Genomic DNA, 57,671 nt, shown 5'->3' on the forward strand with positions numbered 1-57,671 from the left:
CCTCTTTGCCTCTTTGCCTCTTTGCCTCTTTGCCTCTTTGCCTCTTTGCCTCTTTGCCTCTTTGCCTCTTTGCCTCTTTGCCTCTTACAATGTCATTGGTACATCCATCAACAGGATTTCCGCATCTTGTGTTAGGGCTTTCAAAGCGATAGATTTTGTATTCCAGATACCCAAGCCATCACGTTGATTAACGGTTTGACCATCAATTTCAAAATCACCTTTTAAGATAAAAGCATACACCCCATTTCCTTCACGTTTGATGTCGTAGTTAGCGGTTGTGCCAGTATCAAAAGTACCAATATTAAACCATGCATCCTGATGAATCCAAACACCTGCATCTTCTGGATTAGGAGAAAGGATTTGCTGTAAACGGTTGCGACGGTCGGCAATATCTAGAGACATTTGGTCATAACGAGGCGTTACATTTTTCTTGTTAGGGAAAACCCAAATCTGTAAAAACTTCGTTTCTTTATCGCTGTTGCGGTTGTATTCGCTGTGATATACACCTGTACCTGCACTCATTACCTGAATATCTCCTTTTTTGATAACAGCCACATTGTTCATGCTGTCTTTGTGCTCAAGATCACCCTCTAATGGAATTGAGATAATTTCCATGTTGTCATGTGGGTGCGTACCAAAGCCACGACCTGCTGCCACTTGGTCATCGTTTAATACACGCAATACACCAAAATGTACTCTTTCAGGATTGTAGTAATTTGCGAAACTAAAAGTATGGTGACTTTTAAGCCATCCGTGATTGGCATAGCCGCGAGTATCGGCTTTATGCAATATTGTATTTGCCATGATTTTTGTCTGAGGATTGGGTAAATGATTCAAACCGATTACTTCCAAAGGTTGCAATTCATCATTTTGATGATTGTTGAGTTCTTTTCCAATTATCTTAGAACTAACATACATGCCAGTTCCCAATATACCTTTCTTAAGAAATTCCTTGCGTTCCATCGTTGTAAATCGTTTTGTTAAATGAACAGTACAAAGATGCACGAAGCGCAAGCCTCAAAACATTGAACTAGGACAAGAATTTTGGGATAATTTGAAGATTTGTTAATTTGAAGATTTGAAAATGGAGTTGTTTGTTTTTTTCTGTCAGGGGTGAATAAATTCACCCACTAATTATTGGACAAGTTATCGATTCAGTTTGAAAACTGTTTAGAAAGTAAGTCCAAGACTAAGTCTTGAACTAGGAGTTCCAAGTTTGTTCAGGAAGAAAAAAATGACCTGTGATTTTTTGCTTATAGCCTAATGCATACGGCTTTACAGCCTAAAACTGCTTTGCCAATTTGGCACGGACTTTACTGAGAAATTCGGCCGAAATACCCAAATACGAAGCAATATAATGCTGAGGAACTCTCTGTGGAATACTTGGATAGCGATTGAGAAAATCAAGGTATTTTTCCATCGCTGGTTTGGCAATGGTATTAATTAATCTGTTTTGGGTAACAGACAAATTCCGTTGTACTAGCAAACGGAAAAATCGTTCGAACCGTGGAGCTTTTTCGAGAAGTGTTTCTTTGGTTTTATGGTCAAGGTATAAAATCTCACAAGTCTCAAGTGTTTCGATAAAGATATTGCTTGGAACTTGTTCGTGAAAACTTGCAATGTCGCTTACCCACCAGCCTTCCACGGCAAATTGTAAGATTACCTCAGCCCCTTTGTCGTCTAAGTAATAGGTTCTTGCACAGCCTTTTACGATAAATGCTTCAATATCACAAATATCCCCAGCCTTGAGAAGAAAGGTTTTTTTGGTACTTTTTTAAAAGCCAATATGTCATTCAAAATGCTTAATTCTTCTGTTGAGAACGAAACATATTTGCTAATGGCCTGATGAATAATATCGTTGTATTGACTTGAGTAAGGTTGCATAAGATACTATAATGACGGGGTATCAACGTTTCACAAAGATAGAATTATTTCTGATAGGAGTCTTAAAATCCTTCAATCCTCCAAATACCTGCGGCATGAGTTTTGTTTTTCTCACCAGCTGGAGTAATAGCAAGACAGGTAGTTTTTATCGTTAGGCTTTCTGTAAATTGAAAAGTATTTGCAACTCCTTCTCTTATTAAATAACTCTTTTGAAAGCTGTTTAAGCTCCAATCATCTTGTATGGTGAATTGCTTAATTTTAGACTCTTCAACGCCGAAACTAAACAAGTCTTTATATAGCCCTGCTTCTTCCCATTTGTCAGTTTGAGGATACAGGTCAGTAGTATTCGCCGCAGCATATCGTGGTGGTATTAAGAATTTCGATTGATAGGAAATAACATTATTAGATTGCCCGACAAAGTAGGTTTTAAACTCATCGTATTTTCCACAAATTAGAAAATAGGTATTTTTCCCCGTCCAAAGATTATAGTAGGCAAGTCTTATTATATCATCAAATAGTCTCTGAGGTTCTTCTGTGTTAATGTTAGAGGTATCTTTCTTGGCAAGTTTAAATTCGAACACTTCTTCGATGTCGGACAAACCAGCATCTATTTCATGTAAGTCTTTTTCATAAATAACTAAATCTATTTTCCTGCTTTTGAATAAAGGATGAAGTTTTTCTAGTGCCACACGTTCGATGTGAGTACCAAAGGCAGTAATGGTATCAGCAATGGGATAACGGAGACTTGCTTCGTGAATTAACTGTTCTCTACCAATTCGGAGTTGGTAGCCCATCCATAGACATATTGCATCCACGATGGCATTTTCGCGAGTGTTATTGATGATCATAATAGGGTAGAAATGAAGATTTCAAATAGAGTATTTGATTCACATTGAAAAGCTTCTTAGGCTTCTAGTTTATGTTTAGTAATGTCAAAATCTTCCTGACTCAGCTCATTGAGATGGTCACTGATAATAACACGCATCCATGGATTATCTAAATGAGCGTCTATAAGTTCATAGTAAGGTTTTGTTCCAACATATTGTTGAACAGCAAAGTCTAGTATCTTAGAGGGCTCTCCTGAACCTGTGTATAATAAGACAGCTATTTTACCAATCTTTCCGTTGGGTGACTTAAAATCAGTTTCATTGATTTTTAAGCCAGGAATATTATTATTCATAAGTAGATGTATTTTTCTTGTAAAAGTAAAGATATGTTTTGTATAATGCTAAACTATTTGTAATCAAATGATTATCTGTTATGGTTGTCCTTCACAAACTCCCAAGTTCGATAATCTCCCCAATAAATGCCATCTTGATTAGGTGCGTAAAAACCACAATGTCCGCCGTGAGCGGGATATTCACTGAAAAGGTAATCCGACTGTTTAGCTTTATCCAAAATCGCACAACTTTCTGATAATACAGGGTCGTTAGCGGCATTTAGAATCAAAGAAGGAACCCTTATTTGGTCTACCACATGAATCGCACTACATGAATCATAATAGTCAGCGGCATTTTTGAGACCGTGCAAAGGTGCTATATATTCTCCTGTAAACTCGTCTAAGGTTTTGTATTTTTCAAATAATGAAAACCATTTTGGGGCAATTAACTCAGTTCTTTTTTGTAAAAAACGATGAAGTTTACTTTTAAAGCGATTCGCATAAAAGCCTTCAGCACCCATCGCATTTACACTCCCTTGAATATCGGTTGGTACAGAGATAGCTACAACTGATTTAATTTCTTGAGCTATGTTTGCGCCTTGCTCTCCAGCATATTTTAAGGATATATTTCCACCTTTGCTATATCCCACCAACGAGATTTGTGTGTATTGTTGTACCGACAAACAATGATTGACCACGTATGCCAAATCTTGAGAATCGCCATGAGTAGTTAGGCGTTCCAAACGATTATTTTCACCACTCAGCCCTCGGTGATTCCAGCAAACGGCATCCCAATGATTTTGATTGAATAGTTTGGCAGCTCCCAAGATATAAGGTCGTGTAGAGTTGCCCAGAAATCCATGGGTAAAAATGACCAGCGATTTACTTGGGACAGTACTTTTACTCCAATCCAAATCCAGAAAATCCCCATCAGGCAATTCAATACGCTTACGTGTATAATGCACTCCCTCAACCTTACGAAGCGTAGAAGGGTATATAGTCGAGAAATGTGGATTTTTCCAGATATGTTTTGCTTTGTAAGATGACTCGATTATGGGCATTTTGGGGATTGATGAGTTTTGAGTGCGGAGTGTTGAATTTAGTAATTGCTCATGTTTGAGGTATTAGCCTTGAGCTATCGGCAGTCAGTATAAAACTTACCCGATTGCTGATAGCTCATGGCTGAAAGCTCTTCGTCAAACTGTAGCTATATGCTCAATCTCAATTGGTTCGATTTTTTCTAGTTTGCCAATGATTTGATTGGTCATATTTCTACGAAATTCTAGCTGTAAAGTACATTGATTATCAAAAAGTTGATTCTTGACTTTTAGCCCAAATTCCTTTACCACTTTCATTACATCATTCATTTGAACAAACTCAAAACGTACTTCGTAGATTTCATTAACCGTCTTTTCAATGATTTCTGCTTCAGCTAATGCTTCTTGAGTAGCGGTTTTATAGGCATTAATCAGACCCGGAACGCCTAATAAAGTGCCTCCAAAATAGCGAACAACCACTACCAAAATATTTGTTATGTCTTTTGACAATAATACGTTCAAAATAGGTTTTCCAGCCGAACCAGATGGTTCACCGTCGTCATTGACCCTAAAATTGGTTCGGTCTTGTCCCAAACGATAGGCATAGCAATGATGTACTGCTTTGAAGTGCTCCTTCTTGAGTTGGTCCACTAAATCTTTTACCTCTGACTCGTCTTCAATAGGATAGGCATAGGCAAAAAATTTACTGCCTTTATCTTTAAAAAGCCCTTCAGCCGAGCCTGTAATGGTTTTGTAAGTATCTTCAAATAACATAAAATCTCATTTTTGATAGTTGCATGGCTTTTGATAGCGCTGTGCATAATATCTACAAATTTACTCAAGTAATTGGAGAAAATGATGCAAACAAGGATGATACGTGTTTGACTTCGTTGCTGAATAGTTGGGAGCTACAGCATAAAGGATAATTATGCGTAACTTTGTGTTTTGAGATTGAAACCCCATATCGTATCAAATATTCGATGGTACGATTAACAGATATTACAATGCAAACGAATTATTATTTTCTTCGACAGCTTTCGAAGCGATTGGAGGAGGAGTTGGTAGGTTTGGTATTTGCCGAATGTTTTTCGCAAGAAAAAGATGAGTTAGTACTAGGCTTTTGTACCGATGGAAAACAGTGGAGAAAAAAGCGTGATTTTTATATAAAAGCTGTCTTGCATCCCGATTTTGCCTGTTTGAATTTCCCTGATGATTTTCGTCGCGCTGGTCGAAATTCGGTGGATTTGTTTAAGGAAATCAATGGGTTAAGGGTTGAGAGAATTCAACAATTCTTGAACGAAAGGGCTTTTGCGCTGTATTTTGAAAACAATTTTACCCTGTTATTCAAAATGTATGGCAATCGCTCGAATATTGTCTTGTTTGAAGGTGACGAGGTCTTGGATTTGTTTCATAACAAATTGGTAGTCGATAATAACCTATCTCTCCAAACGCTCGACCGTCCTATCGATCAGAGTTTTGAGGCTTTTGTGGCGTCTAATGGACAACTCAATGCCATATTCCCAACTTTTGGAAAAGAAATCGTAAAGCTAATTCAGGGAAAAATTAAGGCTTTGGAACATCCCTCGCTCGAAGAGCAATGGGCCATTATCCAAGAAATCCTTAAAGAGTTAGAAGCTTCTCAGTTTTATATTAAGACCATTGATTACCAGCCTGTGCTGTCGATGGTACAAGAGGGTGGCGAATTGGTAAAAACCCTAACAGACCCTATTTTAGCAAGTAATGAGCTTTACTATTCTTTTGCTAAAATCAATGTTTTTGACAAAGAGAAAGGGCAATGTATTCGTCATTTGCAAAAGCAGATACTACGTACCCAAACCTATATTGATAAGTCTTATGCCCAGCTTTCGAGTTTGGAGGAGGATGTAAAGCACGAAGAAATTGCCAATATTATTATGGCCAATTTGCATGCGATTCCAGACCGAACTGAAGTAATAGAATTATATGATTTTTATCGTGATAAGCCTATTAAAGTACGATTGAAACCAGATTTGACACCTCAAAAAAATGCAGAAAACTATTATCGAAAAGCCAAAAATGAAAAGATAGAAATCCAAAAGTTGATGGAGAATATCGAGGCCAAAGAGGAGTTGATGCAAGAATTGCAGGGGCATATCAGCAAAGTGGAAGCAATAGAAAGTCTTCGAGAATTGCGAAAATACATTAAGAATCATGTTAGCGAGCAAAATGACAAACAAGTGCTAACGGTGCAGGATTTATTCAAATATGTGAATTATCAAGGCTGGGAAATCTTAATCGGGAAAAATGCCAGAAATAACGATTTACTTACTCAAAGATATGCCCGCAAAGAAGACCTATGGCTTCACGCACGTGATGTATCAGGTTCGCACGTGGTGATTCGTCGACAAGCAGGAAAGAAGTTTCCAGTAAATGTTATTGAAAAAGCAGCAGGTATTGCCGCCTATTATTCTAAGCGAAAAAATGATACACTTTGCCCAGTGATTGTTACACCCAAAAAATACGTTCGCAAAACCAAAGATTTGTTAGAAGGTCAGGTGATTGTGGATAAAGAAGAGGTTGTGTTGATTGAGCCAAGTTTGTAATTACCCGTAGAGACGTAATACTTTACGTCTCAAGTCCAGTTAGGCATAACATAGTAGTATCAAACATGAGTCATCCCTAATTTAGTGATTTAGCGATTGAATGAGTGATTAATTTAAAATTTGAATTCTGGCAGTAGAGACGCAATGATTGCGTCTTAAGCTGAGTAAAATCTAGCATAGTTTCATCAAAAAAGCGGTCGGAAAGTAATTTCCAACCGCTTTTTTGATGCAGCACAAAATATGACTTGGCTTAAGACGTAAAGTATTACGTCTCTACAAAAAATACAAAATGAGACATATCGTGCCTTGAATAAATTATTTTTTTATCAAAAAGTTGCAATTGTTGTATAGGTTCAAGTATTTTTGCCTTTATAGAACAGTGTAGAACTGTATAAGAGAATGTGCAATCATTTGAGCATCCAAAAAATTTGGATTATTCTTATAAAATCAGAATTAATTTTAAGTTTTTATAGCAATAGTAACATATGTATTCAGTAAATAAATACATATTGCCTTGTTTGTTTTGCCATTAAAATTGTAACTTTCAGATTCAAAATTTAATTTATCCCTGATTATAAACTATTCAAATCAATTCAACCCATGCACAAAGGACTGGAACTTATTGATTATCTGGTATTTCTCATTTATTTCGTGGTAGTGGCTGGCTATGGCTACTGGATTTATCAAAAGAAAAAATCAAAAGAAGCATCTTCTACAGATTTCTTCTTAGCTGAAGGTTCGCTTACATGGTGGGCAATTGGAGCATCGATGATTGCTTCAAACATTTCGGCAGAACAGTTCATTGGTATGGCTGGTAACGGCTACAAAATGGGTTTGGCAATTTCGACGTATGAGTGGATGGCAGCTGCTACGCTTATAATCGTGGCGGTATTCTTTATGCCGATTTACTTGAAGAACAAAATTTTTACAATGCCACAATTCCTGAAACAGCGCTATAACTCGACCGTAAGTACGGTTATGGCTATTTTCTGGTTGATTTTATATGTTGTAGTAAACCTTACTTCTATCCTATATCTTGGTGCATTGGCGGTTTCGACTATCTCGGGTCTTGACTTTACCTTGTGTATGTGGGGATTAGCCATTTTTGCGGTAATCATCACTTTGGGTGGTATGAAAGTAATTGGTTTTACAGACGTAATTCAGGTATTCTTCTTGATTTTGGGTGGTTTGTGTACTACATACTTGGCTTTGACTTTGGTGTCAGATCAGTTTGGTTCACAAGGTGCAATGGAAGGTTTGAGTCATATTTTCAATAAGGCAGATGACCATTTCCACATGATTTTGAAAAGAGATAATCCAAACTTTACTTCTTTGCCAGGTTTGACAGTATTAGTAGGTGGTATGTGGATTGTAAACTTAAACTATTGGGGATGTAACCAGTATATTACACAGCGTGCGTTGGGTGCTTCGTTACCAGTAGCTCGTGAAGGTTTGTTGTTTGCAGGTTTCTTAAAATTATTGATGCCAATCATCGTAGTATTGCCGGGTATTGCGGCTTACGTATTGCACGCAAACGGTATGTTTCAACAAGAAATGCTTGGCGCAGATGGTACAGTAAATGCTGACCACGCTTATCCAGTATTGTTGAACTTGTTGACACCAGGTTTGAAAGGCCTATCTTTTGCAGCCTTGACTGCGGCTATCGTAGCATCTTTGGCAGGTAAAGCGAACTCTATTTCGACGATTTTTACCCTAGATATTTATCAAAAATTCTTTAAAAAGGATGCTTCAGAAGAACAATTGGTAAAAACAGGTCGTATCGTGATTGTGGTAGCAATGGTGATTGCGATTTTGATTTCTCCATACTTGGGTATTGATAAAAAAGGTGGTTTTGATTTTATCCAAGAAATGACGGGTTATGTATCTCCAGGTATCTTCGCGGTATTCTTGTTAGGTTTCTTCTGGAAACGTGCTAACTCAGCTGGTGCGATGGCTGCAACAATTGGTTCAGTAGTAATTTCATTAGTATTGAAAGATTTGCCAGAAATGACTGGTATGTACGATACAGTGTTTTATTCATCATTCTTAGATGGCGAAGGACACCATATTATTCCATTCCTTGACCGCATGGGCTTAACATTCCTAATCTGTGTGTTGATGATGGTAGTATTAGGTTTGGCAGATTCATCAACCAAGAGCGGTGAAAAAGCCTTGCAGATTGATGCTTCTATGTTCAAAACAAACACAGCATTTGCGGTTGGTGCAACAGTAATTGTCGGTATTCTTGTGGTTCTTTACACAGTATTCTGGTAGTTATGAAGCATGAATGCCGAATTAGATTTAAGTTATGTGTTTTAGGGAACAGGCAATAGGCACGAGGCAAAGAGTGTTAACATGTTTTTTAGTAAGGCTAGATATGTTTTTGCCGAATGCCCATACCTGAAAGCCGAAAGCACAAAAATTAATTTTTATTTTGCGGACTAACTTAAGTAATCGAGCAGAATAATATTTAAGTTATGTGTTTAGGGACAAGGCAACAGGCACAAGGCACAGAGTGTTAAAATGTTTTTATTAACCACAGCTATGCTTTTTTCCAAAGCCCACCGCCAAAAGCTGATACCTGAATGCCTGAGGCACAAAAATTAAATTCTATTTTGCCCACTAACTTATATAAAAATAACCTAGATAGAATCTTGCAGGATTAGGTTTGATAGATCGATGAGATAAAATATTCGTAATCAAAACTTATCAATTCTGCTCAAGTATTTCCGAAGTTTTTACACTAGGATGATTCTCTTGATTTTATCCAAAAAGCGGTCGAAAATTATTTTTCGACCGCTTTTTGGGTTTTATAATGCTTGATATAGCATGGTTGAAGACGTAAAATGTGTTGCGTTTCTACAACAAGAATAAAAATTTAAAATAATCACTCATTCTCTCAATCGTAAATCACTAAATGTTTTGTTGTAATTTTGTAGTATGTCAAATTCGTCAAAATACTTAATTATCATTGCTGGACCAACTGCCGTTGGCAAAACAGATCTATGTGTCAGGCTTGCTAAACACTTCGATACAGAAGTGGTTTCGGCAGATTCTCGACAGTTTTATCAAGAATTAGCTATAGGAACGGCTAAGCCTACCTCCGAGGAAATGCAAGGGGTAAAACACCACTTTATCGACTCTCATAGTATTGCTGATTATTACTCCGTTGGCGACTACGAACGTGATTGTTTGGCGGTGTTGGACGAAATATTTATGCGTAAAGATGTAGCCATTTTGACAGGAGGGTCGGGGATGTTTATCAAAATCGTAACCGACGGACTCGACGAAATGCCCGAAGCAGATTTGGAGCTACGGGAATCATTAATGACACGTTTGGAGACCGAAGGACTGGATAGTTTGACAACTCAACTCCGAGAACTTGACCCCGTTTATTTTGAAGAAGTAGATCAACAGAATCCACAACGAATTGTGAGAGCGTTGGAGGTTTGCTTGGCTACGGGACAGCCTTTTTCGGCTTTTCGTAAAAAACAAAAAAAGGAAAGACCATTTGAATGTATCAAAATCGCACTCGAACGACCACGGGAAGAATTATACGCTCGTATTGATTTACGAATGGATTTGATGCTGGCGCAAGGACTAGAAGAGGAGGCAAGAAGCGCTTTGCCATACCGAGAACATTATGCCTTAAAAACAGTGGGCTACAAAGAGATTTATGAGCATTGGGATGGTCAGTATGATCGTGATGAAATGGTGCGTTTGCTTAAAAGAAATACTCGTCGCTATGCCAAACGCCAATTGACATGGTTTCGAAACCAAGATGATTTCCAATGGTTTGACCCCAAACAAGAAGCAGAAATAGTGAAATACATTGAAAATGTAATGTTGTAAAAGGAAGTTATGATAATGGCATATTAGTTATCAGAGTTAAATCCTAATAAAGGAGAGACAATCAATATACCTGTGCCATACGATAGTAAGTAGCTGCCCAATAGCTGTAAACATATTTTGAGTGAAAATCCCGAAGGCTGAGTGCCAAAAGCTCAACGCCATCATAACAAATGTAGCGGCCTCTATTAGAAGTCGCTACAAAAGAATCCTTAAACCAAAACTAAATTTAAAATTTTGAGCACCCAAACATTCAAATTTGTTTGAATGAGGACGCAATATCTTGACGAAAAGCCATAGCGATTTTGGTGAAATAGCATATTTACGCAAAACCATTAGGACTTCTCTAAAATCTTCTTTGTAAAAATTAACCTTTATTTTGTTGAAAAACTGTACCTAAAACAGTAGCTCCAATCGCTACAAGCTTACTTTTTTCCTTAAGCTTAGCAATCGAAATGGTATTTTTTGTTTTAGTTTCTTTAGCAACCTTCTTTTCGGTCTTTTTAGGTGCTAAAAGGTTATGAGGAAATCCAATAGCTAACGACTCGAAATTAACCGAAGTTGCAATTACAAAAGAGGTCAATACTATGAGCTTTTTCATGTGACTTGTAAGTTTTTTTGTGCTTTGAATCGTTAGTCGCTCGCGGCGATTTTTAATTACAATTCAAAGTTATAGGTTTTGTATAGTATTATGCAATACATAGTACCGTTTTTATTCCAGAAAACAGGATGAGTGGTAATCTGTTTGGATGAATGGTTGGCCTATTTGTCCATAAGATGCAGCTGGTAGAAGGAAAGTTGCAGGGCGGCCGAATTATTTTTTCAACTATTTTAAAAAAAGAAGTAAAATGGTGTCTTGTGTGTTGATTATCAGTTGTTTGTGGTTTTTCGAAAATGAAAAAACAATTGAATAGCGTAAAAATAGAGAAAGAGAAATATGATATCACCCCCAATCTTTGAGCAATAAGTGAGTGAGGACAATCAAATTTAAGTTGTTTGCCTTAGGCGCAACATTAGGCACAAGTCAACAGGCGCAAGGCAAAGAGTTTTAAATTGTTTCTTAATAATCAAAGATATGCTCTTGCCCAAAGACCATGGCTGAGAGCCGAAAGCTCAATAATTAAGTTTTACTTTGCCCACTAACTTATCATTAAAATACCGCTTTATAAAAACTTCTGTAATAAAATTCGACTTTGCTCGATGGGCTCACGTTTTTCAAAATCTATTATATGAAAACCATTAGAAATACCAAAAATCTGCATGGCTTTCAAATAGTTTCTAGTTTTGAAGATAATGCTCGAATACCCTTCTTTTTTGCCCAATCTTCCATTTGATCTGCTAAATTCTTGGCAATTTTTTGTTTTCGATAGGCTGGCAAAACAGCACCCATCCAGCTGTAAAATGAACCATCATTGTTTTTTTGATAGCCAGCTTTGAAGCCTACAGGCATGTCTTCGTCATAAGCCACAAGGATGAGGTGTTTTGGCGAATGCTCAAAACGTTCTTGGTAAACTTCCTTGGCATAGAGATTTTCAAACTCAGGGATACCTGCCGAAATGCTTAAAATATCCTCTACGGATCCTTGTCGATAAGATATTTGCATATTTTTTAATTTTTTTTCGTGCCACAAAGATAATTTTCATCTGAGTTAAATACCATACTTCCAAATTTTAGGATAGCCTAAAATTTTTTAGACTTAGAAAAGTAATATTTTTTGACTTTTATTGCGTATATCATTTAGCGTTCAATCTGGTTAAAAATGTTTGGAAATTTGAATAATAGCCCCTAGATTTCGAAAAATTCAATTCAACGACATTCCTGTCAATCATTTGACAATCTTTATTATATCCTAATGGAAAATTGGGGGTGAATGCTATTGCCCTTTTACAACAAACTATTGTAAACTATGCATGAATTACTCAAGTCGCTGGGTATTGCCCAGTTGAATCACGGTACAAGCACAGGACTCAAATCATGGTCGTCGGGCGATACAGTGATTGATTCTTTTTCACCTGTTGATGCCGAACTGATAGCCCAAGTATATCAGACTACTCAAGAAGACTATGAGTTGGTTTTGAGCAAAGCACAAAATGCCGCTATTGAATGGCGTAATATCCCAGCCCCAAAGCGTGGCGAAATTGTACGCCAAATGGGAGAGGCTTTTCGCAAGCACAAAGAAAATTTGGGGAAATTAGTTTCTTACGAAATGGGCAAAAGCCTTCAAGAAGGCTTGGGCGAAGTCCAAGAAATTATCGACATCTGCGATTTTGCCGTTGGACTTTCTCGTCAGTTGTATGGACTGACCATGCATTCCGAGCGCCCCTCACATCGTATGTATGAGCAATGGCATCCACTTGGGATTGTAGGAATTATCTCTGCTTTTAACTTTCCAGTAGCCGTTTGGTCATGGAACGCCATGTTGGCATGGGTTTGTGGTAATGTTTGTATTTGGAAACCTTCCGAAAAAACGCCACTGACTGCTATTGCTTGTCAGCATATTATTTCGGAGGTATTACGTCAAAATCATCTTCCTGAAGGACTTTCCTCTATTATCACAGGCAAGGCACAGGTAGGAGATTGGTTGGTTTCGGACAAACGTGTAGCCTTGATTTCAGCCACGGGCTCTACTCGAATGGGACGTGCTGTGGGGATTAAAGTGGCGGAACGTTTTGGCAAATGTCTTCTGGAGTTAGGCGGAAATAATGCCATTATCATTACTGAAAATGCTGACTTAAACATCGCAATTCCTGCTGTGGTATTTGGTGCAGTAGGTACCGCTGGACAGCGTTGTACAAGCACACGTCGTTTGATTATTCGTGATTCTATTTATCAACAAGTAAAAAAACGATTGGTGAAGGCCTATGCCCAACTACGAATTGGAAATCCGCTTGATGCTAACAATCATGTTGGCCCGTTGATTGATAAAGATGCTGTAAAAGCCTATTTGTCTGCCGCGGTGCAAGTCGTAGAACAAGGCGGAAAAATGCTCATCGATGCAGAGGTTTTGGAAGGTGCAGGCTTTGAATCAGAGTGTTATGTGCGTCCGTGTATCGCCGAAGCTAAACCCGATTTTGCCATAGTTCAACACGAAACATTTGCGCCAATTCTGTATTTATTGTCATATAGCACAATAGATGAGGCTATTGCGATTCAGAACAATGTGCCACAAGGACTTTCATCGGCAATTTTTACCCTAAATCTTCGTGAAGCCGAACAATTCCTATCACCAAATGGCTCAGATTGTGGTATTGCCAATGTTAATATTGGTACTTCAGGTGCCGAAATTGGAGGGGCTTTTGGTGGTGAAAAAGAAACAGGTGGAGGAAGAGAATCAGGCTCGGATGCTTGGAAATCCTATATGCGTCGTCAAACCAATACCATTAACTATGGAACAACATTGCCTTTGGCACAAGGAATAAAATTTGATTTTTAAATGGGAAAATAACGATTGGGTTTTTAAAAGATAGAGACCTTCGTCCAGATTTTATAACAAACTAATAAACAAATAACTAATTAAGCATTTATGAAAAATCAAGAAGAAATAACTCAGGCGCTGATGGATCAGCTTTGGCAGAACTATTGTCAACGAGTGAGTTATGCACGTGCGTATGCCGACATGGTTTTGGCAAAAGGTGGTCAGGTGGTAAATGACCACTGTGCATTCCGTACATTTAATACTTTTACAGGAGAGCAAAAAGCAGGAATTGTAGCTATTTCAGAAGTATTAGAAAGTTTGGGTTATGTAAAAATTGCACCCTATTCTTTTCCTTCAAAGCATTTGAATTCATTTCATTATCAACATCCAACCAATATCAATTTTCCGAAATTCTTTGTAACTCAACTTGAGGTAGCAGAATTGCCTTCAGAAACACAAGCGCTGATTAATGATGCAGTAGCTTCTGGCGAAGACGCGCTTTCGGGAGATGCTCGTAACTATTTGTCGGAGTTAGCACAAGCCAAAGAATTATCTGATGACAAGGCTGAAGTTCTGATCACTGCATTGGTGAAATTCTTTGGTCGTCCTTGGAAGCCTGCTAAAAAAAGCACGATTCTGGAAGTGAATAAGGTTTCTCAGTTTGCTGCATGGACGCTGTTGCACGGTAATTCGGTAAACCACTTTACGGCTTATATCAATTATCAAAAAGTAGAGGGATGGGATGATATAGAGTCAACGATGAAAGCGCTGGAAGATGCAGGTATCCCAATCAAACCTGCTATTGAAGGTGCTAAGGGAAGCAAACTTCGTCAGAGTTCTACTCAAGCAGTTGACGAACTTTGTCCTGTGATAGAAGAGGATGGAAGCGAAGGGCAATTGCAGTGGTCGTATGCCTACTATGAACTAGCTGAGCGTAACTATATCGAACAAGATGGTCAACAAGTTTGGTTTGACGGCTTTTTAGGCGAACAGGCTACGAATCTTTTTGAGATGACGAAGAGATAGTTTTTTTAGGCACTAGGGGAGAGGGGTTAGGGTTGAGTTTTTTATTTAGGGAACAGGCACAAAGGCACAGAGTGGTTTTAGGCACTAGGGGAGAGGGTTTAGGGGATAGTAGAGACGCAATGCTTTTCGTCTTGATTTCCTTGATAAAAGTGTTAGTAATCTAAAATTTACATTCACAATTCATCATTCACAACTCATCACTAATCCCTCTTTACTTATCCCCTTACCCCTTCTTTAAATTAATTTACTATGAAAAAAATACTTGTAATTGGAATGGGAAAAGTGGGCTCCTTGGTAGGGGTTTTACTTTCCAAAAGATTTGAAGTGACTGGTCTCGACAAAAACGGACCAGCTACAGAAGTGGGTTTTCCAACAATCAAAGGAGATGTCACAGACCGTGCATTGCTCGAAAAATTGATACCAGATTTTGATGCAGTGGTATCTTGCATGCCTTACAATCTGAATTTGGCCATAGCCGAAACGGCCTATCAATCAGGTAAACATTATTTTGACTTGACTGAGGATGTTCCTACGACGACTGCGATTCGTGCAATGGCAGCCCGTGGGAGTCGTGCGGTGTTGGCACCGCAATGCGGTTTGGCGCCAGGCTTTATTGGAATTGTGGGTGCTGACTTAGCCAATCGCTTTACTCGCTTGAGAGATATTGAGCTACGAGTTGGTGCTTTGCCTAAATATCCTAATGGCTTATTGGGTTATTCATTTACATGGTCACCTGCTGGGGTAATCAATGAGTATATCAACGACTGTGAGGTGATTCATAATGGTAAAGTAAAGCTTGTGCCAGCGCTCGATGGTCTCGAAACCATCAATATCGAAGGTATGGAATTTGAAGCTTTCAGTACTTCGGGTGGTTTGGGAACGATGTGCGAAACTTATGAAGGGAAGGTAGACACGCTTAATTACAAGACCATTCGCTATCCTGGGCATGGTAAATTGATGCGTTTTTTATTGTATGAATTAATCTTGAAAGACCGTCGTGAGTTGATAGAAGAAATTCTTACAGAAGCAAAACCTCCTGTTCAGGAAGATGTGGTATATGTCTATGCCGTAGTGGAAGGCTGGAAAAATGACCGCATCGAGCGTGAAGAGTTTTATCGTGCCTATTCACCAATCAAGATTGATGGGAAACATTGGCGAGCGATTTCATGGACTACAGCAGCTTCGATTGTGGCGGTGGTAGAATTGGTAGCGGATGGCAAACTCCCTCAAACTGGTTTTATCAAACAAGAAGATATACCTCTAGCAGATTTGCTTGCTACAACTACTGGGCAGTATTTTAGCTAAGTATGAAATGAGAAGCTATGGTTGATCTCCAAGTTTTCATCAAAAAGGGGGCGGAAAATATTTTCTGCTCCCTTTTTGATATTACTATGCTAGATATAACTCGGCTTAAGACGCAATCATTGCGTCTCTGCTGTTAAGATACAATCAATTCACTTAAGTCACATGACCAAATTCTTCAATTCAATATCTACATTTTAAGAATTTTTAACAAACAGTGCAACCCTTCTTTTTGCCCTCCTGTCCTTATTATTGAATTCACAAATTAGTATAGCGATAAGCTATATTAATCAACATATATCTGTCCATCAGGAAAATCAGGTGTTTCCCTTTTCGGTATCTGGCCAGTTCTCGAAAAGTATATTCTGACTCTCCATTAGTCCATTATTAACTATGAAAAAGTATCTTTTATTTTCAGCACTCATTAGTGCGTTTTTATTGGCAAGTTGTGAACCAGAACAAATTGCCGTTGATAATACTACCAACAATTCAACCGTAATTCCTTCAGCAGTACGTTTAGCTGTTAGTAACAATTTTCCACAGGCCGTTCAGGTAAGCTACTCAACACTTAGTCAAAACACAACCTATGGAGTAGATTTAAAAGTAAGTGGTAAAAGTATAGAGTTGACAATCACGGCTAATGGAACTGTTTTGAGTTCATTTAGTCTTTCGGATGATACGACAAAGGTATCTTTGCCTGCCAATGTAACGACTTATCTCAATACCAATTATGCAGGGTATAAATTAGAAAGGGTAGCAGCCGGTAAAGACAAAGATGGCAACACCCTTTATAAAGTTTTGATAGAATGGAATGACCAGAAAGTTACAGTAGTATTTGATGCCAATGGCGCTTTTGTTGCAGAGTTTAAAGAACCTAAGCGAGTAGGGCAAGTTAAGGGTAAGTTTAGAAAGTTTTATACCGTAACCTACGACCAGCTGCCAGCAACCATTCAAACGCAACTAACAGGTTATACCTTTGTTAGAGCTGCTGCCAATGCCGATTCTACGGGTAATAAATTTTACTTTGTGCTTGCCAAAAAAGATAGCGTTTTCTATGAGTTTTCGTATGATAATGCAGGTAAATTATTGACCACTAAAACTTATGCTCCTAATATTCGTAAAATTGAAGATAAGAGTCTCAAGCAGTCTGAACTTCCTGCTAACATTGCAACTTATTTGAATGCAAATTATGCTTCTTGGAAATATGAAAAAGGTATCAAAATTATCAAAAATGGAGCGGTAGATTCTTACTATATTTCCTTATCAAGTGATAAGAAATTGGTATTTCTGACCTTTGACGCCTCGGGCAATTTAACAAAAACGGTTAGTGGAGAATTGAAACTTCCTAAATTTGAAGATGTTAAGCTAACTGCAGATGTATTGCCAGCTACTATCACGAGTTATCTCAATACAACCTATTCGGGCTGGTCGCTTGACAAGGCGATAGCATTCAAAATAGATGGTGTAATCGAATCTTATTACTTACATATCGTTGTGGGTACAAGTAAATATCATTTATATTTTGATAAAGATGGGAAATTTTTGGTGGCAAAAATTGATAAATAGATAACTTAGCAGAAAGCTTTCTGCTTGAGTATTCAACCACATAAAATAAAGACAGACAACAAGGAAGATTTCAGCTTGCTAACGCTTTCTTGACATAAATCATAATGAAGTTTTTTATAAAACATATTGCCATTTTACTCAGCGTAATGGGTTTATTGCTCGGGTGTGACGAAATCAAAAAAGATGTGGTTCCTGTCACGCCAGTCGATGCTCAACCTGCTCTGTGGGATATTCATACGCTTTACACTGCTCCATCGAATATGGTGACAATTAATGTCAAAGATTTTTTGAAAAATCTGACTGGTCATGCCATCAAAATCGAAAAAAACGGAGCGTTCGGAAAAGCGTATTTTACCACCAATGGCAAATTTATTGTGTATGTACCCGACTCAACGGTATCGGACGCTACCGATATGCTGGTGTTGAGTGTGGTAAACTTAGATACCCAAAAACAAGTTAAAGATAGTATTTGGGTAAAAGTGACCAATAATTGGGATAAGGTTCCATGCAACGCAGGCGTTATGCCAGACCTGTTTCATTGTTTCAATAAAGGTACAGAATGTGTATTGGATGTCTTGAAAAATGATCGTTACTGTAATGCAATTTTAGATTCGGCAAGTCTTCAGATTGCTTTTGATCCACTTTTTGGGTCGGCTGTAGTCAAAAATAACCGAATTGTTTATACTCCCAAAAAAGACTACGACGGTTCTGATGTATTGTTCTATCGGGTCTGTTCGGCTGGCGCTCAGGGTATTTGTATGACAGCAGCAGTAAAATTAGATGTAGAAGGTTCTTCGACTAGAACATGTACAACCAATCTATTACCCAATTATTACGTTATTCCAAGTAATAGCCCGAAGGTACAATTAGATATTTTGGCGAATGATAATTTGTGTTCAACTTATAATACCAATACACTCAAAATAACCAAATGGCCCAAATATGGTACCGCAAGTGTCAATAGCGGTAAAATTGATTATGAGCCAGCATCATCAAGTTTTCCAGGATATTTAACGCAGATAGATGATTATTTAGAATATACACTTTCTGATAAATATGGTATTGCGTCACCAAGTGTATGGGTAAAAGTAAGTTTAATTCGAGCTACCAGCTGTGATGCCAAATTTGATAATGGCGTAATGGAAGTTTCAGAAACCATTGTTCAAGCCACACCATTTGAAGTACCTTACCAACTTTATCTTTCATCTTGCGCCGAGATTAGCTCGATAAGCATCGCTGAGCAAGGTTCACATGGAACAGCGTATGTAAAAGGTACCAAAATTTACTATCAAATTAGTGCTTGGGATAAGGACAAAGGAAAAGATCGAGACGATCAAATTAAAATAAAATTGACGACTACTCAAGGAAAAGAACTGAGTGCCAATTTTAAGATTAAAATCAAGAAATAAAGAGGCATTTGGAATCATAAAGAATTATACAAGTGGTTTGAATGTAAAGGCTTTCCCGAATTTCGGGAGAGTCTTTCTCGTAAAACTAATATTGTGATTGAGGTGGTTTTTCCCTTTTATATTTTCTGGAAAAGCGCAGTTACTTCGCCTATTGACTCAGCGTATGTGGAGGTATGATAGGTTATTAAAAATGAACAATTTAGAGTTTTGAAGGTTTGGTTTTATAAAATCATGCTGTTATTGAAAAGAAGTGCGAATGTAAGTTGTTAAGATTCATATAAAAATTGTTTGTTTTAACGTGTAGATTGCAATTTAAAAGTAGTGTAAATCGGGTTTGAGGAATTCATTCTTTTGCATCAACTCTAAATTTTACACTCACAATTCTACATTACCACTTAAGTGAGTACTCACTCAATGAAACTAATTGCCAACTGAATGATAAATGAACAGGATTTAGTCAGAGCCTGCCAGCGGAATGATCGCAAAGCCCAGACTGCCTTTTACAATATGTACAAGGGCAAGTTAATGGGTGTTTGTCGTCGTTATGCGCGTTCGAAAGAGGAGGCAGAAGACATTTATCAAGAAGCATTTGTCAAGATTTTTAATAATATCAAGTCATTAGAAAAGCCAGAGGCTGTTGGCGCATGGGTACGTAAAACCGTGATCCATACTGCTATTAACTATTATCATGCAAATTTAAAATTCCAACAAAATACAGATTATGAAACAGTTGTACTCAGCAATGATGATTACCCGAATATTTTAGCGACACTCTCAAGCGAAGATTTACTAGCACTTATTCACCAACTACCCGATGGCTATCGCATGGTTTTTAACCTGTATGTCATTGATGGCTATAATCATAATGAGATAGGGCAGATGCTTGGAATAAGTGAAAATACCTCCAAGTCGCAACTGTCTCGTGCAAAAGAGTTGCTCCGTAAACAACTAAAAAAACTGGGAATTGTCAGCTATGAACGCATCCAATAACGATATAGATCCCTTTGAAGATTTTTTCCACGATAGGTTCAATGATTTTGAATCTGACGTGGACGATGCGCTGTGGGCCAAAATAGAACCCCAGCTACCTTTACCTTCTTTCTCTCGACTGATGCTTTGGCATTTGGCAGCGGCAGTGGCGTTGCTACTGCTTTCGTTTGGGTTATTGCCAAGATTTGTTGACTCTTCAAATGTGGAGTTGAGTCATACAACAGCAGGTACATTGCGCCAAAATGAGGGAATTCAAGATGGGAAAAATACAAATGCTGAGTCAAAACAAACCTTTGACAAAAGCATACCCAATACCACTCGAGGTGCTGAGGTAAATCATAATAGTATCAATTCAGAAGCTTCAAAAGATCAAAAAGAGGACGGTTTAGTGAAAAGCGAAAAAGCTAATGCTTCTTCAGAATCCTCTTCAGCAAGCTCAACTAGTAAAACTGATGAGCCTGCATTGAGCTCAAATATTGGCAAGAAAAACCTCACGAAATCTACAGATGAGATATCTTCTAAATCTTTGAGAAAAGCGAAAAAGAACTTGAATAAAAAAGTAGTGCCTTCTGGTCTATCTACCGATGAATATGATAGAATTGTTCGTGCTACACAAAGTACAGGCGATTATTTGTCAACATCAGAAGAGGCATTGGAGCCTAATTTGGAGATTTTAGCCTCTAAAGAACCTGTTGATTTATCCGTAAAGTTTAACAAAGCAAGAATTAAGACACAGCAGCGCAAACCCAACCGATATTTTCAGCCAAGTAAACCTGTTTCCTTGTATTTTAGTGCGATGCCATTAGTCAATTACTACACAATAACACCAAATGGCTCAGATTCAAAATATGTGCATAATATCCAAGTAGATGACGATAATAGTCGCTTGGGTGTCTATCTTCAGGCAGGTTTGAAGTTTACTTTATCTGATAAATTCCAGTTGAAAACGGGTATTTCTTACACCAAATCTAGTCAGAGCATTAGTTTTAAAGTTCGTACAGATTCGCTGGTGGTACGCAGTGTAGATAACCAAACAGAAGATGTGGCGTTTGAGGAGCAAAACAAAACCTATGCTTTATCGTCTCATTATCTTGGTACACGAGTAGACTTGGAATATACTTTTTTGAAAGGCGATGCCCTAAGTCATCACGTGTTGGTAGGTATGGAAGGAAATACTAGCTTGAATGGAACTGCGGCTGGCAAAATCAATAGCTTTTTGAATATTGGCTATGGTATAAGCCGTCAAGTAGGAGACAATGCTTATATTTTTATTGAGCCAACCATGAGTATCGCTCTCAATCACCAATCGGATGCAAGCGCGCTTTTACTGGTAAGACCTAATAAGATTGGCTTTAATATTGGACTTAATTTTAAGATAAAATAACAATCAGAGTGTGTTTAGCAAAGCACACTCTGATTGTTAAATTGCCATCCCCAATTGCTTCAAGTGATGGTCTAAATGACAGACATAATCTTGTGCGACTTCCCAAAGGGTAGGATAGGCATCAGGTACGGTTTCTTTGCTCCAATTAGTCAAAACTTGATATTTTTCTTCTGGTAAGTTGGCCAATATGCGTATCAAATGCTTATTGAGCAGTCGCCATAATTCTAATAAATCATCAGAAGGATAAGACTGATAATCTGCCGATTTTACCCAAATATTCTGCTCGTAAATAATCTGTGCTTTGGATTGGTACTGACCTACTACAAAACGACGGATGTTGTTTTGTGCCGAGTCAATCAAATGACCAAGTACTTCTTTCTTACTCCATTTTTCAGGTGAGCTTTTCAACGATAGTGATTCTTCAGATTGAGATTGCCAATAAGCACTCACAATGTCTATTCTATGACTCAGCGATTCTAGTAGTTCTTTCATGTATACAAACAAGTTATGAGAGTATGAAAAAAGGATAATTACTCACACGTTTCGAAAAAGTTCAAACCGTTTCATTTTTCAAATTACCAAATTTTCAAATCAAAAATACTTTTTCTAAGGTAACAAAAAAAAGACTACACTCACAGAGCATAGTCTTTTATGGATAACCAGATAATCGTATTAAATTTTTACAAATAACTTATCTGCTGTTCTTCTAACCTTTTTCGCTTTTACTAAAGGGTCATTTGCTTCATCGCGGTAACCCAAAGCTAAAATGGAAACGCTTTTTAAGCCTTTTTCTTTCAAACCTAAAATTTCGTCAACTGCCGCAGGATTAAAACCTTCCATTGGAGTGGCATCTACTTGCTCGTAAGCAGCAGCTACCAAGGCAGTACCCAATGCTATATATGTTTGGCGAGCAGTCCAGTTGAAGTTTTCTTCAGCCGAACGACTCAAAATTCCACCAAAATTTGCTCTAAAACCAGCTAACGACTCTACAGAAATACCACGTTCTTCTGCAATTTGAACCATATAACTATCTACTTGTGCTTCAGTAACATTGTCCCAAGCAGCAAAAACCAAAATATGTGAAGCTTCTACAATTTGTGGTTGATTGTATGCCGCTGGTTGAATTTGTTTGCGCAATTCAGGATTTTCAATAACAAATACTGTATATGGTTGAAGCCCCATCGAAGATGCCGACAAACGGATAGCCTCTAAAATATGGTCGATTTTTTCTTCAGGAACGGTAGCTCCTGTCATTCTTTTGGTTGCGTAGCGCCAATTCAATTTCTCTAATAATTCCATGAGTTTGGTCAGATAAAATATTTAATGTAACGATGTTTAATGTATATACATTAAATAAACCAAAGGCTATGAAAAAAAGTTTCAGGGAAAGAGAAAATGTTAATTTTTTTGGAAAATATTATTGGAAAGAGAAAATTATAGCCAGAAGAAAGGCTTTTGTTTATGTGTGACTTTTTGAATAAGATTCGAGTCGTTGCATAGCTTGTTTGCGAACACTATTTTGTAAAAAACTTGACCAACCCAAAAGTTTTCCTTTTAGTCCTAAGGATTGACTGGCCCATTTGTAAAAATTAAAATGGTCATTTTGTTGATAGATTTTGTTTTCTGAGAATGAAAAGGTAGATGTGATGGTATTTACAACAGGCAATCCTGTACTTCCAAAAGTGTAAGAAGCCCTCCATGTAGCTTCTACCTTGTTTTTATGAGTACGAACTTTCAACAGTTCAATTTTCATATCAGAGCCTCGTTCTATCAGCATACGCCACATATCCATAACAAATGGCTGTTTTAGATAAAAAATGGGGTCTTTGAAGGTGGCTTTAGGATGATAGCAAGCTTCCATGCTTTGGGTATCTTTTTGGGCGAAGGCATGGTAAAAGTTAGTGATTAATTCTTCTTGTGTTGTCATTTGGGGTTGGTATTTAACAGTATAGCAATGTGTTGGTTCGGAAAAAGTAATTAAAGATATAGCCAAGAGAACTATCTAACTACAAAAGTGTTATTTTAACATCAATTTGAAAATAAAACATCCATTTTTTTATTATGCGGAAAATCACTCTAATACTATTACTAGCATCTTTTGCTTTTGGCTTTGTTGCTGACAAGCCAGCTTATTTAATTTATACTGGACAATTAAAGTCTAGTTCTTATGAAAAACTGATTTCTGACGCAAAGGAGGCTGATATTGTGTTCTTTGGTGAACTTCATGACAACCCAATTGCTCACTGGTTAGAGCTACAAGTTACTAAAGACTTATATACGGAAAAAGGGGGTAAGTTGGTTTTAGGTGCCGAAATGTTTGAGGCAGATAATCAGGTTGTTCTTGATGAATACCTGAAAGGAATTATTACAGGAAAGCAGTTTGAGACTGAAGCTAAAATGTGGCAAAATTATGCTACAGATTATAAGCCAATGGTCGATTTTGCCCAAAAAAACAAGATTCCTTTCGTGGCAACCAACATTCCACGACGCTACGCAAGCTTAGTTTCAAAAGGAGGCTTAGAAGCACTTAATCAGTTGAGTGAAGAAGGAAAAAAAAGTGTAGCACCACTCCCAATCACGGTCGATTTGAGCCTGCCAGGCTATGCTGAGATGATGAAAATGGGAGGGATGCACGGCATGGGAGGAAGTACCATTTCTGCCGAAAATATTGCTAAGGCTCAAGCAAGTAAAGATGCAACCATGGCACATTTTATTTTGAAGAACTGGTCGGAAGGCAAGGCGTTTTTACACTTTAATGGCAGTTACCACTCCAACAACTTTGAAGGAATTATTTGGTATTTGAAAAAGGCAAACCCAGCCTTGAAAATTGTCACAATCAACACTGTAGAGGAGGCTGACATCAAAGAACCTAATACCAAGCATAAAGGCTCTGCCAGCTTCGTAGTAGCGATTCCAAGCGATATGATTAAATCTTATTAGTTGCGAGGGCTTAGATTAGAAAAACTGTCTATTTCGGATATCGGATGTTGGATTTCGGAAGTTTAATCTTTTATGTTTTGTAAAAAATAGAGGTATTTTACTTTATTTCCGAAATCAGAAATCCCCAATCTGGAATAGTTGAAAATCCTTTGTGCTGTACTAATTCACCACTCACAATTCATCATTAATTCCTAGTCCCCGCTCATGCAAGATATTGAACCCTTTTATCAATGGGAAAGTCATTATGTGGCATCAAAAGACCCTCGTTCTCCCTTTTATGGAAGGTTGTATAATACTTCCATGTACGAAAATGATATTTATGGTTATTATATTCATCCATTTTGGGATGAGTTTGAATCTCCCACTTTATATTGTAAAATCCTTTTTGCCGATTATAATCGACAGTTTGTAATTATTGAGATGTTTGGTGAATGGAATGATACGCTCCACAACGATATTATGTGGTTTAAGCGCAATGTAATCGACCACTTGATTGGACAAGGAATTAATCAGTTTATTCTGATAGGAGAGAATATACTCAATTTTCATGGCTCAACCGATGACGATTATTACGCCGAATGGTTTGAGGAAGTAGAGGACGGTTGGATTGCAGCTTGTAATTTTAGAGATTTTATCCAGAAAGAATGGACCAAATATCACCTTGACTATTATATCAATTTTGGAGGTACCTTAGATGTGGTCAATTGGCGCACTTTACAACCTGTAGTACTTTTTGAAGTCATCAAAAGACTCATGGTGAGAAGATTGAACTAATGCTTTTTTGTTATAAAAATATCGAAAAAAGGTATTTTTTATTATAAATTAAAATTTAGAGTTTTGTCTTTCGAAATAAACAAATCAATACTGTAAGTATAATAAAGTATTGATTATTTGGAGTTTAGAAGGTTAACGAAATAGAATTTAAAGTTTGAGCCAAATGTCAATCGTATTCACTACCATCACAAGCGAAGAAGAAGTAAATCAGGTATTAGATTTACAACAACAAAATCTCAACAAGAACATTTCAGACGATGTGGCTAATAGTCAAGGATTTGTAACTGTTCAGCATAATTTTGATTTACTATCAAGAATGAATGCCGCCGAACCTCAAATCATTGCCAAAGATGGAGATAAAGTAGTGGGTTATGCATTGGTTATGCCCACGAGCTTTAGGTATGATATTCCTGTGCTTATGGCAATGTTCGATATGTTGGACGAACTCAACTACCAAGGTAAGCCAGTAAAAGAATACAAATACTATGCAATGGGGCAAATTTGTGTAGCCGAAGGGTATCGTGGACAAGGTATTTTTGATGGAATGTATGCCTTACACAAAGAGCGATTATCTGGTAAATATGACCTTTGTATTACCGAAGTTGCCAAGAGAAATACTCGCTCATTAGCGGCTCATGCTCGTGTAGGATTTGAGATTATTCACGAATATTTTGATACCACGCATCCAGAATTATGGGAGGTGGTTTTGTTGGACTTACGATAGGCTATTGAATGATTGAGCGAATGAGTGATTATTTTAAAGTAATCACTCATTCGCTCAATCTCCACTCACTCAATTATTCAATAATGTGTCCTACAAACTGGGCCGTATTATTAATAATTTTTCCTCCTTTTCTGAAGCCTAATCCGCAAGCTTCTCCAGCAAAAAATACACCTGCTTGGTAATAACTCCCTTCTGAATCTTGCAAGAAATCTACGTACTCTTGGTAAACTTTATTCTGTTCAAAATATTCCCCTTCTGTTTCCGAAACGGCATTTCCTGCGGTATCCAAGATTTTAACATTAGCGCCTTCACGTCCGAAAAGGACTTTTTCGACAGAAGTTTTATTGACTAATGGTGTTGACGCTGTTTCTAAAAGAAGTGGATGATTTGGGAATAATTGCCACAAAACTTTCAAAATACCTTTTGATTGGAAAAGAAGCGTATAAGCAGGATTTAACACAATTGTTTTATCATTTGTGACTAAATCTGTTAAAATCTGAGTTAATTCTGGCTCGTCCCAGCCTATGTATTCCCAAGGTACAAGCTTAAACCAAAAATCATAGCGTGTAAAACTGCCATCGTTGGAGCTTTGTTTGTAGATACCTTCCTCGCTCGAAAACTCTGTATTTTCAATATATTCAAAAGCGACTTCAAAGCCAGCTTCACGGGCAGCTTCGCCCAAAACCTGCATATTGGTATCGTCTTCTGGGTATCCTTCCATCGTTGAAATCAATAACGTTGGTTCATGCTTAGGGTTTTGCTTGCGCATTTCACTAAACTGTGCCACTAATGACTCGTACAAGGTATTAAACTGAAGAGTTTCGTCCAGACGATTGGCTTTTAGCGATGCCCACTGCACAACGGCTGTTTCGGGGATACACGTAGCTGTATCGGCATTAAATTCAATGAGTTTGATAGGTTTGCCATTGAGCCCCCCTGCCAAATCGAAACGCCCATAGATATGCCAATGACGGTCATTTTCCCAAGAATACTTTACTAATTCGACAAGATTTTCAGAAATACCTAATTCGGCAAATTTGTGTTGGTCAATTACATGCTGGGCGGCCTCAATGTACATTTCATATAGTTCATTGGCTGCGGCATAATACTTTTCGGCTTCAGCTTCAGAAACTACGACTACTTGGTTGGTCAAATAACTTTGGGTATCTTCTCCAAGCATCCAGTACCAGTCGGCATTTCGAAGGGCAGGCTCAGGAGAATTACTTAAACTTTTTAAATGAATCATAAATTTTGAAATTGGGTGAAATAAAATCGTGTAGGCTACCCATGAAAGCCTCCATGCGAGCTACTACGGAAAAAACCAGATCGCCCACCAAGTGGTCTACTAAAAGTGGTACGAGATGTATTGATAGAATGATGTACTTGCTGTGAGCTATTATATACTTGTTGGCTTACATAATAACGACGCCAAAGACTACTTCCAGAGTGATAACGATGTCGGTTGGTGGTATCTTTAGGAGTTGAATTTGAGCTAAATCCATTGCTCGACAAATCAGGTCGATAGTTCGAGTAGCTAGGACTCAAGGTTTTTCCTAGAAAATATCCCATTCCACCATACAGCAAGGCATTCGACAAACTTGAGCTTTGACCTATATGCTGTGGATGTCTGGCTACATCTTGGTCGATTAGTGCTTTTACAGCTCTTGGCGATAAAGTATCTTGTTTACCATCCAGATAAGTAACATATGCTACTGAGCTATCAGCATCAGTTTCAATTTCTTTCGTTATTTTAAAAACGCCTTTACTGGTTTCTGATATATATGTTTTTACACCTTTTTTATAAACTTCTACCTCTTCATAGTCTCCATCATCGTTTTGATTACTCGAACAACTTTGTAATAAAACCGCTGGTCCGAATAAACTCAAAGCGATTGTACTTCCTATAGTAATGTCTTTCACCTTCTTGATAAAAGCATGTTGTTTAGACGGGGTCATCTGAAATGTTGGTTTAATGGTTGTCAGTATATATTCAAAGTTAGGACTAAAAATGGAGTTACACTAAAATCTTTGAAGAATGGTTTTATGGCTTAAAGGAGCGGTTGTTTTTCGATGAAATTTCATAATTAACGAGTGTTTCTTGGCAAATTTACTATTCATGTAAAGAAAATGCCCATCTATTCAACAAAAACATCCATTCAAGAGGTAAGTCGGGTTTACTAAAATTGTGTACTCTACCTTTGTAAAGTTGTTTAGGCTATGACAACCCTCCAACGGTCTACAAACATCATTTGATTTATGTGGCGGCATAAATTAGGTTGATGAGACCGTTGGTTTTTTCCTAAGTATTTTACTTGATAAAAGTCTGTTTAAAATCATGATCAACCTCAGAAGATTTTTAGGTCTATCACTTGCTTCTCTTGTGCTATTCAGCTGTAGTAAAAATAATGATGTAGCTCCCAACACAGATGGATCAACCCCAACGAATGTTCCAACTACCTTTGGCGTTCGTCATGATATACCTTTATCAAAGTATGAAACCATTGCTACCAATCAAGCACCATTTAATACTTCTGACTATCCTGATTTTACCCCAGTAGTATTCATCAATGCAGATCATGGCGAGGCGAGTGGCACTTGCACAGGAACGCTTATTGGTTCACAATGGGTATTGTCGGCAGGTCATTGTTTTTTTGATCCTGCTAAAGATACGGCGCCAACAAGCATTGATAAGCTCAGTATATTGGTAGGAGCAGACCCTAATAATCCAATCGAAACACGTAGGGTTTCGGCTTTATATATAGCGCCAAGCTGGTTAGATGGCGGTGATTTTTATAAATATGGAAATGACATTGCGTTAATAAAACTTGCCTCGCCAATAACATCTGTAACCCCTGCTGCTGTGAATTTTACGATGGATGCAGAGACTATCGGAAGTACCGTATGGTATGCAGGTTATGGAGACTATAGTGCCCAAGCTGGACAAGACGCTAGCAAGCGTTCAAAAAAACATGCATTAGAAAATATCTTGGATCGTCGCATGGGAGGACTTACTCATGTAATCAATGGTGTGAATAATGAAGGAGGAACGTTGGCGTTTGATTTTGATGATCCATCAGGAATAATTAACACACTAGGAGATAGCTATGCCAATGACCAAGAAAAAGCCTTGGGCTCAGGTACAAGTACCAACAAGGCTTTGGACTGGGAAGCGACTACCGTACAAGGCGATAGCGGAGGCCCATTGTTGATGAAAATTAATTTTAAATGGACCGTCATTGGTGTACTGAATGGAGGAGTTACAGAACCGCTTGTTGGCTTGAAAGATGGTGCCTATGGTGATATCAGCACCTTCACCAGAACGGCTTCTTTCCGCACATGGATTCAAGATACAATGAAAAAGTAGCGTACCTATTACGGTGATAAATCAGTATTTACACAACATACCCATTATACACAACTTATTTTTTTACCTATTAAGTCGAATATTTATGAATATTGAGAACTTTTGCACAGCTGAACACGGATATTTGGAATTTAGATTTCAAAGAATTAAAATTCCAATTTCTCAAATTATAATGCTGCAAGCAGATTGCAACTATACCCATGTGTATCTTAAAGATGGGAAACACTATCTCTTTGCTCGAACTATCAAGTTTTTTGAGTATATGCTCAAAGAGTATAATTTTGAGAGAATTCATAAAACCTACATGATTAATTGCTCTCATATAAGGAATTATGATTCAAAAAGTCAAAACCTGATTTTGAGTGATAACCTGAAAGCAACTATTTCACGACGTCGAAAATGCCAATTGCGAGGACAAATCTCATGTCTGAACTAAGTTCCTAAATATCTAACAGTATTTTCTTGAACCATTATAAAAGCGAAATCCCACTCAAAAGGTGGGATTTCGCTTTTTACCAGTATGATAAAGTCAAATCTTAGTATTTGAAGATTTTTGACCCAGCCATTACATTTTGAGTTTTTGCGTCAAACGTTACTCTTTCGCCAGTACGATATGCTGCGTTAGCCATGATACAAGCAATTGAGTGTTGGTAACCTGCTTCGATTGGCGCATTTGGCGTTTTGCGAGAACGTACACATTCCATCCAGTTACGGATATGGTTTGATGTCAAAGCATCATAACCTGTGTTTGCGTTAGTTTCAATCTTAGTTACTTCGCTCAATGAAAGTTCAGGCAACAAGTTTGCTTTCATACCCATTTCTGCAGCTTCTCTTGCTGACAAACCACCACGAGGAGAGATTTTATTAGTTTCCAAGTTCAATTCACCACCGTTTGAGTAGTAAATTTCTTTGGTCCCACCTGCAGAGTTTGAGAAACGGCTTGTAAACTGTACTTGGAAGCCTTTGTTTTTGTCATTATCTGGGCCGTAATCAAATACTACTGTCATAGTATCTGCATTTTTACGACCATCGTTCCACTGATAAATACCACCGTTGGCTACAGCACTACGTGGATGTTCCAAGCCTGTAAACCAGTGTACCGTGTCAATTTGGTGGCTCATCCATTGTCCAGGAATACCTGAAGAATAAGGCCAGAACAAACGGTATTCTAAGTATTTGCGTGGGTCAAATGAATCAGCAGGACGGTTGATTAAGAAACGTTTCCAGTCGATATCCGACTCTTTTAAGATAGAAGTTAACTGAGGACGTCTCCAACGACCAGGCTGGTTCACGTTCCACATCAATTCTACCATTTTGATATCACCAAATTTTCCTGACTTGATATAATCCTCAGCCGCAAAGTAGTTTTGTCCACTACGACGTTGAGAACCAATTTGTACGATTTTTCCAGAGCTTTTTACGGCTTTCAATACCGCACGAGCATCATCCATCGTCTCTGCAAGTGGTTTTTCGGTATAAGTATCACAACCTGCTTGTACTGCTTCAATAGTGTGGATTGCGTGCTGGAAGTCAGCCGTAGAGATAAATACTGCATCTACTGCTTTGGCTGCATATAGCTCATCGTTATTGCGATAGGTGGTAATAGAGTTACCTAATTCTTTTTCCAAGAAAGCTTTTCCTTCTTCACGGCGACGATTCCAAAGGTCAGACACAGCTACCATTTCAAAGTTCATTTCTTTCATGAATGCTTTGAACGGAGGTACGTGTGAAGAACGGAAACGGTCAGAATAGCCAACACATCCTACACGGACACGGTCGTTGGCTCCTATAATTTTTGAGTATGATTTTGGACTAAAAGCCAAAGCACCTAAAGATGCAATAGCCGATTTTTTAACAAAGTCTCTTCTTTCCATGATAAACAGTGAGTTTGAAATGATTAGTTACTAGGTAAAATTTGGAGGTAAATGTTTGGAGCTATCAGCAAATAGCTGTCGGCTTTCGGAAAAGTTAAAATCCGATTGCTGAATGCTGATAGCCGTTTGCTTTAGTTTATTGTTCTAATCTTTAGATTTCTGAACGATACGTTGTCGCCGTGGTCTTGGAGGAGTATATTTCCTGTTTTGCCCATGCCAAAGCCGTCGTATTTGGCGTATTTGCTACGTGCTACAAGCGCTTTGAAAATGTTACTTCCTCTTTCATATTCTACCACTTTAAAGCCATTGAGCCAGTGTTGAACAATATTGTTTGGATATACAATGATACGACCTTGGTTCCAATCTCCAATTTTTCTTTGGAAACGTTTGTCTGGTTTATAAGAAGGAATCAAGTCATACAAGCTACCCAAGGTACGGTTACCCACTGCACCCATTTTAGCATCTGGATGTTTTTCATCATCTAATACTTGAAACTCCAGACCCACGCCAGATTTACCATTTGAATCGAAGTCTTCGTTTACAAAATATTTTACCCCAGCATTAGCACCATCTGACAATTTAAACTCAAATGTTAGTTCGAATGCCCCGTACTGTTCGGTTGCCACGATGTCGTTGCCTGTTTCAGAGCCATCAGAAGGACTTACATTAATAGCACCATCAATTACTTTCCAGTGAATAGTTGGCATTTTATCTTGGTGAACACCTCTCCAACCTGTAAAGTCTTTACCGTTGAAAAGCAATTTAAATCCTTGTGATTTTTCTTGCTCCGAAAGGGTATTGAGGGTAAGGTTTATAACAGGAGTACTGTCTGCTGGATGAGGATGAATATCTGCACCTGTTTGAATACGGATATTTCTCCAACGAATTTGCTGTCCAGGCGCTTGGTCTTTACCGATAGAGTGTACTTGCAAAGCAATAAATCCTTTGTCTGTTACATCATCAATCAAACAAGCTACTGGAATATCGTTAATCCAAGTACGAATAACATTGCCAATTGCCTCAACACGGTATTTGTTCCATTGTCCTCCACGTTTGAAAGCTTTTTGTCCCGCAGGGTTAATATTTGGAATATATAGCCAATCGCGACGACCTTCATCATATAAACCTCCCGACCATGCACGGTCTGATGGGTCAACTTCCATTTGATAACCATGGACACGACCGTTTTGATAATCAGGTTTCGACAAACTTCTGAACTGGATACCTGAGTTCATGCCTTCAGCTACGTTAAGTTCTACCTCGAAAACAAAATCACCATATTCTTTTTCTGTACACAAAAAGGAGTTGGGAGTTCCTGAAACCGTTGTGCCCACGATTTCACCGTTTTTAACTTCATATTTAGCTTGCCCACCAAGTTGTTTCCAACCTTTCAAGGTTTTGCCATCAAATAATGAAGTCCATTTTTCTTTTTGGGCATTAGCTGTAAAAGTGAGCGCACATACCAAAAGACATCCGTTAATAAACTTTTGTACCATAGAATTTTTTAAATAGATAGTTTTATACAAAAGTCTGGGATGTTTTTTTTTACTCAAAATGAGTATTTAAAAAGAGACGATTTAAGGTATGCTTCCGACATAAAGCAGGATAATACCATATAAGCTAGTAGAGAGTATGCAGTGTAAAACCTAATTTTAGTAATAACGTGAACAGGCAAGGAGGCTCAAAGTGATTGTGTTAACACTCTTTGCCTGTTCACTTTGTTACTAATCAACATAAAGTAATGCTTTGTCGACTTGGGCAGGGAGTGGTCCTTTGGTGACTAATTTGAGTGCTGCCAAGTTTGCACCCGCTTGTGAGCAAACTGCTGGTGTTTTTCCTTCGCTAAAGGCTGTTAAAAATCCTGCCCAATAGGCATCTCCCGCACCCGTAGCATCTATAACTTCGATAGGTTTTACACCCACTGTAATTTTTTCTTTTCCTTTATTATAAGAAATAACAGAGCCATCGCCACCTTTTGTCAAACAAATAAGGTCGGCGCCCATAGCATGAAAATCTGCTAAAATTTGTTCCTCTGTTACTCTTTTACCGTATAATCTTTCAGCGTCGTCTTCACTGAGTTTTACAAGTCCATCTTGGCCACAATATGCTGAAATAACTTTCCACGCTTGTTCTCTATCTGGCCAGATTTGAGGCGCATAATTACAGTCGATGCTAACACGGCAACCCAAGGCATTGGCACGCTTAGCGGCATCTACAATCGTACTTTGAGCAGGTTCTTGACTCAAGGCAAAGCAAGTAGTATGGAATACCGCTGACTCAGCCAGAAGTTCGTCAGAAATATGCTGAGGTTGCAACATGCGGTCGGCGGTGCGATATGCGATAAAATCGGGAGTGCCTTTTGTTCGAGATACCACAACGATACTCGTAGGCTGAAATGAGTCGACAGCAATGTGCTGTGTGTCGATACCAGTTTTTGCTACTTCGTCACGTAAAAAAACGCCTAGATTATCATTTCCAATACAAGAAATTAAGGCGACTGGTTGTCCCAAACGAGCCATGTTAGCGGCCATGTTGGCAGGACTACCCCCTTGAAAGCGTTCAAATTCAGGTGTTTCTAATATGCTAGAGGCTAATTCTGTTCCGATGAGGTCAACCAATAGTTCGCCTACCGAAAGTAGTACGTATTTTTTCATGATATAAAAATGGTTTTATGATTTGTGATGCAAATTAAAGATTTATTCCAAAGAATTTTATAGTTTAAATAAACAAACTAATTTCCTGAAAAGATATGTACAAAACACTACCTCTCATTACAATATTCTTATTTCATCTTGCTTTTGTCTCGTTTTCGTCAAATACTACTCCTCAAAAGCAAAAAAGTACGATCAAAAAAGTTTCGGATGATGAAGCGCTCAGAAAGAAAGCCGATGCTTTGGCTCACCGTTTTGTGATTGTGGATGGTCACGTAGACTTGCCGTATCGTTTGCATGCCAAAATGGAGGACGTTTCAGTACAGACTTCGGGTGGCGATTTTGACTATGTTCGCGCTAAAAGAGGAGGTTTGACAGCGCCTTTTATGTCGATATATGTACCTGCTGATTTACAGAAAAGAAAAGGTTTTTCGAAAGCTTTAGCGGATTCGTTGATTGATTTGGTAGAAAACTTAACCAAAACCTATCCCGATAAATTTGCCTTAGCAAAAAGTCCAGCTGACATTTTGCAAAACTTCAAAAAAGGCTTGATTTCTTTGCCTATGGGTATGGAGAACGGCTCGCCAGTAGAGAGTAATCTTGAAAACTTCAAACATTTCTACGACCGTGGTGTACGCTACATTACGCTGTGCCACGGCGAAGATAATTTTATTTGTGACACTTCTTATGATACCACTCGCACTTGGGGCGGTCTGAGCCCGATTGGTCGTCAGGTGGTACGCGAAATGAATCGTTTGGGTATCATGCTCGATTGTTCACATATCTCCGATGATACTTTCGAACAAGTGGTGGCTTTGTCTAAAGCCCCTGTTATTGCTTCACATTCATCTTGTCGCAGTTTTACCCCAGGTTTTATTCGGAATGCTCCCGATGTTTTGATTCAAAAAATGGCCAAAAAAGGAGGAGTTATCATGATTAATTTTAGCTCTATGTTTCTGGATTCAGCTTCAAACAAAGCCTACGAACTCAAACGCAATGCTATAAAAGCTTTTCAGAAAAGTAAAAACCTTTCTGCGGATGCACCAGAAGTACAGGCTTTTGAAAAAGAATACGTGGCTAAGTACCCAACTCCGCTAACTACTGTAGAGCGAGTGGCTGATCATATAGATCATGTCGTAAAAATTGCAGGCATCGACCACGTAGGACTAGGTTCGGATTTTGATGGGGTAGGACCCACACTTCCAGATGGTCTCAAAGACTGTTCAGAAATACCGAATTTGATTTATATTTTGCTTAAAAGGGGCTATTCAGAAAAAGCTATCGAAAAGATTTGTTACAAAAACTTGTTCAGAGTGTGGAATCAGGTGGATAAGGTGGCGGAGAGGAAGTAGAGAGTCTGAATATGAACGTTCTCAATTTTATTAGCGTATGAAAGACTATTTTTAATCTAGATTTAGCAGTAGAGACACAATGCTTTGCGTCTAAAGATATGTCAATGTCATCCCAAATTTTGAGATTTCTTCATAAAGTATTTTGTTCTTGAATGTCAACATTCAACCTTTAGACCATTGAGCTTTAGATAGTGCTAAAATTTTCTGTGATGATAAGGGATTTTGTGTCGGTTCATTAAAACGGCGTTCGAAATGAGTTTTTCGAACGCCGTTTTGATAACACTATCTATCATTTATATTACGATAATCACTCAGTCAACAATCACGTAATTAGGAATGATTTATCCGTGTACTTATACAGGAATAGCATTTCTTCTATCTTTTACCAGCAGAGGTATATATTTATTTTTAATCTGTATGTCCCCTAATCCTAGTCTTTGGTATATATTTCCACCTATACCAGGGATAACTTCGTCCTCATCCGAAATTTCATCATCGATGGCAAAATAGATATATTCAAACTTTTTACTTATAGAAGATTCAAATTCTTTATTAAGAGAATTCTCTGCTGATTTGAACATAACAGGAGCAACTATGAAGATTTTATCTGGATTAATTTGATTAATAAGAAACATCAAATTTGTTCGCACAACACATGAAGTATAAATAATCGATTTACAAATTATTAAGGTCTTACAGTTTGAAATTTCTTCGATATAAGACTTCACAATTGGAGCTATTGTGAGTTCTCTATCATTGTCAACTTTTGCTCGTAAGTTCCAAAATACAGCCAAATTGATATTGGTATTCCATAAAGTCTGTAGTATTCCTTTGCCAAGCCAATCTGCATCTTCAGAGGTACAGGCAAGTACTATTTTTTCAGAAGAAGTAATTTTGGGATTAATATGTAAAGCCAGCTTTCTACCTAAAATACTTAGAGCATTCGCATAAATCTCTGCACGAGTTTGCTTATCAGCTAATAGAGAAAGATTAGCCTGAATTTCTTCATCTTGTTGGGCAAAAATTGTATATTCTCTCATGGGATTTATGCAATAATAGTTTCTAAGGCTTCAAAACTGCTAGGCTTTTGGATCACAATCTCAATTTCAATTTCTTCAAAATCAGGACTTCCGATTGGAAATGGAATGATACCAGTATCGGTATTTTTAAACTTCCATGTTAAATAGTTATTGTGAACAATGTAGCTAAAATTAGGAATTAAATCTAAAATCAATTGTATTTCTTTCGACAAATAAAAAATCTCTCTAGGTCTGATAAATGATAGTGACATCTTTTCTAAGTGAGCATATATGACTTCAAGCGATATATCTTTTTTATTACAACCGTTCCAAACACCTAAGATGGCAGTTGCCAAGGCTTCCAATTTATCTATGGAGGGTGAACTAATGGCGATTAGCTTTTCTAGCTCTTGTCTAAAATCTAGATGCTGGCTAACTAAATTATGAATACTATCTGAATATGGGAAATATCCAACTTCAGTGTGCTGACGTAAGCTTTTGGGAAGTGATTGAGTTAAAATCAGTTGTAAGGACACAGAATTTACGATAAGTAATAATCTGAACTTGGAGTCTTGTTCTTTTTCAATTCGTTTCTGATTTAAAAAGTCATAGCATAAGCTTTTTTGCTTATTTCCATGTTCCCATTTTAACGATTTGCTATTCTTGATTTGATAAAACTCTTTGTTGCCTTCCTCTAAAATAATTAGTAAGTCATCTACAAATGCCTCAACTTGGGATGAGAAAACTACTTGTGCTTTCGATTCTGAATATGAGTTTAGGTATTCTGTAATTTTGAAAATGGCAAAGTGATTTTCAAATCTATTGCCCTTTTCATTATTAGCTCCTCCTTTCAGTTTATGGCTAAGATATTGTTTCTTTTTAGATGTAGTGCTCATGGTATCCTTAGATGTGGTTGTATAAAGTAAAGTTAAACGAATAATATTACTTTAAAAAATAGAGTCCTATATTTTAGCTCCCCATTCATCCACCTTTTCGACCGCTCTCCATTTGGCTTTGTTTTATGCTTGACTTTTTAATTTTAAATGTCCTATATTTGTAGTGTACTATTTAACTAATACACTAAATGAAGTTTATTCTGACGCAGCGATGGATTGTAGGGTGTATTCGATTTTGGTTGGGTTTTATCTTGCTGAGTGCAGGGGTTACCAAAATGTTACACGGCAATTTTATCCAACTCATTGGTCCTCCTTGGTTGATTGAGGTACTAGCCAAACATCAATTGGGTTTGTTTGCCGAGTTTATTGCCATTAGTCAAATCATCATCGGCTTTTGTTTGCTCGTCAAGCGATTTGCAACCTTAGGGGCAGTTATGGCTATTCCGATGTTTCTGAATATTCTGATGGTGACTATTTCACAAGACTGGCGAGGAACACCTTATGTGGTAGGGTTCTTTTTGGCTTGTAATATTTACCTTTTGATATGGGATTTTGATAAACTCAAATTTTTGCTCACCGATCAGGAGGAGGCGATTCCGAAGGGAGGAATTATTAGAAAAGACCTACAAATAGACTTGCTATATCTCATTGGTTTGGTGCCCATATTACTGGCAGTGTTGATGGCCATGCCTTTGAGAGCTTCTCAGATACTTGCATTTGGAGGTCTGGCTTGGTGGGCTGGTGTGTACGTTTGGCAATTGATTAAAAAACAAAAAAATATTCATAAATAAGAAATCTTCACATCAACCTCAAAACTCAAAATATGGTTTCAATTCATAATTTAGGATTTGGTTATAGCAAGAAAAAGCCTGTATTTGAAGGGCTCAATCTTGAACTCCAAGCAGGCAATGTCTACGGATTACTTGGGCGTAATGGCGCAGGGAAATCCAGCCTACTGCGTAATATCGCGGGTTTACTTACACCTACATCAGGGCAATGTACCGTCAATGGGCATACGCCACATTTGCGACAACCGAAGTTTTTGCAAGAGTTATTTTTCTTACCAGAAGAACTACATATTCCACCCATCAGCATGAAGGAATTTGTGTCGGTGTATGCAGTATTTTACCCAAATTTTTCCCAAAACCAATTAACCGAATATCTCAAGGAGTTTGAGGTGGATAGTTCGGCACGACTTACCGAATTGTCGTTGGGACAAAAGAAAAAGGCCTTGATTAGTTTTGCGTTGGCTACCAATACGCCTTTGTTGATTATGGACGAACCTACCAATGGCTTGGATATCCCGTCGAAAAGTCAGTTTCGAAAAATCATTGCTTCTTCGATTACCAATGAAAGAGTTATTCTGATTTCGACGCACCAAGTACGTGACCTTGAATCTTTGATTGACCCGATTATTATCATGGATAACCGAGAAGTTTTGCTCAATGCAGGTACCGATGTGATAGCTGAAAAGCTTTCTTTCAAAACCGTTCAGCAAGTGACTAATCATGAAAAAGTCCTTTATTCTGAGCATTCTATCAGAGGATTTGGTATTGTGATTCCAAACGAAGATGAGTCATATACCAAAGTGGATTTGGAGTTGTTGTTCAATGCAGCTTTAGAGAAGCCACAGGTAATCAAGCAATTATTTAACTAAACTTGGAAAAACTTTTTAGATAGAAAACATGAATCAAACATTAGATATACAAAGATTAGGGTGGTTAATCAAACGCATTTGGGTCGAGAACCGAAAGCTGTTTGGCATGACCTACGTTGTAATGGTACTGTTGTGTATTGCAGCTTATTATTTAGGACGTGATGCGGGTGGCGCTATTGTGGATAGAGACATCAGATTTGGAAGCTTGATTGTCGGAATGTTTGGGCTAGGAGTATTGTTTGCCAACTATATTTTCAGAGATTTTTCTCATACACCTTCTACGATGAGTTATTTGTTGCTTCCTGCATCGCATTTAGAAAAATTCTTGAGTGGACTTTTTTATGTGTTTATTGTTTATCCGATTGTCATTATTTCAACACATTCATTGATTGATTATGCTGCATTCGAAATCATAAAGTTTTCTTATCCAGATACTCCTATGGAAAGGACGATTATTTCCTATTCAGAGCTTTTTGAAACATACTTTACTGTTCAGGATACAATGTTTTTCAATGGTGTTACAATACTGACAAACTTCTGGACTTTCACGATTATGGGGACTTTGTTTTTTCAACGATTGTCTTTGATTAAAACAGGATTTTTAGGGTTTTCGAGTATTGCCATCATTGCCTTATTGGAATACTTAATGTTCCATTACATCATCGGCGATTTGAATAATAATATCTCATTTAATACTGAGAAAGACTCGTTTTTAACAGTCTATATCACCTTAGGTATCGTTCTGATTCGCTTTATTCTACCTCTGTTTTGGTTGTTGATTGCATATTTAAAGTTAAAGGAAAAGGAGGTTTAACATCATGGAATTTAGAGAAAACCAAGCCATATATCTCCAAATAGCAGAGCTAATTTGTGAGAGAATACTGCTCAAACAATGGGCATCAGAAGATAAAGTTCCTTCTGTCAGAGAACTTGCCGTTCAATTAGAAGTTAATCCCAACACAGTTATGAGAACGTATGATTTTTTAGAACAAAAAGGTATCATTTTTACCAAAAGAGGCATGGGCTTTTTTGTATCAACCGATGCACACGATAAAGTGACGGAGTTTCGACGTGAAGAGTTTTTACAAAATGAATTACCTCAGTTCTTCAAAGCCATTCACTTATTGGGAATCGACTTTTCAGAATTACAAAATAGATTTGAAGCTTTTAAAACCGAAAATTATTAATCTATGAAGACATCCAACAAACTCCTTGTGACAATGGTAGCCTTGGTCATCATAGGGTTACTAAGTTTTAATATCACTTTAAAGGGCAAATTAGTTGAGTACAGGGAAACTCACAAGAATATGAAGTTAGTTTTAAAGCCATTCAAGTATTTAACACTTCGTTCAAAAGCTAGTAATTATGTAAATGTGGATATTGCCCAAAATCCAGAATATGCTTTGTTAAGTGCTAAGGAAGGTATTACACAAAAATATGTTGGTGATACACTGGTGCTAGAACTCAACGAATCCGTAGATTATATGCAATTACAGTTGCCAAGAGTTTTAGGTATCAATGTGACAAGTGGAGATGCTATCCAAATTAACATAGGCAATACCTTTAAAGTGGATAGTCTATGGATAAGATCACAAATTTCTAGCACGACACTTGAATTAAGTGGTATCGAAACTGCCAATTTGGATTTATATTCTTCTCAGTCCTTAATCGTGAATTTAGACCGTATAAAAGCTGATCGTTTAGCAATAAATGGAGGAAGAAATAGTGAGCTAAGAATAAAAGACACGAAAGTTCAACCGAATCAGTTGATCTTGAGCGACAGTATTGCTGTACAGGTTTTGGGTAAAGATGCGATGAAGATATTGAATAAATAAGGAGTAATAATGTAAAAAGGCACAAAGAGGATTTAGCTTCTTTGTGCCTTTTTTAGTTAATTTCTTAGTGTCTCGAAGTTTACTTTTATCAGCATTGTTCTTGTTTTGATAAACTCCTAGTTCAAGACTTAGTCTTGGACTTATTTTTTAAACAGTTTATAAACTGAAACAAACGCCAGTCCGAGACTAAGTCTCGAACTAGTGAGGTATAACCTTCATTCCCAAAGAGACTAAACTTATTTTTGCTTTTTTACTTTGGTAGTAATTACAAAAACAACAACAACGACTAAGAACCCAATTAGAGCTGGAAATTGAAATAGTTCATCGGGACTGAATTTATTATTTTTAAATCCTAAGTAAATTAGAAACATAATCATACTTATTCCTAAAAGAGGTATTCCATTTTTCATAAGGCTTTAATAATTAAATAGTTAGACAAGGGGGCTCACGAAAAGAAGCTACTTTCATCTTTTTTACCTTAAACGATACCATTTAAGGTAATTAAAATCAGATAGGAGATATACAATTAACGTATCACTTTTTATCAGTTTCTCGGAAAATATATACCGTTAGTACTCCAGTCATAAATCCTCCTACAAACCAAAGTGATTTAGATAAACTCGTGAAGGGTGAAAGCTTTTGAAATGAAAAAGTAGCATCGGAACTTGATGCCATATAGAAGGCGATTACGAACCATAATAGGGCAGTTGGAAATTTGAATTTCATGGTGTAAAACCACTTGCCTTCAGTGTTATAAAGTATTCTTCTCAGTTCTGGAATGATGAGAGAATCTTCTTCACTATATGTCGGGCTTGATATTTTGTTGACAGAAAACGATTTTACTTTACCATTCCCATCAATGGTAAAATAAAAAAATGCTGCCCATCCATTGCAATGAAGACTATCATAATCTGATTTCCCTCGAACGCCTCTGTTAATAAGATCGGTAAATGTTGCCTTTCTATGCGCTCGATCATATACCCAAAGTTTAGGTTTTCGAGTATCAATCAGAGAGCATGAACCTAAATATAAGCTCAAAAAGCTAATTATTACAATGCGTAACATTGATTTTGTGGTAGATTTTCATTTATTAGTTAACGATCCATTTGTCCCACTGAGATTGGATTTAGTGTCATCCCAACAAATTTTATTGCAGAAGCCCTAAAGTCTACCGATTTATAAACGGAAGAATCTACTGGAGATTCATGCTTTTGAAATGTAATCAATGATAGAAAATCAATAGCAGTTCTCATACCCAAGGCATCAGGTTCCATTATTTCTGTAGCATTTAATGGAATACAATCTCGTCTTTTCATGACGATTCTAATTGGAAGTAAAAAGACTAATGAAGGATTTGCTTTTTTGCAGTTCTTAATACTCCATATTGATTCCGTGTTGATAAGCGATTTTCTTACCAAACTCATGATTGTTGTATCGACCAAGTTCTTGGAAAATTGGAGCGTTTTAATTTTACCATTTCTTCTATCAAGCTCAAATCTAGCAGAAAATATAAACTCTGCACATTTCCTATAATGAGACTGATTAACCAATTTCAGTAGTTCTAACCATATTTTCTCCTCTGGTTGGAGTTTTGACTTAGACACAGTGAGTTCTTGCGCTAGTAAAGTAGAACAAGCCATAAGTTTCAATAGCACAATTAGAGATATGGTTTTTTCATCGGGTTAATGTTTCGGTAGATTGGACTTTGGTGTATGTGTTTGATAATGAATATTTTTCATTGTTTGTGTTTTCGTTTAGCTGTCATTGGAGCGAAGAATAGCACTTAGGAAATGATTTCGTTAAAGATTATAGATGAACCTATTTGTATTTAACTCCACATACTATAGGGTTAAGTGTCATACCTACAAATTTAACATTGGGAACCCTAAATATATCTTCTTTGTAAACCGCAGAATCTGTTGCATATTCGGTTTTTGGAAAGGTGATCATGGACTTAAAATCCAATGATTCTCTAACACCTGACATATCTTCAAAATTGGATGAAGGAATATGGTTACAGGCTCCTTCCTCCTTATGTATACCTATACTAATAGGGAGTAAAAAAAGTAAGGAAGGGTTATTTTTTTTACAATTCTTAAGAATCCATATTGACTCCTTATTGTAGAGAGCCTTCCTAACAGAACTGATTATTGCAGTATCAAGTAAGTTCTCCGAGAACTTGAGATTTTTGAAGCGCCCTGATTTTTTATCAAGTTCAAACTTAATAGAAAACATATATGAACCACACTTTTTAAAATTTGCTCTGTCGAGTACCCTCCATAATTCAAATTGAATTTCTAGCTCTGGCTGAAGTTTTGACTTAGACATGGGAAGTTCTTGTGCTAGTAAAGTAGAACAAACAGTTAGTTTCAATAGCACAATCAGAGATATGATTATTTTCATTGAGTTAATGTTTCAGTAGATTGGATTTAGGTGTATATATCTGATAATGAATACTTTATTGTTGAGTGTTTTTGTTTCTCCTTCTTTGTTTCTTTTTATTCTAATTTCTTAGTGTCTAGAATTTTACTTTTACCAGTAAGGTAGCAAACCAGACCGAATAAAATGACATAAATCTCAAGCTCATAGATTTTGAAAAAAATAAAATAACCATTAGAAGACCAACGGTGAAGCTTGCTACTTTGTAGAATTGATGTTTATTGTTCATGTTTTGATGAATTACTAGTTCAAGACTTAGTCTTGGACTTATTTTTTAAACAGTTTATAAACTGAAACAAACGCCAGTCCGAGACTAAGTCTCGAACTAGTGAGGTATTCTGAGAACCTTTTGTATGCTCTTTTATTTTATGAAAAAACAGTGCATACAAAATAGCTATACCACCAACTGCCGTTGATAGGACTTCTATCAAAATCATGAGCTTACTTCGATTTATTCTCATTGCGTGAATAGAAAGATTTGTATTCATTAAATGAACATCAACTTTCGGATATACGATGAATAAATAACTTCTTTTAACTAGCTGAAGGTATTGAAAATAAATAGCTTAGTCAATCATTAAACATCAATAAATAAAAAATTAAGTAAAAGCATATCCTTGGTCAATATCACATCACATGATTATTTCGTTATGTAAACCCTGTAAGGTATAGAGTCGTATAGATAAAGACTTGTTTTTACAACCTTTTCTCAACATCTTACATTCAAATATCCCAACCCGATGGTGCATTTTGTGAAAGGCATTTTCCAAAAACAAACTTATCTTGTAAATTGCACCAAATACCATAACGAAGACCGAAATGATCAAAATTCCAACAAATTCTAAAAAAGACGTCTATACTCACGCAGCCATTATTGTATGCCTATTAATGGTCTTATTTTTTGGATTTTTCTTTATTTACCTTCCTTGGAGTACCAATCACGGCGAAACGATTACTGTTCCTAGCTTGAAAGGCTTGACAATGGAGGAGGCCGAAGACCTATTGGATGAAAGAAATTTGGACTACGAAGTGACCGATAGTACTTTTACGCCAGGTAAAAAACCGCTTACGGTACTTTCTCAGTATCCGCTCGAAAACTCTAAGGTAAAACAAGGACGAAAAATTTATTTGACCATCAATACCGAAACGGCTCCAATGATTAAGCTTCCAAAACTGACCGAAATGTCAGTGCGAAGTGCCGAACAACAGTTGTTGATTGCTGGTTTGCTCAAACCTTCACTTGAATACCAAAACGATATTCGTGAAAATGAGGTACTCGAAGTAAAATATCAAGGTACGAAAATTGATGCTGGAACGTTAATTGCAAAAGGTTCGAAGGTTACGCTCATCGTGGGCAATGGCACAGGTAATGTCGAGTTAGAGATTCCTTGTTTAATAGGCAAACCGCTCGATGAAGCTATTATCATAATTTCTGGTTCTGGTTTACAAAAAGGAACCGTTATTTATGACCCAGATTCTACCGAACCAGCAGGCACAGTGATTCGTCAAAATCCTGCTTGTGAAGATGGCAAAATTAAAGCTGGCGAAATGATTGACCTTTGGGTAGCGGGTAATCCTCCGTCAGGAGAATAATCCGAACAATAGGTATTTAATAAAGTTCAAATGAAAAACATTTCTTCTTACACTTTTATAGGTTCTAAGAAGCCTTTCTGCGGAAAGGGTAAAAAAGGGTGGTTAATTTTTTTACCACTCTTTTTTATTGCTCAATTCCGTACCTTGGCTCAAATACAAACGATTCCACTTGGCACTCCTGTTACACCTAGTGCTGCAAGAGTAGCTGCTACCAACGCAGTGAAGCTCCCATTCTTTGACGATTTTTCGTTTGGACTCAAACTCAATACCAATAATTGGCTGAGTTCGGGAGGTACTTTGGTCAACAATGATTATGCGACAAATCATCCTACCATCAATATGCTTACTTTTGATGGACTCAAAGCAGATGGTACGCCTTATAATTTTGTCAATAGTTTGGCTGAAGGACCTACCGATACCCTTACGTCTCAAGTATTGGATTTGTCCAATTATTTGCCTGCTGATTCTCTGTATTTGAGTTTCTTCTGGCAAAATAGCTCTTTGGGTGATAAGCCCAATACCAATGATTCTTTGAGAGTACAGTTTTTAACCAATGGTGGTATTTGGCAAACGGTCTGGGTCATGAAAGGAGATCAAGAAGTAGCCAATTTCCAACAAGTATTGATTCCGATTCGAGCACGCAATTTGTATTTTCATAATCAATTTCAGTTTAGATTTCAAAGTTTTGGTCGCCAGTCTGGACAGTTTGATATTTGGAATATCGACTATATTTATTTGAATACTAAGCGAAATCAAAACGATAAATACTATGCGGATTTGGCGGTAAGACGAAATATGCCATCGTTGCTCAAACGTTACCGAGCCATGCCCGTAAGGCAGTTTATGCGTCGCCCAACACAGGAGCTAAATGATTCCTTGAGTACAGATGTCGTGTATTTGAACCAAACGGCGGTCAACAACTTTTTTGATTATGATTTTACGGTAAAAGATTTACTGACCAATACAACGCTACAAAAATCTGCTCAGACCAATGTGGTGATTAGTCCTAATCTAGCGGGTTTATCCAGTGTGAAAATTGCACAAAAACTAGCTACAACCTTAAGCCAACTAAGTAATGACAAATACAGTTTACAAAGTACATTTGCGCTAAAAACTACCGACGACGGTGTTATTATCAATAGAAAGCAAAATGATACCATTCGTATAACAACGGAGTTTTCGGACTATTATGCCTATGACGACGGTACAGCCGAGGCGGGAGCGTATTTAGGTAAAGGCTTTGGACGCATAGCCGCGCAGTTTACCAATAATTCCAATGATGTGGTTTCGGGTGTTCGTATCAATCTCTTACCTATGTTGACCAATCTTGAGGGTAATGCAATCACGATTCAGATTATGGAAAATGACAAAGGAAAACCCGGTAATGTGATTCGTTCATTGTATAGCAAAGTATCGTATAGCAAAGTTGTGAATGGCTTTATTGAATATACTTTTGACCCCGTTGCCGTAAAAGATACTTTCTATATTGGTGTTTTACAGTATACCGATGGTGAACCTTTGGTTATTGGTTTAGATAAAAACTCTTCACAGTTTTCTTCAAAATATTTTTATAATTTGGGTACGCAATGGGTAAATCTTGCCACCCAAACCAATAATGCCGACTTTAAAGCCGCAAATGGCGCTTTGATGATGCGACCAATCATGGGGGGAACGGTGAAGGACGTTATTTTAGGAACAGAAAAAGATATTCAAGACCAACAATTGGTGGTATTCCCCAATCCTGCAAAGGATTATGTTTCATGGAACGATCCAACTTTACGCAATATCGAACTTATCGATTTTCAGGGTCAAAGTATTTTGAAACAAAGAGTTTCCGAAAGCAGAGTTTCAGTCGAAAATCTTAATTCGGGCATATATTTATTGTTACTCTCAGACGAACGTAATACATTTGTTCGCAAAATCAGTATCGTTCGTTAAATGGTGACCTCAACGAAGTAAACAGAATAAAACATGGATATTACAGTAGAAGAATTAAAACAACGCCTAGATGCTGGCGAAGAATTCAACTTTCTTGATGTAAGAGAAGAATACGAATACGAAGAAGATAACTTGGGCGCTTTGTTGATTCCAGTAGGTGAATTGCCAGACCGTTTGTATGAAATCCAAGGCTGGAAAGATCAAGAAGTAGTGGTTCACTGTCGCTCTGGCGCGCGTTCAGGACGTGCAAAAGCGTTTTTAGAAACCCAAGGATTTACGAATGTCAGAAACGTATTGGGCGGAATCATGGCATATAACGAATTAGACTAGTTGTTGAAAAGACATGAATTAAAATGGTTCGGGCGAAAGTCTGAACCATTTTAATTTTGATGAAATAAAATACGATTAATTAGGCTACTAATTGGACGAGTTTCTTGAGTGTAGAATAGATTTTTCTTTTATTCGAATGCCGATAACTGACCGCCCAAAGCCCCACTATTATGATTGATATTTCAGCAGAAGAATTTAAAAATCGACTTCCCGAGCTTCAAATCGTAGATATTCGTACCGAAGCAGAGGTGCTAGATTTTGATTTGGGTGGATTGCATTTACCCTTTGATGAACTATTAGAAAAGCTTGATATGATAGATTTTTTGAAAAATCAGGAATTTGTCATCATTTGCTACACAGGACTTCAAAGTAAAGTAGCAGCTACAATCCTCAGAAAAAGAGGCTTCGAAGAGGTACGCAATCTCACAGGTGGTATAGAGGCGTTTCTGAGTCTTTAATCCATTTAGAAATTAAAAATTGACTCGCAGAGCAAGTGCTATTTAATTTTTAAACTCAAAACACATCATTCTTAACTCAGTACTCCTAACTTATTCTTAGAAAAGTTTTAAATTTGGGTTTCAGATACACAACGAATTCCATTTAAACAATAATCCAATAAACCGAATGTTAGCATATATAGATTGGTTCACAAGTTCTGATATTTTCACATTTCCCGAATCTTTACCTTTAATAGGTGGCTTACCTGTGCGATGGTATGGTGTGATGTTTGCCACAGCTTTTTTATTAGGCTATCAAGTTATTTCATATTTTTTCAAAAAAGAAGGTCGCCCACTCGAACAAGCCGATGAGTTATTGCTGTATGCAATGATCGCCACTGTGCTTGGCGCTCGAATGGGACATTATTTCTTTTATGAATATCCAACTTTATTGAGTAACCCCGGTCATTTCTTCTGGTCAATGATTCGTCCACCTTATGCAGGTTTGGCTAGTCATGGGGCTGCTATAGGCTTATTTTTAGCCTTCTATTTGTATGTTCGCAAGCACAAAGATATTAGCTATTTGTACGTAACTGACCGTGTTGTACCTACAGTTGCCTTGGGTGGAGCTTGTATTCGTATTGGTAATTTGATGAATTCTGAAATTGTAGGTAAAGAAACTGATGTGCCTTGGGCATTCAAATTTTACAATGACCCCTCTCTCAATCACGACTATTTTGCGGTAGTGCCTCGTCACCCAGCGCAATTATATGAAGCACTTTCTTGTATTGTCTTATTTGTTATCCTTTTTATGATTTGGAATAAAAAGAAAGAAAAAACACAAGAAGGCTTAATGACGGGAGTGTTCATGGTAGTCTTGTTTGTTCTTCGTTTCTTGTATGAGTTCCTTAAAGAAAACCAAGTTAGTTTCGAAGATAACATGAGTTTTAATATGGGACAATGGTTGAGTATTCCAGCTATTTTGTTTGGACTAGGAGTACTTTGGTATTCGTTTAAGAATAAGAAGGCTGTTTAGGAGAAAAGGCACAAAGTAGCAAAGGCACAGAGGGACAAAGGGTGAATTGAGGCACAAAGTGATAAAGGCACAAAGGCACAAAGTGCGAATTGAGGCACAAAGTGGAATTATTCAAAATCTTCACTTTGTGCCTATGTGCCTTTGTGCCTGTTCCCTCTTCGCCCTTTGTGCCTGTTCCCTCTTCACACCTGTTCACTTTTTTGTGACATTTATTTGATTTTTGCGTAACATAAGTGCTTGATTTATCAGTAGATAAATTGTAAATTGATTGAAAATAACTTCAACTTATCACCCAAACACAAATCACTCATGGAAAATAATCAAACTGAACCTACTCCAAAAGGACAAATTGAAGAATTAAAAGATGCAGCTGTAGACAAAATTGAGGACTTAGCTGCAACAGCAGGTGAGAAAATCAAAGAAGTTACAGGAGTAGATGTAAAAGCAAAAGCTGAAGAATTAGCGTCTGAAGCAGGTGCAAAACTCGAGGAACTTGCAGATGCAGCAGATGATAAAATTGAAGAAGTATCAGCAGTAGTTTCAGAAAAAATTGATGCTGTCGAAGATAAAATTGAAGAACTAATTGGTGGTGACTTAGGCGAAAAAGCGGAAGAGTTAAAAGCCCAAGCCGAAGAAAAACTAGAGGATATTCAAGAAGCTGCCGCTGAAAAAGTTGAAGAAGCAAAAGAAGCTGCTTCTGGCTTGTGGTCAAAAATTAAAGGAGCGTTTGGAGGAAATTAATCATTTGTCGTTCCAAGATTTGGAATGAATATCAGTATCCAAATATTCATCAAAAAAAGCGGTCGAAAAGTAATTTTCGACCGCTTTTTTTGAATACTGAAAAAATATCACTCATTCACTAAATCATAACTCATTATGTCTATTGTGGATAAACACTGTCTGTTTTGAGCTTTACAATACTTCCTGTTTTTAGAATACGTTTGGCTCTCAAATATCTTTTGACATTGTATTCGTCGAAATTAGGTGCCGAATTACTCACGCTTCCTATGCGTACTTTGTCGGAGGCATGGATAAACTGATTATTTCCAATCCACATGCCTACATGCACCACACGTTCAGAACCATCTTCTCGTTTTTCACCAAAGAATAGCAAATCTCCTTCTTTCAAATTGCTCCAAACCCCTGATTTATCAATCGTTTCTCCTACCATTACTTGCTGCGATGCATCACGTGGTAATAAGATGCCATTTAGGAAATAGATAGTTTTGGTAAAACCACTACAGTCAACACCTTTAAACGAAGTACCTCCCCACAAATAAGGCACACCCATCAAACGCTTGGATGTATTTACCAAGGCGTCTTCGGTGGCAGTGGTTGTGCTCACCCAATGCTTGACTAAATCCGCTTCTTTCGTAGATATGTATCCCAAACGATTATCGGGTAATACTACTTCGTAATAGCCATTTTTCTCTGCTTTCAATTCTGTCACACAACCAGCTACAATATCCGAAACGGGTAAGGAGTTGCCATTTGCTTCGCTGTAAACAGTGCCAAATGAGTTGGTATAAATCACTTTACTTTTTTCTTTCCAAGTAGTCAACTGTTCGGTAGTAATGGTAGTTATAGCGCCACGGTCAACCCATGCAATATAGTGATCGGGTGTTTGTACCAAAAGCCAACCATTATCCTCTCTATCCAAAATACGCACTGGTGTACCCATCAAGGCTTGCGATGCCATTTCGCCCGAATGACGCGGACTGTATCTAAGATTACAAACAGAAACCTCCACCAAGCCCCATACTTTTTCGCCCAACTCTACAGCAGGAAGTGTACGAATTTGATCAACAATTTCGAGTTTTTCATTTTTTAGTCTTTCTAATAAAAAGCTTTTAGCACCAATAAGATTGGTCTTTCCCGTCAAAATCAATTGGTTTTTTTGACGATAAGCATCTATTTGAAAAATAGCAGTTCTTTTATCGGGAGCAAAGCGGTGACTGAATTGATCAATGACTTGTGTAATAGAAGAGTCGGCCTTTGTACGTTTTGCATTATTGTTTTTTCCTGGGTTTAACCACGTTGAGCCTAACAGCACAACCCAAGAAAATAGAATTAGTAATAGCTTCATAATAAAAATTAGGGTTTAAGACGCCCTCTTCAACCCACAAAAACTATGCCGAGCAAAGACTTATTTATCATACTGAAACTTAAACTTGCTCAAGTTGGGAAGGTGTTTTTTAGGTCTATTGGACTCGTATTGATATACAAGCTCTCCTAAGTTTTTCATAAAAGGGAAACCAATGGTATCGTAGTCATACTTGCTATCGTTGAAAATTTGGTCTTCATTGCATAAAATCACAGCTGATAACATAAACTCGATTCCTTTTTCAAAATCAACGATATAGGCATTGTCTAACAAAAAGCCATAAGCATCGCCTACTTTGTTGAAAATGCGAATATTGGGATTAATCACAGCATCTTTTTGTCCTCCATACATCAGAAATTTACAATATGCTGGCCAGTAATCAGGGAGACTGTAGGTAGGATATTTGCTTTCAGTCGGCATTTGAGACATATATTTATGTAAAAACTGATAATCTTCAGAAGCCAAATCAAAGCGTTGTTCTTTGGGAACAGCATTGGGGAAAATAATCGAGCGTAATAGCTGTTGTTGTTCGATTAAAGGGAAAAAGTTCTTTTGAGTAAAATCAAAAGGCTCATTTATCGTAGCATCTCCTTTAATGTATCCTTTTCCCAATTTGATAGGTTCAACTGGAAAATATTCCTTCGATGCGGTAATCATTGGCTGTTCATAAACCACTTGACCATTTTCTTTGAAGCTAATAGGATTAGTTCTTTTATTCTGCTCAACACTCATACCAACCTCCAAGCGATGGACAATTCGGGTATCTTTCAAGCCTTTTGTTCGTAAACGATCATTAAATCCCTCTTGTCCCATAAATTCATATAGGCGATTGAAGGCATCATTATCCGATACCATTAAGATTTTTTTGGCATAATGAGCTACCGAAGCCATGCCATTGGCAGAAGTGCTATCTCCTGTCACAGGGGTATGACGTTCGTATTCAGCACCCGTAAACATGGGAGTATCTTTGCTAAGCCCTTTTTTGTTGAGCTGATTGATTTTTTCTAAAGCCAATACACAGGCAGGAAGTTTTACCGTACTAGCAGGATAAAAATATTCTTGAGGATTTAGCCTAAAGCCATAAGTCCTGAAGCTCGGACGGTTTAGGACATCTCTATCTATTTGGGTGTAGACAATTTGAACCCGAAGTCTATCAGCATTATCAAGAATAAATTGAAATTTTTCTGGTTGAGATTTCATCAACTCAGGTAGTAACTGAAAATCTATTTTTTGAGCATAAAGCTGTGTTGACATTGCCAAGATTGTCAAGAAGATTATAAGTGTTCTTTTCATCTGTTCAAATGGTTCAAATATCAATTGAGAGTGCAAGCAGTATTTAGTTATGGTCATAGAGGTGTACAAAAGAGTTATCCTAAGTCATGAGCTCGTAGCAGCAATCATGAATCTTTTATACACCTCCATATAGTGTTTTACAATTTTTCCCGATAATACAGTTTTCTTTTGAAATCCTTATCCTGTTATTTTAGCAAATTGGTTGCACAATTGAGCTAAATACAAAAGTTCGTCCTCATTGTGCATCGCACTAATCACCAAACGGCTCACGGGTTTGTCATGTACCGTAGGATAAGGGAAGCAAGATGTCATGACTCCATGGTTTTTCAAAAAGTCGTGTAATCCTTCTCGGTGGGTACAAAAGGCAGGGTAATTTTTGATAGTATCCAAGTAATCTACTTCAAGGTTTTCTGTAAAATATTGGATATTCTTTTGGAGCTTTTCTTTTTGCTCATAATACAATCCTGTACTAAGCATAAAGGCATCCAATAGGGCAGGCATCATGGGTGAGGCTCCCGCAAACATAGGCGTGTGGCGGAGATGATTGATAATTTCGGGTTTACCCAAAATCACACCACCAGTCATACCCATAGCCTTGTTAAGCGAGCCTGTCACAATTAAATGAATATTATCGTTAAAGTCTGGTTCAAAACCCAAAAAGTCCGCTACATGTTGAATACCCAAGCTATGCGAAGCATCAATTACAACGACGATTTCTTTATTTTTGGGTAAAGTTTTAATCCAACTAAAATCAAAGTCTTCGACATACGGCGAGCCTACTGAGTCAGAACAAATTACAATTTTTTCAGCAAGATTTTTCGAAATATTTTCTGAAATCGTACTCGCCCATTCTTCATAAGAATCAATTGGCAAGTGCTTGTGGTGTGGCCAAAGAGCAGGGTGTGTTTTGGGTGCTATTTCAACATGATATTCCAAGCTTTGATAATACGATACCGTCACCTGTCCCGCCGACATACCCGAAGCAACCGTCAATGCGGCAGGTGCACCAAAAAATTGGGCTAAAGCTTGCTCGGCCTCTTCGTAGATAGAAAGACGAACATTATTGTTTCTTGAACTTCCCCACGAACTTCCCCACTGAACCAAAGATTCAATCAGATTTCGTTTGAAAGTAGGATGCTGTGCAATTCCCAAATAGGCCGTACCACTAAACCAATAATAATCTTGGTCTATCGTTTGGAGCGTATTACTTGGTATTTTGGATGAATAAAAAATCATGATTTTACTTTGGATAAAACGTAATTAAGAGAGTGTTTACAAGTCAACTTTATAATACGAATATGTTTAAATTTTATAAATTATTACTAATGAGAAAGTTTGTAATTGTTTTTCGAAATCCTACTGTTTGAGCCGCAGGCGAGGTGGTTCGCCACTCCGATTAGAATTTCTTGACTTTCTTTTGCGGCCGCCGCGCGGTTACTTTTCTTGTGTTAGACGGGCACGCCTAGTGAAGAAAAGTAAGGTGTGGCGAAGAGAAAATTTGTTTTTCTGATACGTGCCAAATAAAATTTTTACACATACTCTAAGAATTTGGAACATGTACGTTTAATTTTTATAGCCTATTGCTCAAAGCATTAAAGCTTAATGCAGCCAAAATCATTTTAAATTGGCGCCAGTTCCATTTTCATTAGCATAAATCACTTTACCATAATCAATGACAACTCCTGTTGAGATTTGATCATCAACCAACAAGATGCCGTCCATATCAACATAATCCAATAATGGCAACAGCTGAGCAATAGCCGAGCAACCTACATTCGATTCGGTCATACAGCCTACCATCACTTTCAAACCCAACTTTTTGGCATGAGCAATCATACGCAGGGCAGGAGTGAGACCACCGCATTTCATCAACTTAATATTTACACCATGAAAAAAGCCATAACATCTCGCAACGTCTTCTTCTACAATACAACTTTCGTCAGCAATAATCGGGAGTACTGATTCTGCAAATACCTTTTTCATTCCTTCCCAGTTATCTGCTTTCATCTGTTGTTCGATAAACTCAACACCCAAATCCTTTAAGGCAATCGCATTTTGAATCGTCTCTTCTACGCTCCACGCCGTATTGGCGTCTACTCTAAACACTGCGTCTGTATGCTTGCGCAACTCTTGTACAATCTTGATATCTTCTTTGGTGCCTAATTTGATTTTATATAATGGGAAAGGCACTTCTTGCATTTTGTCCACCATTTTCTCCAAAGTATCAATACCTATAGTATAGTCGGTAATAGGATTATTGCTAGGGTCTAGTCCCCAGGCTTTGTATAGAGGCAACCCTTTTTTCTTTGCCCAAAGGTCATTAGCCGCAATATCCAAAGCACATAATGCAAAAGGATGTTCATCCTTTAAATAAGGAAATACATCTTCCCAAAATTGTTTTGGGTCTTGCAAATCATAGCTCTCAACAAAGTCTCTCACTGATTCCAATTGAGCAGTCATTTTTTCCATAGTCACGCCATAATATGGCGTTTCTGTAGCCTCACCAAATCCTCTAAAATCGCCATCTTGTAGTTCGACAATCAAAGTTGGTTGTATATCTCTCGACTCATGAGTGATAGTAAATGTATGTTTTAGGGGTAATTGGAAAGTGTGAAGTACTAGTTTCATAATCAAAAAATTGGGTTGAATGAAGTATGTTATATCTTAAAGTACAAGAGCAATAAGCGCAGTAGCCTATTGCTCTTATGAGAAAAATTCAATTTAACGAAAACGTACGAAATTTACTATTTCTCCAATTTCAAAATGAGATTTTTCAGACGACAGTTCTACAAATCCATCACAGTTGGTCAAATTGGCAAAGTCTGCCGAGCCACTGCCCTCAAACGGAATAGCCAACATTTTCCCATTTTCAAAATATACCTGTGCTGGTGCAAAATACGTAAGCGCTGGCTTGAAAAACACCTCTTTTGCCAAACTCACTTGCTCTACTCTAGGTTTTTGCTGTGCAATTACGGGTAAAGCATATTTACAAAAGCACAAGAAAGTAGAAACAGGATTGCCTGGAAGAGCAAAAACCAATTTTGTGCCTTCGCTATGTTCAATATCCTTTACTCCAAACCAAAATGGTTTTCCTGGCTTTTGGGCTACTTTATGAAAACATTTTTTTACACCTAATTGAGCTAGTATCTCAGGAACATAATCTTTCTTTCCTGCTGAAACACCACCGCTTAGCAAAATGACGTCATGCTCTTCTAAAATTTGAGTTAGCTTTTCTGTTAATACATCAGGGTCGTCGGTCAAATGAAACAATTGCGCTTCGATGTTCCAAGTTTGTAAAGCCGCTGCCAACATATAAGAGTTTGACATACGAATTTGATGGCTTTCGGGCTTTACCGAAATATCTACTAATTCGTCACCCGTCGAAATCACCGCCACTTTAGGCGATGCTACTACCTGTACCTCTTGCTTACCGACTGATGCCATTACGGCAATTTCGGCTGGACTAATTCTGATACCTGCTTCTAATAGCGTTTGTCCAGCGATTTTGTCAGAACCTTGTCGGTGTACATTTTGCCCACGAGTAATTTCTTCAAATGGAGTCGTAATTTTAGCTACTTTTTTCCCCTCTATTTCTTCTATAAGGATGTCCTCATACCGTACCACCGTATCGCAACCCAAAGGCAAAATGGCTCCTGTCATGATTTCGATACAAGCCTGAGTATTTTGAAGCTGTTTTTGTGTTTCACCAGCAAACTGAATTTGCTCGACCAAGATTGCTGCTGGATTAATACCTTCAAAAGCAAAAGCAATACCATCCATCGCTACCCGATTAAAAGGAGGGAAGTCTCGGTCAGCCGTAATGCTTTCGGCTAATATTCTGCCTCTTGAACTCAGTAACGCTACTTTTTCGTTTTGCTGAGGAAATGTATATTGTTGAATAATCTGGTAAGCCTCTTGTGATGTTATCATAACTTTGAGAACGTTTTTAGCTTTTTTTCTTTTTATGATAAAACTTGAAAAGACAAATTTCTACAATTTACCTCACCTTTTGCGGAGGCGTCCTGTATTTTTGTAAAAAACATAGCGCAATGACTCAAGAACAATCAGAAAATAAAGACTTTTCACATTTAGATACTCAGCATAACCCTTCTATGGTGGATGTTTCGGGCAAAACTATTACCAAACGTACCGCAACGGCCAGAAGTATTATAGCGCTCACGCCCGAAATTGTGGCGCAATTTGTCAATGGCGATATTCAAACTAAAAAAGGGGCGGTTTTTCAGACAGCTATTATTGCTGGTACAATGGGAGCAAAAAAGACATCAGATTTAATTCCTCTATGTCATCCACTAGGATTGGATTCATGTAAATTCAATATCGAATTACAAGGCAACGAGGTGATCATTGATTGCACATGCTCATTAACTGCCAAAACTGGTGTCGAAATGGAAGCTCTTACAGGTGCAACCATTGCCGCATTGACCGTATATGATATGTGTAAAGCTTTTTCCCATGATTTAGTGATTAAAGAAACCAAACTCTTGTCAAAAACTGGAGGGAAAAGCGATTATAAAGCCTAATGAATGGATTGATACTTTCGGGAGGACAAAGTTCTCGTATGGGTCGTGAAAAACGATTGATTCAATATCATGGGAAAACTCAAGAGGCTTATCTGTTTGAGTTATTAGGGAAGTTTTGTGAAAAAGTCTTTGTTTCATTGAATACCAACCAGCATAGCGACTATCCTTATATATATGATGCCTATCATGAATTGAATAGTCCATTGGTGGGTATTCTTTCTGCTTTTCAGCACGAGCCCGAACAAGCTTGGCTGGTGGTGGCATGTGACATGCCTTTTGTTACTCATGAAACGATTCAATATCTGATTGAGGCTAGAGATATATCTCAAAAAGCTACAGCTTTTCAAAATCCTGATGAGTTTTTTCCTGAACCACTCATTACCATATATGAACCGAGTATTTTTTCAGACTTATTACAGGCCTATGAGCAAGGAAGAAAATCGGCTATGCGAGTATTATCTCAGCAACCGATTAAGTTGATTCAGGCTCCTAATCCACAAATGCTAAAAAGCATTAATACGCCAGCAGAATATGAGGAGGCTATCAGGAAGTAATAGTCTAGATTAATTCCTCATGACAAAATGAAAACATTTTTGCCTAATGCCAATGGCTGACGGCTTAAAGCGCTTTAATTATACATCCGAAATCCGCATTCGAATTTATGTCATCTCATCATATTATACGTGACGAACAAGAACCTGCCTTAATTATTGCTAACGGCGAAGCTTGTAGTCAAGAGTTACTTGGACAGTTGCTGGAATGGTCACCACTTATTGTCGTACTTGATTCTGCCATTCACCGAGTTCTTGAATTAGGAATAAAAGTAGACGTATTGCTCGGTGATTTTGATCGCGAGTTAGATACTGACGCCATTCGTTCTGCCCAGTATCCGATTGAAATCGTCCACACGCCCGATCAAGAAAAGCATGATTTAGAAAAAGCTTTTGAATATTTGATTGCACGAGGTTTTCCTGCCGCCAATGTCGTATGGGCCACTGGTCGCCGTGCCGATCATACGATGACGAATATTACGAACGTTGTCCGCTTTAGAGATCAGCTCAAAATTGTCATGATTGATGATTACTCTAAAATATATCTCTTGCCCTATCAATTTGAGAAGTGGTATACAAAAGGTACACCTATCTCTTTGATTCCAATAGGTGATGTACAAGGTATTCAAACATCAGGCTTAAAGTATAATCTATTTGATGAATCGCTTACCTTAGGCTATCGAACAGGTTCAAGTAACGAAGCCGAACAAGATGGATTCG

56 protein-coding genes (1 of these 56 running past the window's edge) are annotated in these 57,671 nt (G+C 37.6%); 30 read left to right on the forward strand and 26 right to left on the reverse strand.

Annotated features, from left to right (window positions below):
* Positions 1 to 84 precede the first annotated feature (84 nt).
* The 6 genes from BWI92_RS22335 to BWI92_RS22360 form a co-directional block, all read right to left on the reverse strand.
* Positions 85 to 963: a pirin family protein gene (locus BWI92_RS22335; RefSeq protein WP_095166973.1), complete on the reverse strand. Its 879-nt coding sequence runs from the start codon at positions 961 to 963 to the stop codon at positions 85 to 87.
* 319 nt (positions 964 to 1,282) lie between these two features.
* On the reverse strand, positions 1,283 to 1,735 hold the full coding sequence (locus BWI92_RS22340; protein ID WP_310588949.1) for a Crp/Fnr family transcriptional regulator: 453 nt from the start codon (positions 1,733 to 1,735) through the stop codon (positions 1,283 to 1,285).
* A 211-nt stretch (positions 1,736 to 1,946) separates the two neighbouring features.
* Entirely contained in the window at positions 1,947 to 2,732 is a 786-nt protein-coding gene (locus tag BWI92_RS22345; RefSeq protein WP_095166975.1) for a hypothetical protein, read from the reverse strand.
* A gap of 56 nt (positions 2,733 to 2,788) precedes the next feature.
* Positions 2,789 to 3,064: a hypothetical protein gene (locus BWI92_RS22350; protein ID WP_095166977.1), complete on the reverse strand. Its 276-nt coding sequence runs from the start codon at positions 3,062 to 3,064 to the stop codon at positions 2,789 to 2,791.
* Positions 3,065 to 3,135: 71 nt separating this feature from the next.
* Positions 3,136 to 4,104, reverse strand: a complete 969-nt coding sequence (locus tag BWI92_RS22355) for a YheT family hydrolase (protein WP_095166979.1) — start codon at positions 4,102 to 4,104, stop codon at positions 3,136 to 3,138.
* Positions 4,105 to 4,239: 135 nt separating this feature from the next.
* A complete protein-coding gene (locus BWI92_RS22360) occupies positions 4,240 to 4,854 on the reverse strand; it encodes a YigZ family protein (RefSeq protein WP_095166981.1) in 615 nt (204 codons plus the stop codon).
* A 230-nt stretch (positions 4,855 to 5,084) separates the two neighbouring features.
* Here BWI92_RS22360 and BWI92_RS22365 point away from each other — a divergent pair, with 230 nt between their 5' ends.
* From BWI92_RS22365 to miaA, 3 genes are all read left to right on the forward strand, one after another.
* A complete protein-coding gene (locus BWI92_RS22365) occupies positions 5,085 to 6,662 on the forward strand; it encodes an NFACT RNA binding domain-containing protein (RefSeq protein WP_095167082.1) in 1,578 nt (525 codons plus the stop codon).
* 600 nt (positions 6,663 to 7,262) lie between these two features.
* On the forward strand, positions 7,263 to 8,936 hold the full coding sequence (locus tag BWI92_RS22370; protein ID WP_095166983.1) for a sodium/sugar symporter: 1,674 nt from the start codon (positions 7,263 to 7,265) through the stop codon (positions 8,934 to 8,936).
* Positions 8,937 to 9,602: 666 nt separating this feature from the next.
* Entirely contained in the window at positions 9,603 to 10,514 is a 912-nt protein-coding gene (gene miaA / locus BWI92_RS22375) for a tRNA (adenosine(37)-N6)-dimethylallyltransferase MiaA (protein WP_095166985.1), read from the forward strand.
* 364 nt (positions 10,515 to 10,878) lie between these two features.
* Here miaA and BWI92_RS22380 read toward each other — a convergent pair whose 3' ends face one another.
* Both BWI92_RS22380 and BWI92_RS22385 read right to left on the reverse strand, forming a co-directional pair.
* The gene (locus tag BWI92_RS22380) at positions 10,879 to 11,112 is read right to left on the reverse strand and encodes a hypothetical protein (RefSeq protein ID WP_095166987.1); all 234 of its coding nucleotides are present in this window, start codon (positions 11,110 to 11,112) and stop codon (positions 10,879 to 10,881) included.
* A gap of 666 nt (positions 11,113 to 11,778) precedes the next feature.
* The gene (locus tag BWI92_RS22385; RefSeq protein ID WP_229363458.1) at positions 11,779 to 12,114 is read right to left on the reverse strand and encodes a GNAT family N-acetyltransferase; all 336 of its coding nucleotides are present in this window, start codon (positions 12,112 to 12,114) and stop codon (positions 11,779 to 11,781) included.
* 303 nt (positions 12,115 to 12,417) lie between these two features.
* On the opposite strand from BWI92_RS22385, the gene BWI92_RS22390 reads away from it, so the two are divergent.
* The 7 genes from BWI92_RS22390 (at position 12,418) to BWI92_RS22420 (ending at position 21,603) form a co-directional block, all read left to right on the forward strand.
* Positions 12,418 to 13,944 carry an aldehyde dehydrogenase family protein gene (locus tag BWI92_RS22390; protein WP_095166989.1) on the forward strand — a complete coding sequence of 509 codons (1,527 nt, stop codon included), beginning with the start codon at positions 12,418 to 12,420 and terminating at the stop codon, positions 13,942 to 13,944.
* 90 nt (positions 13,945 to 14,034) lie between these two features.
* The gene (locus tag BWI92_RS22395) at positions 14,035 to 14,952 is read left to right on the forward strand and encodes a DUF1338 domain-containing protein (RefSeq protein ID WP_095166991.1); all 918 of its coding nucleotides are present in this window, start codon (positions 14,035 to 14,037) and stop codon (positions 14,950 to 14,952) included.
* Between the two features lie 249 nt (positions 14,953 to 15,201).
* Complete coding sequence (locus tag BWI92_RS22400; protein ID WP_095166993.1) at positions 15,202 to 16,257, forward strand: saccharopine dehydrogenase family protein; 1,056 nt, start codon at positions 15,202 to 15,204, stop codon at positions 16,255 to 16,257.
* 390 nt (positions 16,258 to 16,647) lie between these two features.
* Positions 16,648 to 17,820, forward strand: coding sequence for a PepSY-like domain-containing protein (locus BWI92_RS22405; protein WP_095166995.1), 1,173 nt, complete (start codon positions 16,648 to 16,650; stop codon positions 17,818 to 17,820).
* Between the two features lie 104 nt (positions 17,821 to 17,924).
* Positions 17,925 to 19,229, forward strand: coding sequence for a hypothetical protein (locus BWI92_RS22410; protein ID WP_141234885.1), 1,305 nt, complete (start codon positions 17,925 to 17,927; stop codon positions 19,227 to 19,229).
* Positions 19,230 to 19,664: 435 nt separating this feature from the next.
* Positions 19,665 to 20,219 (forward strand): RNA polymerase sigma factor, encoded by a 555-nt coding sequence (locus tag BWI92_RS22415; protein ID WP_095166998.1) that lies wholly within the window; start codon positions 19,665 to 19,667, stop codon positions 20,217 to 20,219.
* The gene (locus BWI92_RS22420) at positions 20,203 to 21,603 is read left to right on the forward strand and encodes an outer membrane beta-barrel protein (RefSeq protein ID WP_095167000.1); all 1,401 of its coding nucleotides are present in this window, start codon (positions 20,203 to 20,205) and stop codon (positions 21,601 to 21,603) included. Before BWI92_RS22415 ends, BWI92_RS22420 begins: the two co-directional genes overlap by 17 nt.
* Before the next feature lie 36 nt (positions 21,604 to 21,639).
* Here BWI92_RS22420 and BWI92_RS22425 read toward each other — a convergent pair whose 3' ends face one another.
* From BWI92_RS22425 to BWI92_RS22435, 3 genes are all read right to left on the reverse strand, one after another.
* Positions 21,640 to 22,095 (reverse strand): DinB family protein, encoded by a 456-nt coding sequence (locus tag BWI92_RS22425; protein WP_095167002.1) that lies wholly within the window; start codon positions 22,093 to 22,095, stop codon positions 21,640 to 21,642.
* 180 nt (positions 22,096 to 22,275) lie between these two features.
* Positions 22,276 to 22,902 (reverse strand): NAD(P)H-dependent oxidoreductase, encoded by a 627-nt coding sequence (locus BWI92_RS22430; protein ID WP_095167004.1) that lies wholly within the window; start codon positions 22,900 to 22,902, stop codon positions 22,276 to 22,278.
* A 160-nt stretch (positions 22,903 to 23,062) separates the two neighbouring features.
* Positions 23,063 to 23,530 carry a nuclear transport factor 2 family protein gene (locus BWI92_RS22435; protein WP_095167006.1) on the reverse strand — a complete coding sequence of 156 codons (468 nt, stop codon included), beginning with the start codon at positions 23,528 to 23,530 and terminating at the stop codon, positions 23,063 to 23,065.
* Positions 23,531 to 23,664: 134 nt separating this feature from the next.
* Between BWI92_RS22435 and BWI92_RS22440 the strand changes: the two genes are divergently transcribed.
* The 3 genes from BWI92_RS22440 to BWI92_RS22450 all read left to right on the forward strand — a co-directional run bounded on the left by BWI92_RS22440 (position 23,665) and on the right by BWI92_RS22450 (position 26,041).
* The gene (locus BWI92_RS22440; protein ID WP_095167008.1) at positions 23,665 to 24,543 is read left to right on the forward strand and encodes a ChaN family lipoprotein; all 879 of its coding nucleotides are present in this window, start codon (positions 23,665 to 23,667) and stop codon (positions 24,541 to 24,543) included.
* Positions 24,544 to 24,747: 204 nt separating this feature from the next.
* Positions 24,748 to 25,317: a hypothetical protein gene (locus tag BWI92_RS22445; RefSeq protein ID WP_095167010.1), complete on the forward strand. Its 570-nt coding sequence runs from the start codon at positions 24,748 to 24,750 to the stop codon at positions 25,315 to 25,317.
* Between the two features lie 163 nt (positions 25,318 to 25,480).
* A complete protein-coding gene (locus BWI92_RS22450; protein ID WP_095167012.1) occupies positions 25,481 to 26,041 on the forward strand; it encodes a GNAT family N-acetyltransferase in 561 nt (186 codons plus the stop codon).
* Between the two features lie 73 nt (positions 26,042 to 26,114).
* Here the strand turns inward: BWI92_RS22450 and BWI92_RS22455 are convergent, their stop codons facing one another.
* Both BWI92_RS22455 and BWI92_RS22460 read right to left on the reverse strand, forming a co-directional pair.
* On the reverse strand, positions 26,115 to 27,287 hold the full coding sequence (locus BWI92_RS22455; protein WP_095167014.1) for a glutathionylspermidine synthase family protein: 1,173 nt from the start codon (positions 27,285 to 27,287) through the stop codon (positions 26,115 to 26,117).
* A gap of 35 nt (positions 27,288 to 27,322) precedes the next feature.
* Entirely contained in the window at positions 27,323 to 27,997 is a 675-nt protein-coding gene (locus BWI92_RS22460) for a hypothetical protein (protein ID WP_095167016.1), read from the reverse strand.
* Positions 27,998 to 28,376: 379 nt separating this feature from the next.
* Here BWI92_RS22460 and BWI92_RS22465 point away from each other — a divergent pair, with 379 nt between their 5' ends.
* Positions 28,377 to 29,405 carry a trypsin-like serine protease gene (locus tag BWI92_RS22465; RefSeq protein ID WP_095167018.1) on the forward strand — a complete coding sequence of 343 codons (1,029 nt, stop codon included), beginning with the start codon at positions 28,377 to 28,379 and terminating at the stop codon, positions 29,403 to 29,405.
* Positions 29,406 to 29,490: 85 nt separating this feature from the next.
* Complete coding sequence (locus BWI92_RS28930; RefSeq protein WP_095167020.1) at positions 29,491 to 29,841, forward strand: LytTR family DNA-binding domain-containing protein; 351 nt, start codon at positions 29,491 to 29,493, stop codon at positions 29,839 to 29,841.
* Between the two features lie 100 nt (positions 29,842 to 29,941).
* On the opposite strand, the gene BWI92_RS22475 is transcribed toward BWI92_RS28930, so the two are convergent.
* The 3 genes from BWI92_RS22475 to BWI92_RS22485 all read right to left on the reverse strand — a co-directional run bounded on the left by BWI92_RS22475 (position 29,942) and on the right by BWI92_RS22485 (position 33,933).
* Positions 29,942 to 31,279, reverse strand: a complete 1,338-nt coding sequence (locus BWI92_RS22475; RefSeq protein ID WP_095167022.1) for a Gfo/Idh/MocA family protein — start codon at positions 31,277 to 31,279, stop codon at positions 29,942 to 29,944.
* A gap of 131 nt (positions 31,280 to 31,410) precedes the next feature.
* Entirely contained in the window at positions 31,411 to 32,775 is a 1,365-nt protein-coding gene (locus BWI92_RS22480; RefSeq protein WP_095167023.1) for a DUF1080 domain-containing protein, read from the reverse strand.
* A 228-nt stretch (positions 32,776 to 33,003) separates the two neighbouring features.
* Positions 33,004 to 33,933 (reverse strand): carbohydrate kinase family protein, encoded by a 930-nt coding sequence (locus BWI92_RS22485; protein ID WP_095167025.1) that lies wholly within the window; start codon positions 33,931 to 33,933, stop codon positions 33,004 to 33,006.
* Positions 33,934 to 34,028: 95 nt separating this feature from the next.
* Here BWI92_RS22485 and BWI92_RS22490 point away from each other — a divergent pair, with 95 nt between their 5' ends.
* Positions 34,029 to 35,282: a dipeptidase gene (locus BWI92_RS22490; protein WP_095167027.1), complete on the forward strand. Its 1,254-nt coding sequence runs from the start codon at positions 34,029 to 34,031 to the stop codon at positions 35,280 to 35,282.
* A gap of 353 nt (positions 35,283 to 35,635) precedes the next feature.
* Here the strand turns inward: BWI92_RS22490 and BWI92_RS22495 are convergent, their stop codons facing one another.
* Both BWI92_RS22495 and BWI92_RS22500 read right to left on the reverse strand, forming a co-directional pair.
* Positions 35,636 to 36,322 carry a hypothetical protein gene (locus BWI92_RS22495; RefSeq protein ID WP_095167029.1) on the reverse strand — a complete coding sequence of 229 codons (687 nt, stop codon included), beginning with the start codon at positions 36,320 to 36,322 and terminating at the stop codon, positions 35,636 to 35,638.
* Between the two features lie 5 nt (positions 36,323 to 36,327).
* A complete protein-coding gene (locus BWI92_RS22500; RefSeq protein ID WP_095167031.1) occupies positions 36,328 to 37,197 on the reverse strand; it encodes a hypothetical protein in 870 nt (289 codons plus the stop codon).
* 188 nt (positions 37,198 to 37,385) lie between these two features.
* Here BWI92_RS22500 and BWI92_RS22505 point away from each other — a divergent pair, with 188 nt between their 5' ends.
* The 5 genes from BWI92_RS22505 (at position 37,386) to BWI92_RS22525 (ending at position 40,689) form a co-directional block, all read left to right on the forward strand.
* The gene (locus tag BWI92_RS22505) at positions 37,386 to 37,988 is read left to right on the forward strand and encodes a hypothetical protein (RefSeq protein ID WP_095167033.1); all 603 of its coding nucleotides are present in this window, start codon (positions 37,386 to 37,388) and stop codon (positions 37,986 to 37,988) included.
* Positions 37,989 to 38,020: 32 nt separating this feature from the next.
* Positions 38,021 to 38,854, forward strand: a complete 834-nt coding sequence (locus BWI92_RS22510) for an ATP-binding cassette domain-containing protein (RefSeq protein ID WP_095167035.1) — start codon at positions 38,021 to 38,023, stop codon at positions 38,852 to 38,854.
* Positions 38,855 to 38,882: 28 nt separating this feature from the next.
* Entirely contained in the window at positions 38,883 to 39,668 is a 786-nt protein-coding gene (locus BWI92_RS22515; protein ID WP_095167036.1) for a hypothetical protein, read from the forward strand.
* Positions 39,669 to 39,672: 4 nt separating this feature from the next.
* Complete coding sequence (locus BWI92_RS22520; protein ID WP_095167038.1) at positions 39,673 to 40,041, forward strand: GntR family transcriptional regulator; 369 nt, start codon at positions 39,673 to 39,675, stop codon at positions 40,039 to 40,041.
* A gap of 120 nt (positions 40,042 to 40,161) precedes the next feature.
* Positions 40,162 to 40,689 carry a hypothetical protein gene (locus BWI92_RS22525; protein ID WP_141234886.1) on the forward strand — a complete coding sequence of 176 codons (528 nt, stop codon included), beginning with the start codon at positions 40,162 to 40,164 and terminating at the stop codon, positions 40,687 to 40,689.
* Between the two features lie 534 nt (positions 40,690 to 41,223).
* On the opposite strand, the gene BWI92_RS22530 is transcribed toward BWI92_RS22525, so the two are convergent.
* The 3 genes from BWI92_RS22530 to BWI92_RS22540 form a co-directional block, all read right to left on the reverse strand.
* Positions 41,224 to 41,754 carry a hypothetical protein gene (locus tag BWI92_RS22530; protein WP_095167042.1) on the reverse strand — a complete coding sequence of 177 codons (531 nt, stop codon included), beginning with the start codon at positions 41,752 to 41,754 and terminating at the stop codon, positions 41,224 to 41,226.
* A 29-nt stretch (positions 41,755 to 41,783) separates the two neighbouring features.
* Positions 41,784 to 42,329, reverse strand: coding sequence for a hypothetical protein (locus BWI92_RS22535; RefSeq protein ID WP_095167044.1), 546 nt, complete (start codon positions 42,327 to 42,329; stop codon positions 41,784 to 41,786).
* A gap of 178 nt (positions 42,330 to 42,507) precedes the next feature.
* Positions 42,508 to 43,092, reverse strand: a complete 585-nt coding sequence (locus tag BWI92_RS22540) for a hypothetical protein (protein ID WP_095167046.1) — start codon at positions 43,090 to 43,092, stop codon at positions 42,508 to 42,510.
* Positions 43,093 to 43,947: 855 nt separating this feature from the next.
* On the opposite strand from BWI92_RS22540, the gene BWI92_RS22550 reads away from it, so the two are divergent.
* The 6 genes from BWI92_RS22550 (at position 43,948) to BWI92_RS22575 (ending at position 49,203) form a co-directional block, all read left to right on the forward strand.
* Positions 43,948 to 44,721, forward strand: a complete 774-nt coding sequence (locus BWI92_RS22550) for a PASTA domain-containing protein (protein ID WP_095167050.1) — start codon at positions 43,948 to 43,950, stop codon at positions 44,719 to 44,721.
* 30 nt (positions 44,722 to 44,751) lie between these two features.
* Positions 44,752 to 46,659 carry a T9SS type A sorting domain-containing protein gene (locus tag BWI92_RS22555; RefSeq protein ID WP_095167052.1) on the forward strand — a complete coding sequence of 636 codons (1,908 nt, stop codon included), beginning with the start codon at positions 44,752 to 44,754 and terminating at the stop codon, positions 46,657 to 46,659.
* A 33-nt stretch (positions 46,660 to 46,692) separates the two neighbouring features.
* Complete coding sequence (locus tag BWI92_RS22560) at positions 46,693 to 46,989, forward strand: rhodanese-like domain-containing protein (protein WP_095167054.1); 297 nt, start codon at positions 46,693 to 46,695, stop codon at positions 46,987 to 46,989.
* A gap of 170 nt (positions 46,990 to 47,159) precedes the next feature.
* Positions 47,160 to 47,447, forward strand: a complete 288-nt coding sequence (locus BWI92_RS22565) for a rhodanese-like domain-containing protein (protein WP_095167056.1) — start codon at positions 47,160 to 47,162, stop codon at positions 47,445 to 47,447.
* 166 nt (positions 47,448 to 47,613) lie between these two features.
* On the forward strand, positions 47,614 to 48,462 hold the full coding sequence (gene lgt, locus BWI92_RS22570) for a prolipoprotein diacylglyceryl transferase (protein ID WP_095167059.1): 849 nt from the start codon (positions 47,614 to 47,616) through the stop codon (positions 48,460 to 48,462).
* A gap of 309 nt (positions 48,463 to 48,771) precedes the next feature.
* On the forward strand, positions 48,772 to 49,203 hold the full coding sequence (locus BWI92_RS22575; protein WP_095167061.1) for a hypothetical protein: 432 nt from the start codon (positions 48,772 to 48,774) through the stop codon (positions 49,201 to 49,203).
* A 139-nt stretch (positions 49,204 to 49,342) separates the two neighbouring features.
* Here BWI92_RS22575 and BWI92_RS22580 read toward each other — a convergent pair whose 3' ends face one another.
* The 5 genes from BWI92_RS22580 to BWI92_RS22600 all read right to left on the reverse strand — a co-directional run bounded on the left by BWI92_RS22580 (position 49,343) and on the right by BWI92_RS22600 (position 55,789).
* Complete coding sequence (locus tag BWI92_RS22580; RefSeq protein ID WP_095167063.1) at positions 49,343 to 50,548, reverse strand: C40 family peptidase; 1,206 nt, start codon at positions 50,546 to 50,548, stop codon at positions 49,343 to 49,345.
* Positions 50,549 to 50,608: 60 nt separating this feature from the next.
* Complete coding sequence (locus tag BWI92_RS22585; protein WP_095167065.1) at positions 50,609 to 51,859, reverse strand: serine hydrolase; 1,251 nt, start codon at positions 51,857 to 51,859, stop codon at positions 50,609 to 50,611.
* A 177-nt stretch (positions 51,860 to 52,036) separates the two neighbouring features.
* Complete coding sequence (locus BWI92_RS22590; RefSeq protein ID WP_095167067.1) at positions 52,037 to 53,095, reverse strand: aminotransferase class I/II-fold pyridoxal phosphate-dependent enzyme; 1,059 nt, start codon at positions 53,093 to 53,095, stop codon at positions 52,037 to 52,039.
* Positions 53,096 to 53,473: 378 nt separating this feature from the next.
* Positions 53,474 to 54,487 (reverse strand): dipeptide epimerase, encoded by a 1,014-nt coding sequence (locus tag BWI92_RS22595; RefSeq protein ID WP_095167070.1) that lies wholly within the window; start codon positions 54,485 to 54,487, stop codon positions 53,474 to 53,476.
* Between the two features lie 93 nt (positions 54,488 to 54,580).
* Entirely contained in the window at positions 54,581 to 55,789 is a 1,209-nt protein-coding gene (locus BWI92_RS22600) for a molybdopterin molybdotransferase MoeA (protein ID WP_095167072.1), read from the reverse strand.
* Positions 55,790 to 55,908: 119 nt separating this feature from the next.
* Between BWI92_RS22600 and moaC the strand changes: the two genes are divergently transcribed.
* The 3 genes from moaC to BWI92_RS22615 all read left to right on the forward strand — a co-directional run.
* Positions 55,909 to 56,400: a cyclic pyranopterin monophosphate synthase MoaC gene (gene moaC, locus BWI92_RS22605; RefSeq protein WP_095167074.1), complete on the forward strand. Its 492-nt coding sequence runs from the start codon at positions 55,909 to 55,911 to the stop codon at positions 56,398 to 56,400.
* A complete protein-coding gene (locus tag BWI92_RS22610; RefSeq protein WP_095167076.1) occupies positions 56,400 to 56,954 on the forward strand; it encodes an NTP transferase domain-containing protein in 555 nt (184 codons plus the stop codon). Before moaC ends, BWI92_RS22610 begins: the two co-directional genes overlap by 1 nt.
* Positions 56,955 to 57,061: 107 nt before the next feature.
* Positions 57,062 to 57,671: the 5' portion of a thiamine diphosphokinase gene (locus BWI92_RS22615; RefSeq protein ID WP_095167078.1), read on the forward strand. It continues 53 nt past the right edge of the window; the window shows 610 of its 663 coding nt (coding positions 1-610); it begins with the start codon at positions 57,062 to 57,064; its stop codon lies off the right edge, out of view.

The sequence above is a fragment of the Flectobacillus sp. BAB-3569 genome, from assembly GCF_002270355.1.
Lineage (GTDB): Bacteria > Bacteroidota > Bacteroidia > Cytophagales > Spirosomataceae > Flectobacillus > Flectobacillus roseus.

Bases quoted from the DNA above. Each gene is read 5' to 3' on its own strand.
- BWI92_RS22515 (WP_095167036.1), top strand. From the start codon at position 38,883: ATGAATCAAACATTAGATATACAAAGATTAGGGTGGTTAATCAAACGC.
- BWI92_RS22460 (WP_095167016.1), bottom strand. From the start codon at position 27,997: ATGACCCCGTCTAAACAACATGCTTTTATCAAGAAGGTGAAAGACATT.
- BWI92_RS22440 (WP_095167008.1), top strand. From the start codon at position 23,665: ATGCGGAAAATCACTCTAATACTATTACTAGCATCTTTTGCTTTTGGC.
- BWI92_RS22510 (WP_095167035.1), top strand. From the start codon at position 38,021: ATGGTTTCAATTCATAATTTAGGATTTGGTTATAGCAAGAAAAAGCCT.
- BWI92_RS22535 (WP_095167044.1), bottom strand. From the start codon at position 42,329: ATGGCTTGTTCTACTTTACTAGCGCAAGAACTCACTGTGTCTAAGTCA.
- BWI92_RS22450 (WP_095167012.1), top strand. From the start codon at position 25,481: ATGTCAATCGTATTCACTACCATCACAAGCGAAGAAGAAGTAAATCAG.
- BWI92_RS22350 (WP_095166977.1), bottom strand. From the start codon at position 3,064: ATGAATAATAATATTCCTGGCTTAAAAATCAATGAAACTGATTTTAAG.
- BWI92_RS22420 (WP_095167000.1), top strand. From the start codon at position 20,203: ATGAACGCATCCAATAACGATATAGATCCCTTTGAAGATTTTTTCCAC.
- BWI92_RS22525 (WP_141234886.1), top strand. From the start codon at position 40,162: ATGAAGTTAGTTTTAAAGCCATTCAAGTATTTAACACTTCGTTCAAAA.
- BWI92_RS22590 (WP_095167067.1), bottom strand. From the start codon at position 53,095: ATGATTTTTTATTCATCCAAAATACCAAGTAATACGCTCCAAACGATA.
- BWI92_RS22415 (WP_095166998.1), top strand. From the start codon at position 19,665: ATGATAAATGAACAGGATTTAGTCAGAGCCTGCCAGCGGAATGATCGC.
- BWI92_RS22385 (WP_229363458.1), bottom strand. From the start codon at position 12,114: ATGCAAATATCTTATCGACAAGGATCCGTAGAGGATATTTTAAGCATT.
- BWI92_RS22400 (WP_095166993.1), top strand. From the start codon at position 15,202: ATGAAAAAAATACTTGTAATTGGAATGGGAAAAGTGGGCTCCTTGGTA.
- BWI92_RS22580 (WP_095167063.1), bottom strand. From the start codon at position 50,548: ATGAAGCTATTACTAATTCTATTTTCTTGGGTTGTGCTGTTAGGCTCA.
- BWI92_RS22360 (WP_095166981.1), bottom strand. From the start codon at position 4,854: ATGTTATTTGAAGATACTTACAAAACCATTACAGGCTCGGCTGAAGGG.
- BWI92_RS22365 (WP_095167082.1), top strand. From the start codon at position 5,085: ATGCAAACGAATTATTATTTTCTTCGACAGCTTTCGAAGCGATTGGAG.
- BWI92_RS22465 (WP_095167018.1), top strand. From the start codon at position 28,377: ATGATCAACCTCAGAAGATTTTTAGGTCTATCACTTGCTTCTCTTGTG.
- BWI92_RS22565 (WP_095167056.1), top strand. From the start codon at position 47,160: ATGATTGATATTTCAGCAGAAGAATTTAAAAATCGACTTCCCGAGCTT.
- BWI92_RS22410 (WP_141234885.1), top strand. From the start codon at position 17,925: ATGAAGTTTTTTATAAAACATATTGCCATTTTACTCAGCGTAATGGGT.
- moaC (WP_095167074.1), top strand. From the start codon at position 55,909: ATGACTCAAGAACAATCAGAAAATAAAGACTTTTCACATTTAGATACT.
- BWI92_RS22355 (WP_095166979.1), bottom strand. From the start codon at position 4,104: ATGCCCATAATCGAGTCATCTTACAAAGCAAAACATATCTGGAAAAAT.
- BWI92_RS22405 (WP_095166995.1), top strand. From the start codon at position 16,648: ATGAAAAAGTATCTTTTATTTTCAGCACTCATTAGTGCGTTTTTATTG.
- BWI92_RS22370 (WP_095166983.1), top strand. From the start codon at position 7,263: ATGCACAAAGGACTGGAACTTATTGATTATCTGGTATTTCTCATTTAT.
- BWI92_RS22380 (WP_095166987.1), bottom strand. From the start codon at position 11,112: ATGAAAAAGCTCATAGTATTGACCTCTTTTGTAATTGCAACTTCGGTT.
- BWI92_RS22575 (WP_095167061.1), top strand. From the start codon at position 48,772: ATGGAAAATAATCAAACTGAACCTACTCCAAAAGGACAAATTGAAGAA.
- BWI92_RS22435 (WP_095167006.1), bottom strand. From the start codon at position 23,530: ATGACAACACAAGAAGAATTAATCACTAACTTTTACCATGCCTTCGCC.
- miaA (WP_095166985.1), top strand. From the start codon at position 9,603: ATGTCAAATTCGTCAAAATACTTAATTATCATTGCTGGACCAACTGCC.
- BWI92_RS22485 (WP_095167025.1), bottom strand. From the start codon at position 33,933: ATGAAAAAATACGTACTACTTTCGGTAGGCGAACTATTGGTTGACCTC.
- BWI92_RS22500 (WP_095167031.1), bottom strand. From the start codon at position 37,197: ATGAGCACTACATCTAAAAAGAAACAATATCTTAGCCATAAACTGAAA.
- BWI92_RS22490 (WP_095167027.1), top strand. From the start codon at position 34,029: ATGTACAAAACACTACCTCTCATTACAATATTCTTATTTCATCTTGCT.
- lgt (WP_095167059.1), top strand. From the start codon at position 47,614: ATGTTAGCATATATAGATTGGTTCACAAGTTCTGATATTTTCACATTT.
- BWI92_RS22505 (WP_095167033.1), top strand. From the start codon at position 37,386: ATGAAGTTTATTCTGACGCAGCGATGGATTGTAGGGTGTATTCGATTT.
- BWI92_RS22610 (WP_095167076.1), top strand. From the start codon at position 56,400: ATGAATGGATTGATACTTTCGGGAGGACAAAGTTCTCGTATGGGTCGT.
- BWI92_RS22480 (WP_095167023.1), bottom strand. From the start codon at position 32,775: ATGGTACAAAAGTTTATTAACGGATGTCTTTTGGTATGTGCGCTCACT.
- BWI92_RS22550 (WP_095167050.1), top strand. From the start codon at position 43,948: ATGATCAAAATTCCAACAAATTCTAAAAAAGACGTCTATACTCACGCA.
- BWI92_RS22390 (WP_095166989.1), top strand. From the start codon at position 12,418: ATGCATGAATTACTCAAGTCGCTGGGTATTGCCCAGTTGAATCACGGT.
- BWI92_RS22335 (WP_095166973.1), bottom strand. From the start codon at position 963: ATGGAACGCAAGGAATTTCTTAAGAAAGGTATATTGGGAACTGGCATG.
- BWI92_RS22475 (WP_095167022.1), bottom strand. From the start codon at position 31,279: ATGGAAAGAAGAGACTTTGTTAAAAAATCGGCTATTGCATCTTTAGGT.
- BWI92_RS22530 (WP_095167042.1), bottom strand. From the start codon at position 41,754: ATGTTACGCATTGTAATAATTAGCTTTTTGAGCTTATATTTAGGTTCA.
- BWI92_RS28930 (WP_095167020.1), top strand. From the start codon at position 29,491: ATGAATATTGAGAACTTTTGCACAGCTGAACACGGATATTTGGAATTT.
- BWI92_RS22560 (WP_095167054.1), top strand. From the start codon at position 46,693: ATGGATATTACAGTAGAAGAATTAAAACAACGCCTAGATGCTGGCGAA.
- BWI92_RS22445 (WP_095167010.1), top strand. From the start codon at position 24,748: ATGCAAGATATTGAACCCTTTTATCAATGGGAAAGTCATTATGTGGCA.
- BWI92_RS22600 (WP_095167072.1), bottom strand. From the start codon at position 55,789: ATGATAACATCACAAGAGGCTTACCAGATTATTCAACAATATACATTT.
- BWI92_RS22425 (WP_095167002.1), bottom strand. From the start codon at position 22,095: ATGAAAGAACTACTAGAATCGCTGAGTCATAGAATAGACATTGTGAGT.
- BWI92_RS22540 (WP_095167046.1), bottom strand. From the start codon at position 43,092: ATGAAAATAATCATATCTCTGATTGTGCTATTGAAACTAACTGTTTGT.
- BWI92_RS22495 (WP_095167029.1), bottom strand. From the start codon at position 36,322: ATGAGAGAATATACAATTTTTGCCCAACAAGATGAAGAAATTCAGGCT.
- BWI92_RS22555 (WP_095167052.1), top strand. From the start codon at position 44,752: ATGAAAAACATTTCTTCTTACACTTTTATAGGTTCTAAGAAGCCTTTC.
- BWI92_RS22595 (WP_095167070.1), bottom strand. From the start codon at position 54,487: ATGAAACTAGTACTTCACACTTTCCAATTACCCCTAAAACATACATTT.
- BWI92_RS22395 (WP_095166991.1), top strand. From the start codon at position 14,035: ATGAAAAATCAAGAAGAAATAACTCAGGCGCTGATGGATCAGCTTTGG.
- BWI92_RS22455 (WP_095167014.1), bottom strand. From the start codon at position 27,287: ATGATTCATTTAAAAAGTTTAAGTAATTCTCCTGAGCCTGCCCTTCGA.
- BWI92_RS22520 (WP_095167038.1), top strand. From the start codon at position 39,673: ATGGAATTTAGAGAAAACCAAGCCATATATCTCCAAATAGCAGAGCTA.
- BWI92_RS22345 (WP_095166975.1), bottom strand. From the start codon at position 2,732: ATGATCATCAATAACACTCGCGAAAATGCCATCGTGGATGCAATATGT.
- BWI92_RS22585 (WP_095167065.1), bottom strand. From the start codon at position 51,859: ATGAAAAGAACACTTATAATCTTCTTGACAATCTTGGCAATGTCAACA.
- BWI92_RS22430 (WP_095167004.1), bottom strand. From the start codon at position 22,902: ATGGAATTATTAGAGAAATTGAATTGGCGCTACGCAACCAAAAGAATG.